Annotated in this window: 53 protein-coding genes (2 of these 53 running past the window's edge); 20 read left to right on the top strand and 33 right to left on the bottom strand. The window is 70.3% G+C overall.

Going from position 1 to position 56583, the window contains the following annotated elements; translation table 11 throughout:
- On the top strand, positions 1-1103 hold the 3' portion of the coding sequence (locus EXU32_RS00545; protein ID WP_130628147.1) for a heavy metal translocating P-type ATPase. It extends 1099 nt beyond the left edge of the window; 1103 of the gene's 2202 nt are visible here — the last part of the coding sequence; the start codon falls outside the window, past its left edge; the stop codon is at positions 1101-1103.
- Positions 1104-1172: 69 nt separating this feature from the next.
- On the opposite strand, the gene EXU32_RS00540 is transcribed toward EXU32_RS00545, so the two are convergent.
- From EXU32_RS00540 to EXU32_RS00515, 6 genes are all read right to left on the bottom strand, one after another.
- Positions 1173-2342, bottom strand: a complete 1170-nt coding sequence (locus tag EXU32_RS00540) for an ABC transporter permease (protein ID WP_130628146.1) — start codon at positions 2340-2342, stop codon at positions 1173-1175.
- Positions 2339-3256 carry an ABC transporter ATP-binding protein gene (locus EXU32_RS00535; RefSeq protein ID WP_130628145.1) on the bottom strand — a complete coding sequence of 306 codons (918 nt, stop codon included), beginning with the start codon at positions 3254-3256 and terminating at the stop codon, positions 2339-2341. Before EXU32_RS00535 ends, EXU32_RS00540 begins: the two co-directional genes overlap by 4 nt.
- 89 nt (positions 3257-3345) lie before the next feature.
- Positions 3346-4014 carry a response regulator gene (locus EXU32_RS00530; RefSeq protein ID WP_130628144.1) on the bottom strand — a complete coding sequence of 223 codons (669 nt, stop codon included), beginning with the start codon at positions 4012-4014 and terminating at the stop codon, positions 3346-3348.
- Complete coding sequence (locus tag EXU32_RS00525; RefSeq protein ID WP_130628143.1) at positions 4011-5318, bottom strand: sensor histidine kinase; 1308 nt, start codon at positions 5316-5318, stop codon at positions 4011-4013. The genes EXU32_RS00530 and EXU32_RS00525 overlap by 4 nt, the downstream gene beginning before the upstream one ends.
- 9 nt (positions 5319-5327) lie before the next feature.
- Positions 5328-5969 (bottom strand): VOC family protein, encoded by a 642-nt coding sequence (locus EXU32_RS00520; protein WP_130628142.1) that lies wholly within the window; start codon positions 5967-5969, stop codon positions 5328-5330.
- Positions 5970-6053: 84 nt separating this feature from the next.
- The gene (locus EXU32_RS00515; RefSeq protein WP_130628141.1) at positions 6054-6863 is read right to left on the bottom strand and encodes a TrmH family RNA methyltransferase; all 810 of its coding nucleotides are present in this window, start codon (positions 6861-6863) and stop codon (positions 6054-6056) included.
- A 30-nt stretch (positions 6864-6893) separates the two neighbouring features.
- Here EXU32_RS00515 and EXU32_RS00510 point away from each other — a divergent pair, with 30 nt between their 5' ends.
- The gene (locus tag EXU32_RS00510) at positions 6894-7592 is read left to right on the top strand and encodes a phosphatase PAP2 family protein (protein ID WP_165399524.1); all 699 of its coding nucleotides are present in this window, start codon (positions 6894-6896) and stop codon (positions 7590-7592) included.
- Between the two features lie 89 nt (positions 7593-7681).
- Here EXU32_RS00510 and EXU32_RS00505 read toward each other — a convergent pair whose 3' ends face one another.
- The 5 genes from EXU32_RS00505 to pyrE form a co-directional block, all read right to left on the bottom strand.
- Positions 7682-9316: an ABC-F family ATP-binding cassette domain-containing protein gene (locus tag EXU32_RS00505; RefSeq protein WP_130628139.1), complete on the bottom strand. Its 1635-nt coding sequence runs from the start codon at positions 9314-9316 to the stop codon at positions 7682-7684.
- A 213-nt stretch (positions 9317-9529) separates the two neighbouring features.
- Positions 9530-10351 (bottom strand): DUF1206 domain-containing protein, encoded by an 822-nt coding sequence (locus EXU32_RS00500; protein WP_242612841.1) that lies wholly within the window; start codon positions 10349-10351, stop codon positions 9530-9532.
- Between the two features lie 15 nt (positions 10352-10366).
- Positions 10367-11158, bottom strand: a complete 792-nt coding sequence (locus tag EXU32_RS00495) for an HAD family hydrolase (protein WP_130628138.1) — start codon at positions 11156-11158, stop codon at positions 10367-10369.
- Positions 11159-11183: 25 nt separating this feature from the next.
- Positions 11184-12047, bottom strand: a complete 864-nt coding sequence (locus tag EXU32_RS00490) for a siderophore-interacting protein (protein WP_130628137.1) — start codon at positions 12045-12047, stop codon at positions 11184-11186.
- Positions 12048-12152: 105 nt separating this feature from the next.
- Positions 12153-12707, bottom strand: coding sequence for an orotate phosphoribosyltransferase (pyrE, locus tag EXU32_RS00485; protein ID WP_055990784.1), 555 nt, complete (start codon positions 12705-12707; stop codon positions 12153-12155).
- A 299-nt stretch (positions 12708-13006) separates the two neighbouring features.
- Between pyrE and EXU32_RS00480 the strand changes: the two genes are divergently transcribed.
- A complete protein-coding gene (locus EXU32_RS00480) occupies positions 13007-13465 on the top strand; it encodes a hemerythrin domain-containing protein (protein ID WP_130628136.1) in 459 nt (152 codons plus the stop codon).
- A 130-nt stretch (positions 13466-13595) separates the two neighbouring features.
- Here EXU32_RS00480 and EXU32_RS00475 read toward each other — a convergent pair whose 3' ends face one another.
- Both EXU32_RS00475 and EXU32_RS00470 read right to left on the bottom strand, forming a co-directional pair.
- Complete coding sequence (locus EXU32_RS00475; RefSeq protein WP_130628135.1) at positions 13596-14360, bottom strand: SDR family NAD(P)-dependent oxidoreductase; 765 nt, start codon at positions 14358-14360, stop codon at positions 13596-13598.
- The gene (locus EXU32_RS00470) at positions 14357-15112 is read right to left on the bottom strand and encodes a dienelactone hydrolase family protein (protein ID WP_130628134.1); all 756 of its coding nucleotides are present in this window, start codon (positions 15110-15112) and stop codon (positions 14357-14359) included. Before EXU32_RS00470 ends, EXU32_RS00475 begins: the two co-directional genes overlap by 4 nt.
- A gap of 212 nt (positions 15113-15324) precedes the next feature.
- Here EXU32_RS00470 and EXU32_RS00460 point away from each other — a divergent pair, with 212 nt between their 5' ends.
- Both EXU32_RS00460 and EXU32_RS00455 read left to right on the top strand, forming a co-directional pair.
- Positions 15325-16128 (top strand): exodeoxyribonuclease III, encoded by an 804-nt coding sequence (locus tag EXU32_RS00460; protein ID WP_130628133.1) that lies wholly within the window; start codon positions 15325-15327, stop codon positions 16126-16128.
- Positions 16125-17009, top strand: a complete 885-nt coding sequence (locus EXU32_RS00455) for an alpha/beta fold hydrolase (RefSeq protein ID WP_130628132.1) — start codon at positions 16125-16127, stop codon at positions 17007-17009. The genes EXU32_RS00460 and EXU32_RS00455 overlap by 4 nt, the downstream gene beginning before the upstream one ends.
- Here EXU32_RS00455 and EXU32_RS00450 read toward each other — a convergent pair.
- Genes EXU32_RS00450 through EXU32_RS00440 form a run of 3 tightly spaced genes read right to left on the bottom strand, consistent with a single transcriptional unit; the run spans position 16971 to position 20490 of the window.
- Positions 16971-18692 carry an MFS transporter gene (locus EXU32_RS00450; RefSeq protein ID WP_165399523.1) on the bottom strand — a complete coding sequence of 574 codons (1722 nt, stop codon included), beginning with the start codon at positions 18690-18692 and terminating at the stop codon, positions 16971-16973. The genes EXU32_RS00455 and EXU32_RS00450 overlap by 39 nt on opposite strands.
- 13 nt (positions 18693-18705) lie before the next feature.
- Positions 18706-19404: an LppX_LprAFG lipoprotein gene (locus EXU32_RS00445; RefSeq protein ID WP_130628130.1), complete on the bottom strand. Its 699-nt coding sequence runs from the start codon at positions 19402-19404 to the stop codon at positions 18706-18708.
- A gap of 54 nt (positions 19405-19458) precedes the next feature.
- A complete protein-coding gene (locus tag EXU32_RS00440; protein WP_130628129.1) occupies positions 19459-20490 on the bottom strand; it encodes an FAD-dependent monooxygenase in 1032 nt (343 codons plus the stop codon).
- Positions 20491-20621: 131 nt separating this feature from the next.
- On the opposite strand from EXU32_RS00440, the gene EXU32_RS00435 reads away from it, so the two are divergent.
- Together EXU32_RS00435 and EXU32_RS00430 are read left to right on the top strand one after the other, a co-directional pair.
- The gene (locus tag EXU32_RS00435; protein ID WP_130628128.1) at positions 20622-21797 is read left to right on the top strand and encodes an acyl-CoA dehydrogenase family protein; all 1176 of its coding nucleotides are present in this window, start codon (positions 20622-20624) and stop codon (positions 21795-21797) included.
- Positions 21798-21799: 2 nt separating this feature from the next.
- Positions 21800-22888 carry an acyl-CoA dehydrogenase family protein gene (locus EXU32_RS00430; protein WP_130628127.1) on the top strand — a complete coding sequence of 363 codons (1089 nt, stop codon included), beginning with the start codon at positions 21800-21802 and terminating at the stop codon, positions 22886-22888.
- A gap of 69 nt (positions 22889-22957) precedes the next feature.
- Here the strand turns inward: EXU32_RS00430 and clpB are convergent, their stop codons facing one another.
- The 3 genes from clpB to EXU32_RS00415 form a co-directional block, all read right to left on the bottom strand.
- Positions 22958-25525: an ATP-dependent chaperone ClpB gene (clpB, locus tag EXU32_RS00425; protein ID WP_130628126.1), complete on the bottom strand. Its 2568-nt coding sequence runs from the start codon at positions 25523-25525 to the stop codon at positions 22958-22960.
- Between the two features lie 102 nt (positions 25526-25627).
- Positions 25628-27124, bottom strand: coding sequence for an LCP family protein (locus EXU32_RS00420; protein WP_130628125.1), 1497 nt, complete (start codon positions 27122-27124; stop codon positions 25628-25630).
- 132 nt (positions 27125-27256) lie between these two features.
- A complete protein-coding gene (locus EXU32_RS00415) occupies positions 27257-27529 on the bottom strand; it encodes a ribonuclease E inhibitor RraB (protein ID WP_130628124.1) in 273 nt (90 codons plus the stop codon).
- Positions 27530-27591: 62 nt separating this feature from the next.
- On the opposite strand from EXU32_RS00415, the gene EXU32_RS00410 reads away from it, so the two are divergent.
- Both EXU32_RS00410 and EXU32_RS00405 read left to right on the top strand, forming a co-directional pair.
- On the top strand, positions 27592-28056 hold the full coding sequence (locus tag EXU32_RS00410) for an SRPBCC family protein (protein WP_130628123.1): 465 nt from the start codon (positions 27592-27594) through the stop codon (positions 28054-28056).
- Positions 28057-28105: 49 nt separating this feature from the next.
- The gene (locus EXU32_RS00405; RefSeq protein WP_130628122.1) at positions 28106-29311 is read left to right on the top strand and encodes a cysteine desulfurase-like protein; all 1206 of its coding nucleotides are present in this window, start codon (positions 28106-28108) and stop codon (positions 29309-29311) included.
- Positions 29312-29465: 154 nt separating this feature from the next.
- Here EXU32_RS00405 and EXU32_RS00400 read toward each other — a convergent pair whose 3' ends face one another.
- The gene (locus EXU32_RS00400; protein ID WP_130628121.1) at positions 29466-30032 is read right to left on the bottom strand and encodes a maleylpyruvate isomerase family mycothiol-dependent enzyme; all 567 of its coding nucleotides are present in this window, start codon (positions 30030-30032) and stop codon (positions 29466-29468) included.
- Positions 30033-30172: 140 nt separating this feature from the next.
- On the opposite strand from EXU32_RS00400, the gene EXU32_RS00395 reads away from it, so the two are divergent.
- A complete protein-coding gene (locus EXU32_RS00395) occupies positions 30173-31012 on the top strand; it encodes an SGNH/GDSL hydrolase family protein (RefSeq protein ID WP_130628120.1) in 840 nt (279 codons plus the stop codon).
- A 160-nt stretch (positions 31013-31172) separates the two neighbouring features.
- Here EXU32_RS00395 and EXU32_RS00390 read toward each other — a convergent pair whose 3' ends face one another.
- The 6 genes from EXU32_RS00390 to dnaK all read right to left on the bottom strand — a co-directional run bounded on the left by EXU32_RS00390 (position 31173) and on the right by dnaK (position 35940).
- Entirely contained in the window at positions 31173-31373 is a 201-nt protein-coding gene (locus EXU32_RS00390) for a helix-turn-helix transcriptional regulator (protein WP_130628119.1), read from the bottom strand.
- Positions 31373-31801, bottom strand: a complete 429-nt coding sequence (locus EXU32_RS00385; RefSeq protein ID WP_130628118.1) for a hypothetical protein — start codon at positions 31799-31801, stop codon at positions 31373-31375. Before EXU32_RS00385 ends, EXU32_RS00390 begins: the two co-directional genes overlap by 1 nt.
- A 65-nt stretch (positions 31802-31866) precedes the next feature.
- Positions 31867-32322, bottom strand: a complete 456-nt coding sequence (locus EXU32_RS00380) for a heat shock protein transcriptional repressor HspR (RefSeq protein WP_130628117.1) — start codon at positions 32320-32322, stop codon at positions 31867-31869.
- 46 nt (positions 32323-32368) lie between these two features.
- Positions 32369-33394 (bottom strand): DnaJ C-terminal domain-containing protein, encoded by a 1026-nt coding sequence (locus EXU32_RS00375; RefSeq protein WP_130628116.1) that lies wholly within the window; start codon positions 33392-33394, stop codon positions 32369-32371.
- 27 nt (positions 33395-33421) lie between these two features.
- Positions 33422-34054, bottom strand: a complete 633-nt coding sequence (locus EXU32_RS00370; RefSeq protein ID WP_130628115.1) for a nucleotide exchange factor GrpE — start codon at positions 34052-34054, stop codon at positions 33422-33424.
- Positions 34051-35940, bottom strand: coding sequence for a molecular chaperone DnaK (dnaK, locus tag EXU32_RS00365; RefSeq protein ID WP_130628114.1), 1890 nt, complete (start codon positions 35938-35940; stop codon positions 34051-34053). The genes EXU32_RS00370 and dnaK overlap by 4 nt, the downstream gene beginning before the upstream one ends.
- Positions 35941-36525: 585 nt before the next feature.
- Between dnaK and EXU32_RS00360 the strand changes: the two genes are divergently transcribed.
- Both EXU32_RS00360 and EXU32_RS00355 read left to right on the top strand, forming a co-directional pair.
- On the top strand, positions 36526-37128 hold the full coding sequence (locus EXU32_RS00360; RefSeq protein WP_130628113.1) for a DoxX family protein: 603 nt from the start codon (positions 36526-36528) through the stop codon (positions 37126-37128).
- A gap of 139 nt (positions 37129-37267) precedes the next feature.
- On the top strand, positions 37268-37720 hold the full coding sequence (locus tag EXU32_RS00355; RefSeq protein ID WP_130628112.1) for a pyridoxamine 5'-phosphate oxidase family protein: 453 nt from the start codon (positions 37268-37270) through the stop codon (positions 37718-37720).
- A gap of 30 nt (positions 37721-37750) precedes the next feature.
- Here the strand turns inward: EXU32_RS00355 and EXU32_RS00350 are convergent, their stop codons facing one another.
- The 4 genes from EXU32_RS00350 to EXU32_RS00335 form a co-directional block, all read right to left on the bottom strand.
- A complete protein-coding gene (locus EXU32_RS00350; protein ID WP_130628111.1) occupies positions 37751-38632 on the bottom strand; it encodes a universal stress protein in 882 nt (293 codons plus the stop codon).
- Between the two features lie 317 nt (positions 38633-38949).
- A complete protein-coding gene (locus EXU32_RS00345; protein WP_130628110.1) occupies positions 38950-39597 on the bottom strand; it encodes a response regulator in 648 nt (215 codons plus the stop codon).
- A 41-nt stretch (positions 39598-39638) separates the two neighbouring features.
- Positions 39639-40583 (bottom strand): universal stress protein, encoded by a 945-nt coding sequence (locus EXU32_RS00340; protein WP_130628109.1) that lies wholly within the window; start codon positions 40581-40583, stop codon positions 39639-39641.
- A gap of 49 nt (positions 40584-40632) precedes the next feature.
- Positions 40633-42324, bottom strand: coding sequence for a sensor histidine kinase (locus tag EXU32_RS00335; RefSeq protein ID WP_130628108.1), 1692 nt, complete (start codon positions 42322-42324; stop codon positions 40633-40635).
- A 214-nt stretch (positions 42325-42538) separates the two neighbouring features.
- Here EXU32_RS00335 and EXU32_RS00330 point away from each other — a divergent pair, with 214 nt between their 5' ends.
- The 6 genes from EXU32_RS00330 to EXU32_RS00305 are packed head-to-tail and all read left to right on the top strand — an operon-like array spanning position 42539 to position 50973.
- Entirely contained in the window at positions 42539-43771 is a 1233-nt protein-coding gene (locus EXU32_RS00330) for an MFS transporter (protein ID WP_242612840.1), read from the top strand.
- Between the two features lie 8 nt (positions 43772-43779).
- Positions 43780-47523, top strand: coding sequence for a nitrate reductase subunit alpha (locus EXU32_RS00325; protein ID WP_130628107.1), 3744 nt, complete (start codon positions 43780-43782; stop codon positions 47521-47523).
- Positions 47523-49172, top strand: coding sequence for a nitrate reductase subunit beta (gene narH / locus EXU32_RS00320; RefSeq protein WP_130628106.1), 1650 nt, complete (start codon positions 47523-47525; stop codon positions 49170-49172). The genes EXU32_RS00325 and narH overlap by 1 nt, the downstream gene beginning before the upstream one ends.
- Complete coding sequence (gene narJ, locus EXU32_RS00315; protein WP_130628105.1) at positions 49169-49873, top strand: nitrate reductase molybdenum cofactor assembly chaperone; 705 nt, start codon at positions 49169-49171, stop codon at positions 49871-49873. The genes narH and narJ overlap by 4 nt, the downstream gene beginning before the upstream one ends.
- Positions 49870-50598, top strand: a complete 729-nt coding sequence (narI, locus tag EXU32_RS00310) for a respiratory nitrate reductase subunit gamma (protein ID WP_130628104.1) — start codon at positions 49870-49872, stop codon at positions 50596-50598. The genes narJ and narI overlap by 4 nt, the downstream gene beginning before the upstream one ends.
- 42 nt (positions 50599-50640) lie before the next feature.
- Complete coding sequence (locus EXU32_RS00305; protein ID WP_130628103.1) at positions 50641-50973, top strand: LuxR family transcriptional regulator; 333 nt, start codon at positions 50641-50643, stop codon at positions 50971-50973.
- 34 nt (positions 50974-51007) lie between these two features.
- On the opposite strand, the gene EXU32_RS17365 is transcribed toward EXU32_RS00305, so the two are convergent.
- The 3 genes from EXU32_RS17365 to EXU32_RS00290 form a co-directional block, all read right to left on the bottom strand.
- Positions 51008-52132, bottom strand: coding sequence for a GNAT family N-acetyltransferase (locus EXU32_RS17365; protein ID WP_242612839.1), 1125 nt, complete (start codon positions 52130-52132; stop codon positions 51008-51010).
- Complete coding sequence (locus EXU32_RS00295) at positions 52132-52839, bottom strand: spermidine synthase (protein ID WP_130628102.1); 708 nt, start codon at positions 52837-52839, stop codon at positions 52132-52134. The genes EXU32_RS17365 and EXU32_RS00295 overlap by 1 nt, the downstream gene beginning before the upstream one ends.
- A gap of 106 nt (positions 52840-52945) precedes the next feature.
- Positions 52946-54883: a hypothetical protein gene (locus tag EXU32_RS00290; RefSeq protein WP_130628101.1), complete on the bottom strand. Its 1938-nt coding sequence runs from the start codon at positions 54881-54883 to the stop codon at positions 52946-52948.
- Positions 54884-55126: 243 nt separating this feature from the next.
- Here EXU32_RS00290 and EXU32_RS00285 point away from each other — a divergent pair, with 243 nt between their 5' ends.
- A complete protein-coding gene (locus tag EXU32_RS00285; protein WP_165399522.1) occupies positions 55127-56011 on the top strand; it encodes a CHAD domain-containing protein in 885 nt (294 codons plus the stop codon).
- A gap of 39 nt (positions 56012-56050) precedes the next feature.
- Positions 56051-56583 carry the 5' portion of a mismatch-specific DNA-glycosylase gene (locus tag EXU32_RS00280; protein WP_130628099.1) on the top strand. Its footprint extends 61 nt past the window's final position, so only the first 533 of its 594 coding nucleotides appear in the window; it begins with the start codon at positions 56051-56053; its stop codon lies off the right edge, out of view.

Below are 56583 nucleotides of genomic sequence, written 5' to 3'. Positions count from 1 at the left end.
GCTGGTGGATCGGGTCCGGCTCGGCCACGACCGCGATCGGTGTCGCCGTCACCGTCCTGATCATCGCCTGCCCCTGCGCGCTGGGCCTGGCCACGCCGATGGCCCTGCTCGTCGGCACCAGCCGGGGCGCCCAGCGCGGCGTGCTCATCAAGGGCCCGCAGGTCCTCGAGGACACCCGCCGCATCGACACCCTCGTCCTCGACAAGACCGGCACGATCACGACCGGTATCGCCCAGGTCACCGACCTGGCCGCCTCGCCCGGGCTGCACCCCGCCGCGGTGCTCACCGCCGCCGCGGCCGTCGAGTCCGGCAGCGAGCACCCCATCGCCCGGGCCATCGTGCGCCGCGCGCTGGACAAGGGCATCAAGATCCCGGCGATCCGCGACTTCGACAACCTTCCCGGCGCTGGTGCCGTCGCGACGATCAAGGACACCCGCGTCACCGTGGGCCGCGCGGACCTCTTCGACGAGGTGCCGGCCGAGCTGTCGACCCTCGAGCGGTCCGGCACGACGGTCTTCGTCGGGTGGGACGGCATCGCCCGTGGCGCCCTCACCGTGGCCGACGAGGTGCGCGAGACCTCCGGCGATGCCATCCGCGCGCTGCGCGCCGAGGGCCTGCAGGTCTGGCTGCTGAGCGGCGACAACGAGCACAACGCGACGACGATCGCCGCCCAGGTCGGCATCGACCCGGAGCACGTGGTCGCCGACGTCCGCCCGCAGGACAAGCACGACGTCATCGAGCGCCTCCAGCAGGAGGGCCGGGTCGTCGCCATGGTCGGCGACGGCGTCAACGACGCGGCCGCCATCGTCAAGGCCGACCTCGGCATGGCGATGGGCACCGGCACCGACGTCGCCATGGAGTCCGCCGACATCGTCCTCGTGCACGCCGACCTCGAGTCGGTCCCGCGCGCCATCGCCCTCTCGCGCGAGACGCTCAAGGTCATCAAGCAAAACCTGGGTTGGGCCTTCGGCTACAACATCGCCGCCATCCCGCTCGCGATGGCCGGCCTGCTCAACCCGATGATCGCCGGCGCCGCGATGGCCCTGAGCTCGGTGCTCGTGGTGCTCAACTCCCTTCGCCTGCGTGGTGCCATCGACGACTGAGCGCGGACGACGATCGGCCCGGGCACACCCCCTGCGGGTGCCCGGGCCGATCTGTCTCTGTGGCCGGCTCTACAGCTCGGCGTTCCACGCGTCCTTGTAGGACAGCTTGCCGCCGGTCTGCATCAGCGCCCGGCGGTAGATCCGCTCCGCGACGAGGATGACGCCCACCGTCACCGCGGCGAGGATGCCGAGGCTGATCAGCGCCTCCCACCACTGCGCCTCGCCGGACACCAGCCGCATCGGCTGGAGGATCGCGGAGAAGGGCGGGATCCAGGCGAGCACGTCGACGATCGGCCCGCTGGCAAACATCGCGCCGAAGAACATCACCATGAGCAGCATCGTCACCGGGAAGGACGTCGACTGGATGTCCTCCTGCCGCGAGGCCAGCGCCCCGGAGACCGCGTAGAGCGCCGCGATCATCGTGAAGCCGGCGATGAAGAAGACGATGAACCACGCCAGCCCCGCGGTGAGGCTCGGCAGCATGTCGCCCCACTCGGTGAAGCTCGCCCCGATCACGGCGACCGCCGCGTAGAGCAGCAGCTGCCCGACCGCGAGCGCCACGGCCGCGATGAGCTTGCCGAAGAGCAGATGACGAAGGGGGATGGACGTCGCGATGATCTCGACGATCCGCGACTGCTTCTCCTCGGTGACGCTCATCGCGAGGTACATGCCGAAGATCGCTGCGGACATGTAGAAGAGGATCGCCATGCCGAAGCCGACGGCCTTGGCGATGCCCGCCTGCTCCGCGTCACCGTCGAGGATGTCGGTGGTGACGGCGGTGCCCTTCTGCAGGCTGGTGACGTCGGTACCGGCCTTGTCGGCGTTGGCCGTGAGGACCGCGGTGCCGATCGACTGCGTGGCGACGTCCTGCAGGCTCGAGTCGACGTCCGACTTGCCGACGAGCTGCCAGCCGTCAGTGGTCTGGTGCAGCCACGCGTCGGCGGACTCATCGGTGACGGCCGCCTTGGCCGCCTCCTCGTCGGCGACGTCCACGAGGGTGACGCTCACCTTGTCGTCGATGCCGGGCGCCGCGTCGGCGACGACCTGGCCCATCTGCTGCGACTGCGAGGTGACCGCGAGGTCGAAGGTCGACGCCTTGTTGGCCGTCCACGCCTGGAATCCGAAGACGCCGACGAGGATGACGAGCGAGAGCAGCGTCGAGCCGATGAAGGTCTTGTCGCGCAGGCGGACGGACAGCTCACGGCGCGCGACGAGCGTCCAGGCGTTGGTGGTCTTCATGCCGTCACCTCTCGGTAGACCTCGGACAGGGGCGGGATGATCGGGGAGAGCTCGGTGATCCCTCCGCGGCGCAGCCCCTCGGCGAGGACCTCGCCGAGCAGGCGTTGGCGCTCGGTCTCGGAGTCGCTCACCAGGTCGAGGACCGCGACCGGGCCGTCGACGTCGACGGTCACGACACCGGGCACCTCACGCACCCACCCGGCGTCGCGGACGGCGACGAGGCGGTGCCGCCGAGGGGAGCCGCCCCGCAGCTCGGTGGGCGTACCGGTGGCCCGGACCTGCCCCTTGGCGAGGATGACGAGCTGGTCGCACAGCCGGTCGACGAGGTCGAGCTGGTGGCTGGAGAAGAGCACCGGCACCCCTCGTGCGGTGTGCTCGCGCAGCAGGTCGGCCATCGAGTCGACCGCGTCGGGGTCGAGGCCGCTGAAGGGCTCGTCGAGGATCAGCGCGGCCGGCTCGATCATCAGCGCGGCGGCGATCTGCACCCGCTGCTGGTTGCCGAGCGAGAGCGCCTCGACGGTGTCGTCGGTGCGCTCGCCCAGGCCGAGCCGCTCGAGCAGGGTCATGACGGACTCGCGAGAAGCCTTGGGAGACAGGCCCTTGAGCTGGCCGAGGTAGATGAGCTGGTCGGCGACCTTTTGCTTGGGGTAGAGCCCGCGCTCCTCGGGCATGTAGCCGATGGAGCGCTGGTGCGCGGCGGTCATGGGCTGGTCGCCCCACATGACCCGGCCCTCGGTGATCGACAGCACGCCCATGATCATCCGCATGGTGGTTGTCTTGCCCGCGCCGTTGCCGCCGACGAAGCCGGTCATCGTGCCCTGCGGCACGCAGAAGTCGACGTGGTCGACGGCGGTGAAGTCCCCGAAGCGTCGCGTCAGTCCCTCGACGGTGATGGTCTGCGGTGCTCTGTCCATACCGCCAACGCTATGGACTGGAGGGTGGCAGCGGATCAGCCCCGGGGGTGGTCTTGAGGCGAAGGGGGTCTCCCCCCGTGGGTGGAGAGTCAGCCCCCGACGATGCCGGCCTCGTGCGCGATGATCACCGCGCCCACCCGATCACGCACCTGCAGCTTGGCGAAGATGCTCGACACGTGCGTCTTGACGGTCGCCGCACCGATGACCAGCTCGGCGGCGATCTCGGAGTTGGAGCGGCCTGCGCCCATGAGGCGCAGCACGTCGAGCTCGCGGTCGGTGAGGTGGGCGAGGAGGGCGGCGTGCCTCCCTTCGCCTCCGGTGGTGGGGGCGCTGGGCGCGGCCATCTGGGCGATGACCCGCTGGGTGACCTCGGGCGCGAGCAGCGCGTGCCCGTGACCGACCGCGCGCAGCGCGTCGACGAGCTGGTCGGCCTCGGCGTTCTTGAGCAGGAATCCGCTCGCTCCCGCCTGCAGCGCGTCGAAAAGGTAGTTGTCCGCGTCGAAGGTCGTCAGGATGATGACCCGACCGAGGTCGCGCTCGACGATCTCTCGGGTCGCGGTGATCCCGTCCATGACCGGCATCTGCACGTCCATGACGATGACATCGGGGCGCTCCCGCTCGGCGATCTCGATCGCCTCGCGCCCGTTGGCCGCCTCGCCGACGACGACGAGGTCCTCCTCGACGGAGAGCATCATCGCGAAGCCGGACCGGATGATCGGCTGGTCGTCGACGAGCAGCACCCGCAGCGTGTCCGTCATGACTCCTCCGACCGAAGGGGGATGCGCGCCCGCACGCGGTAGCCACCCAGTGGGCGCGGCCCGATCTCGACGGTGCCGTGGTGCGAGGACACCCGCTCGCGGATCCCGAGCTGGCCCATGCCGCTGCCGGAGCTCCCGGGCAGCGGGCGACCGTCGTCGGTGACCTCGACCTCCGCGTGGCGGTCGCCGACCCGGACGGTCACGCGCGCCCGCTGCGCGCTCGAGTGCCGCACGACATTGGTCAGGGCCTCCTGCGCGGTGCGGTAGAGGGAGTGCCCGATCGCCGTGGGGACGGCGTCGAGGTCCCCGGGAGAGTCCTCGACGACCTCGTGGGTGACGGTCAGGGCCGTGCCGTCACGCTCGGCGACGAGGCCGACGACGTCCGCCAGGGTGGGCTCGGGCGCGTGGTCGGTGTCCGGGGCGGGGGCCTCCCCCATCCGCAGCGTCCCGAGGAGCCCGCGCATCTGCGTCACGGCGTCCCTGCTGCCACCCTCGATCCGCAGCAGTGCTCCCTTCGCCGCCTCTGGGTCCTTGTCGAGGACACGACGGGCCGCGGCCGCCTGCACACCGATACCGGAGACGTGGTGGGCGACGACGTCGTGCAGCTCGCGCGCGATGCGCAGCCGCTCCTCGACGACCGCCGCCTCACGCAGCTGGCCGGTCTGCTCGCGGATGGTCTCGGTCTGGGTCCGCAGCCCCGCCCGCTGACGGGCCGAGCGCCAGGCCGCCTGGCCACCGATCACCGCCCCGCCGAAGTAGAGGATGTTGATGATGCTGAGCATGACGGGCGCCGCGATCGTCGGCGCGATCCACGCCTCCGGGTCGGGCGAGCCCACCATGCCCGTGGTCGCCTGTCCCACGGCGAAACCCCAGACGAGCCAGAGGAACATCGCGAAGAGGATGACGCCGTAGACCCCGGCCATGGTGCGGCGGTTGCGCGCCCAGGCCACGCCACCGAGGACGACGAGGAAGTAGCTGACCTGGGTCGACAGCAGGCTGGCCATGAGTGGCTCGTAGGACGAGATCGCCCAGTACGCGAGGCTCGCCGCGGCGGCGGTGAGCAGCGGGTACCGGCGTCGGGTGAGCAGGAAGAGCGCGGGGATCGCGGTGAGCAGCCACTGCTGCCAGATCGGCCGGTCGACCTCGACCAGGCTGCCGAGCGCGCGCATCAGCTCCAGGACGAAGAGGGAGAGCGCGACGACCGTCAGGGTGAAGAGCGCGTCGCCGCGGCTGATCGTGCCGCCGGGGCGCTCCCAGTCGTCGTCGAGCGCGAAGAAGCCGCCGACGCGGTCGGACCAGGCCATGGGCTCCGGTCAGAGGGTGACCGGACCACCGGGGGTGTTGAAGGTGACCGAGAGCAGTCCGGGCGTGCCGTGCGGCGCGACGAACTCGAAGTCGATGACCGAAGAGGTCTCCTCGGGGGGCAGGCCACCGAGCCAGTCGGTGACGCGCGCCTGGTCGCCGGCGATCATCAGGGCGGAGATGGTGACGTCGGTGGACGCCTCCTCGCTCGGGTGCGGCGAGCCCTCGCCCCACTTGACGAAGAAGGGCAGCTGCGGGTCGGCGAGGGTGCCCTTGATGCCGATCTGCTTCCACAGGAACTCACGGCCGTCGGAGAGGCGACGGTTGCCCGCGACGGCCTTGCGGTCCAGGCGCTGCTCGACCTCTTCGATCTCGGCGTCGACGCGGATGACCCAGCCCATCCAGCCGCCGCCGGCCTCGGAGCGGGCCCGCACGACCTGGCCGAAGGGGGCCTTGTCGGAGCTCGGGTGGTCGAGGACCTCGACGACCTCGACATAGCGCTCGTGGGCGAGCGGCAGGATCATGTTGCGCGTGCCGAATCGGGGATGAATCCCCCCGTCCACGGGGGGCACGCCAAGGGCCTCGCCCAGACGCTGGGCCGTGGCCTTGACACCGGACTGGTCTGCAGCATAGGAGACGTGGTCGACGCGCATGCAAGCATCGTGACACAGGCCGCACTCCGGCCAGTAATCGGGTCCGGTCCGGTGGTCGCGGCCCCCTCGGGCGAAGGGAGCCCGTCAGCCTTGTCGCCGCTGCCGCACGGCCTCGTAGACGACGATCGCCGCCGAGGTCGCGACGTTGAGCGAGTTGGCCCGGCCGACCATGGGGATGCGCACCTTGTGGTGCGCGCGGGCAAGTGCGGCGTCGGTCAGGCCGTACTTCTCGGAGCCGACGGCGACCGCGACCGGCCCGGTGAGGATCGCGTCGGTGTGCTCGATGTCGGTGTCCGGGGTCGTGGCGACGATCTCGACGCCGCGCTCGGCCAGCCAGGTCCACACCTCGTCGGTGCTCGCGGAGGCGACGGGCACGGAGAAGACGGTGCCCTTGCTCGATCGGATGACATTGGGGTTGCCCCAGTCGGTGACCGGGTCGGCCGCGATGACGAGCGCGACGCCCGCGGCGTCGGCGGTCCGCAGCATGGCCCCGAGGTTGCCGGGCTTCTCCACGCCCTCGCACAGGAGGACGAGCGCGTTGTCCGGCAGGTCGACCTCGTCGAGGGCCAGGCCGGGCGTGGGGACCTTGGCCAGGATGCCGTCGGGCCCCTCGCGGTAGGCGACCTTCTCGAAGGCGACCCGGCCCAGCTCGACGACCTCGGCACCGACATCGCGAGCGCGCTCGACGAGGTCGGCTCCGGCCTGCTCGTCGAGCATCAGCTCGGGGCAGTGGAAGAGGGCGATGGGGCGCACGCCGGAGTCCAGCGCGAGCGAGGTCTCCTCGAGACCCTCGAGGAGGGTGAGACCTGCTCCCTCGCGGTTGCGACGGCGACGCAGTGCGACGAGGTCCTTGAGGCGCTGGTTGGCCGGGGATGTGATGACGAGATCGGACATGGCGGGTCCAGCATGCCGCACAATCGGTGGATGCCTGCAGACCGCCCCGTCACTCTCCTGCGCGTCGTGTCGGCAGTGCTGCTCATGGTGGCGACCACGCTGGCCGTCGCGGCACTCGGTGAGTGGGTGCTGATCCCCTCCTCCGCGGTCCGCGAGGTCGACGCCTGGGGCGTCACCCACGGCGTCGCCGCGATCGCCGGCCACCCGCGCTGGCACGACGCTGCCGTGCTCTGGGCACTGCTCAGCGGGCCGTGGTTCGTCTACCCCGTCGTCGCGATCCTCGGCGGGGTGCTCGCCGTGCGACGCCGCATCACCGCGCGGGCCGCCGTCGTCACCGTCGCCATCGGCCTCGCCGGCTGGGGCCTCGGCGTCGGGTGCAAGCTGCTCGTCGAGCGGCCCCGCCCCATCGACGCGGTCGTCGAGGTCGGGGGCTGGTCCTACCCGAGCGGCCACGCGACCAACATCGCGGTCGGCACGGTGCTCGTCATCGCGCTGGTGCGGGCCGCCCGGTTGGCGTGGATCCGCTGGGGCGCAACGCTGCTGGCGCTCGCCGGCGCGGCCCTCACCGCCGCCGACCGCATCCTGCTCGGGGTGCACAACATCAGTGACGTCGTGATGGGGCTGGTCCTCGGCGCCGCCATCGCCCTCCTCGGCCTGGCGGTCCTCCCTTCGTCGCTCGCTCCGTCACCAGGCTCCCCGACCGCACCCACCGACACCGCATCTCCTTAAGGTCGTGCGCACCAGGCTGGCATCTCCTTAAGGTCGTGCGCACCGAACCCGCATCTCCTTAAGGTCGTGCGCACCAAGCTGGCATCTCCTTAAGGTTGTGCGGTTGTCGGGGAGTCATGGAGGGCGCCGGCGCGGATCTCCCACCGGCGGGTGATCCCGATCCGCTCGAGGAAGCCCTCGTCGTGGCTGACGACCAGCAGCGCACCCTCGTAGGCGGTCAGCGCGTCGACGAGCTGGTCGACGCTGTCGACGTCGAGGCTGTTGGTCGGCTCGTCCAGGACGATCAGGTGCGGGGCCGGGTCGGCGAGCAGCACGCTGGCCAACGCGACGCGGAACCGCTCGCCACCCGACAGCCCAGCGACCGGCCGCTCGGCGAGCGCCCCGCGGAAGAGGAAGCGCGCCAACGACGCCCGCACCTGCTGGGGCGGCACGGTCGGCGCCGCGGCACGCACGGTCTCGAGGACGCTCAGGTCGTCGTCCAGCTCGATCCGCTGCGGCAGGTGACCCACCTCGTCGATCCGCCGGACGAGCCGCGCCACGGGCGGGACCGCCATCGGCAGCCCGAGGACCTCCCGCAGGAGCGTGGTCTTGCCCGCCCCGTTGGCGCCCGACAGCGCGATCCGCTCCGGCCCCTTCACGACGAAGGGAGTGCCCCTCCCCTTCTGCAGCTCCAGCACCGTGCGACCGGCCGGCACGCGGGTACCGGGCAGCTCGATGCGCATCGAGCGGTCCTCGCGGACCCGGCCCTCGGCCTGTGTGAGCGAGGTCCGCGCCCGGTCGAGCCGATCGTCGTGGAGGTGGCGGTGCTTGGCGGCTGACTTCTCTGCCTTCATGGCCCAGGTGTTCATGACGATCTTGGGCGCCCGCTTGCTCGGCTGATCGCGATCGGCGATCCGCTTGCGCCCGGCCAGCTTGAGCTCCGCCTCGACGCGGTCGCGCTTCTGCCGACGCACCTCCTGCTCTGCGGCCCGGACGGCATCGGCGGCCGCCTGCTGCTCTGCCTCGATCGCCGCGCGGTACACCGACCACGGCCCGTCGAAGCCGCGCAGCTCGTGACCGTGCACCTCGACGATGCGGTCGACGTGCTCGAGCAGGTCGGTGTCGTGACTGACCACGACGAGCGAGCGGCCGGTCGGCCACGTGTCGATCGCCTCGACGAGTCGCTGCCGGGCCGCCCGGTCGAGGTTGTTGGTCGGCTCGTCGAGCAGCGCGATGTCGGCCCGCTGCAGCTGGAGGGCGGCGAGCCCCACGGTGACGACCTCACCGCCGGAGAGCGTCCCGAGGGCCCGGCCGAGGAGGTCCGCGTCGCCGACCAGGCCCAGGGTGGCCAGTGCGGAGAGCGCCTCGGCCTCGATGCTCCAGTGGCCGTCGGCGGCGTCGAAGTCCGCCTGGTCGATCGAGCCGGCCTCGATCGCCGCGATGGCGGCGAGCGCTGGCGCGATGCCCAGCGCCTGCGCCACCGTCCGCTGCGTGTCGAGACCCAGCTGCTGCGGCAGGGTCCCGACGGACCCGGCGACCTGCACCGTGCCGGAGGTCGGGTTGAGCTCCCCGGTGATCAGGCGCAGCAGCGTGGTCTTGCCCGAGCCGTTGCGCCCGACGAGACCGGTGCGGCCGTGACCGAAGGCCCCGCTGACGTCGTCGAGGGCGCGGGTGCCGTCGGGCCAGTCGAGGGTGACGTGACTGAGGGTGACGAGGGCGTCCGCCCCCGGGGTGGGTGATGACATGGAGATCTCCGTACCGTCGCTGCGCACGCCGACGGGACTCGCGGTGCGTGGGCCGCGGTCGGTCGCACTCTTCAGTCGCGGGAGATCTGGTGCCGCATCGAGCGGGTCATCACCTTCGAGGTCGTGGGGACCGGACGCTGCCACCGCCGGTCGGACCCGACAAGGCTAGGCCCTCCCCCTTCGTCGGGGCAACGGGTTTGCGGGCGAAGGGGGTCAGATCCGCTGGTGACGGGCCCGCGCGAAGCAGTACAGGCCGAAGGCCACCAGACCCACCGCGACGACGGTGAGCAGGTACGGGCCGAAGGGCTGGTCCCGCAGGCTCTTGAGCGCGCCGTCGAGGCCGGACGCCTGCGAGGACTGGTGCTGCACGGCAGCGATGACGAAGAAGGCACCGACGAGGGCGAGGACCGCTCCCTTCGCCGGGTAGCCGACCGTGCCCGAGCGGGTCGCCCAGGTGCCGGGGTCCTCCTCGAGGTCGTCGAGGAACTTGCGGGTCACGCCCTTGTACACGTGGTACCCGCCGACGGCGATGACCGCGACGCCGACCGCGCCGACGAGGAGCTGGCCGGCCGGTGCCTCCATGAGGGTGGCGGTGACGTCCTGCGAGGACTGCTCCGACGAGGAGGACGAGCCGGAGCCCATGGCGAACTTCGCCGCGGTCCAGGCGATCGCGCCGTAGACGACGGCCTTGCCGACCGCCTTGACCCGGTCGAGGACGCCGCTGTCGCCGAGCCTCGGCCCGATCGCCACGGTCAGCTGCCACAGGACGAGCGCGGCGAGGCCGATGACGATGACCCACATGAGGATCGTGCCGGCGGGGTTGCTCGCGAGCGTCGACAGGGCGCCGGACTGGTCGGCCTGGCCACCGCTGCCCCAGCCCACGCGGCCCGCGGTCCAGCCGAGCACGATGTGCAGCACCCCCGAGACGACGAAACCGGCGCGAGCCAGCGCCTCGAGGGCTGGATGGTCGCCGACCTTGCGGGCGGTGTCGCGCGCTGCGTCGCGGGCGTCGTCGATGTCAGGTGTGTGCTCCACGAGCACATCCTGCCCTCAGATCAGCGGTCGGAGTGCATCTGCGAGGCCGTCCTCGTAGACCGTCCCGGTCTGCTCGTCCGCGGCGGCGACGACCTCGGGTGGCGCATCACCCATCGCGACCCCCCGGGCGGCCCAGCGGAGCATCTCCAGGTCGTTGCGCTGGTCGCCGGCCGCGAAGGTCAGGTGCGGCTCGATGCCCAGCCGGCGGCGCACCAGCTCCAACGCCGAGCCCTTGGACACGCCCTCGGGGGCGAGGTCCAGCCACGCGGTGTAGCCGACGGAGTAGCTCACCCCGTGCAGCCCGATCCGCTCGACGAGCTCGAGGAAGTCCTCGCTCGCGGCCTCGGGGTCGTGGAAGGACACGCGGGTGGTCGGTGTGTCGACGAGCTGCTCGAAGGGGACGACGACCTGCTCGCCCATGAGCACGCCCTCGGGGTAGGGCTTGGCGACCTTGAAGCCGACCCCGACCTCCTCGACCGCGACGAGGATGTCCGGCGCGTGCTCCATGACGAGGGTGAGCGCCTCGCGGGGGTCGAAGGTGACCGTCTCGTCGATCCGATAGCCGTGCGGCTCAGCGGGATCCAGCTCGAGGGTGACGGCGCCGTTGGAGCAGACGGCCCACCCGTGGGACAGGTCGAGCATCTCCAGGACGGGTGTCGTGGCGACGACCGAGCGCCCGGTCGAGATGACGATGTGGTGGCCCGCGGCGGCGACCGCGCGGATCGCGTCGCGGGTGGCGGCTCGCAGCTCGCCGTCGTGGGTCAGGATCGTGCCGTCGACATCGAGGGCGACGAGGTGCGGCTCCATGGGCAGCACGCTATCCGGCCGGTGGTCAGCCGCGCGCGGCGCCCAGCTTCCAGTAGCCGGAGAAGGTGATCTGCCGCTTGTCCATGCCCTGCTGCACGAGATGGCGGCGAAGGGAGGTGGCCAGGCCCGACTCGCCGCAGAGCCACGCGTAGTCCAGGCCGGCGCTCGAGGCGGGCGACTCGGCGAGCGCAGCGAGGACCGCGGTGCCGGGGGCGGCGGAGCCGCGCAGGTGCACGACCACGTCGGTCGGGACGTCCATGCCGTCGAGCACGCTCGACGAGGGGACCTCGACGTGCGCCTCGACGCCCTCTCCGAGACCGGGCAGCCCACGGCGGGAGCGCTCCTCGAGGATCGCCAGGAGCGCCGGCAGTGCGGTCTCGTCGGCGACGAGGAGCTGACCCGGTTGGTCGAAGCTGGAGTACAGCGCTCCCCCGGAGCGGAACCCGGCGATGTCGCCGACCTGCACCGACGTCGCCCAGGCCGACCCGGGACCGGAGTCGCCGTGCGTCACGATGTCGACGTCGACCTCCCCTTCGCTCCGGCGGATGCTGCGGATCGTGTACCACCGCAGGCCGGGTTGCTCGTCCTCGGGCATCTCGCTGACGGCCGCGCGGACATTGCTGCGCTCCGGGTCGGGCAGGTGCAGGCGGCCGTCGGCGCCGGGCATGAGCAGGCCGAAGTACTCGTCGGGGCCGAGCAGCGAGTAGTCGCGGATCTCGGGTGCGCTCAGGGTGATCCGGCGCATCACGGGGTTGAGCTCGACGACCCGGGTGACCGTGACCTCGAACTGCGACTCCTCGGCGCGCTCCGCGTAGTCGGCCATCGTGCGGCGGGCGTACACGCGGGCGGCACCCAGGACCACGCGGTCCTTGAGCTCGGCGATCTTCATGGCTCTCCTGACAGCGGGGATGGCTGAAACTTAGGAGAGCCTAACTTAACCCGTGGCCGCTGGTCTGCATTGCCCTAGGGCAATGCAGACGGATCGGGCTGGGCCTCAGGCGAGCCCGAGCTCCTCGAGCCCGAAGACGTGGCGGTACTCCAGGCCGGCCTCGGCGAACTTGTCGGCGGCACCGGTCGCCCGGTCGGCGATCGTCGCGACGGCGACGACCTCGGCGCCCGCCTCACGGGCGGCGGTGGCGGCCTCGAGCGGCGAGTTGCCCGTGGTGGAGGTGTCCTCGACGATCAGGACGCGACGGCCCTTGATCGACGGGCCCTCGATGCGCTGCTGCAGGCCGTGCGCCTTGCCCGACTTGCGCACCACGAAGGCGTCCAGGCGCTCCCCCTTCGCCGCGGTGGCGTGGAGCATGGAGGTGGCGACCGGGTCGGCGCCCAGCGTCAGCCCGCCCACGGCGTCGAAGTCGAGGTCCGCGACGAGGTCGAGCATGACCCGCCCGACGAGTGGGGAGGCCTCGCCATCGAGCGTGATGCGGCGCAGGTCGACGTAGTAGTCGGCCTCGGCGCCGGAGGAGAGGGTCACGCGTCCGTGGACGATGGCCTTGTCCTTGACGATCTCGAGCAGGCGGGCGCGGTCGGCGGCGATGTCAGTCACGGGTCGATCCTCCCACGCTCGCTGCGCCCGCCTCCGACGACCGAACACGGCCCCGGTTACTTGCGGGTACGACGTGCACCTGTCGATCCGACCGCTTCGGGAACCCCGGAAAGCCAGCCTTCCGTCCGGGGACGCGTCGACAAGTGCACGTCGTACCCGCAAGTAGCTTTGCCGAGGCAGGGCTCGAGTCAGAGCTAAGGTGGCGCCAGCGTCGCGTGCCGGTGGCAGACCGTGTCAGGCATGGAGGCGCCGTACCGAAGGAGGACGTGCGATGCGCGTTTCCCACCCTTCGCCCTCCCGTGACTGAGGGCGACCAGACCAGGCTCGTGGCCTGGGCACATGAGCTGAGGGCGGTCCACGCCCGTCTGCGCGAGGCGCTCGACCTCGTGCGAGGGACCGGCGACGATCCCGAGGTGGCGCGGGACCTGCTGGTGTTCTGCCGCGGGTTCTGCACGGCCCTCACCCGTCATCACGAAGGGGAGGACCGGCACCTCTTCCCCGCGATCGCCGCCGAGCACCCCGACCTCGGCGACACCCTGCTCAAGCTGACGCAGGACCACTCGATGATGAGCCATCTCATCTCCGGGCTGGAGGCAGCGCTCGACCGGGACGAGCCACCCGAGAGGGTCCACACGCACCTCGAGGGCCTCGGCGCGATCATGGAGTCGCACTTCCGCTTCGAGGAGCGCGCGCTGCTCCACGTCCTCGAGACGCTGGACCTCGACGCCGACCTCACCGCCGCCCTCGGCCCCCTCTGAACCGCATCTCCTTAAGGTCGTGCGCATTTTTTTGCGCACGACCTTAAGGAGACGCGCACCTTTTGCGCACGACCTTAAGGAGACGCGCACCTTTTGCGCACGAACTCAAGGAGATGGGGGGAGGGGCAGCTCAGTTCTTGCGGTGCAGCGCGGTGACCCGCGGGTTGCGCAGCAGGCCCCGGGGCAGGTGGCGCACGAGGCCGACGACCGCCTTGTACTGCGGGCTCGGGACGGACACGACGCGGCCGCGCTCGGAGTCGGCGAGGGCCTGGCGGACGAGGTCGGGCGCGTCCAGCCAGAAGGGACCGGTGCGCTTCTTGTCGATCCCGGCCCGCTCGTGGAACTCGGTGCGCACGTAGCCGGGCAGCAGCGCGGTGACCCCGACCCCGCGCGGCGCCAGCTGTGCCGCGATCGACTCGCTGAAGGTGGTGACCCAGGCCTTCGACGCCGCATAGGTGCCGCTCGTGAGCAGCCCGGCGACGGACGAGACATTGAGGATCCGCCCGCTGCCCCGCTGGGTCATCGCTCCGGCGGCCGCGTGGCTGAGGACGAGGACCGCGCGCACGAGCACGTCGAGCAGCCGCTCCTCGTCCTCGACTGTCGTGTCGACGAAGGGAGATCCCAGCCCGTAGCCCGCGTTGTTGACCAGCAGGTCCACGGGTCGGGCCGGGTCGCGCAGCCGCTCGGCCACCCGCTCCAGCGCGGCCCGGTCGGACAGGTCGGCGGAGATCACCTCGACGGCCACGCCGTGGGCGGCAGCGAGCTCGGCGGCGAGCGCGTCCAGACGCGCGGTGTCGCGGGCGACGAGGACGAGGTCCTCCCCCTTCGTCGCGAGCTGGACGGCGAACTCGCGGCCGATGCCGGCGGTCGCGCCGGTGACGAGGGCGGTGCTCACGCTCGCAGCGTCCGCTCGAGGAGCTCGCGCAGCTCGCTGAAGTGCCGCTCCGCGCCCGCCTCCTGGTAGCTCGAGGTGTCGCTCATCGTGTAGCCGTGCGGGGCGTCCGGGTAGATCGCCGTGCGCGCCTCCAGCCCGTGCTCGGCCAGCGCCGCGTCGAGCCGCGCGACCATCTCCGGTGGCATCGAGCGGTCGTGGTCGGCGTGGCCGTAGACGAAGTCCGCCCGTGCGCTGCCCAGCGACAGGTGGGGGCTGTCCGGCTCGTCCGAGGCCACCTGCGCGCCGTGGAAACCACCGCAGGCAGCAGCGATGCTCGGGTCGACGCAGGCGGCCCGGGTCGCGTGCTTGGCGCCCATGCAGTACCCCGTGGTCCCGATGGGCCCGTCGGCGACGCCGGGCAGGGCGCGCAGCGCGGCGACGAAGGGAGCGACGTCCGCCTCGGTGCGTTCCTTGGTCAGCTCGGCCACCCGCGGGAAGCTCTTCTGCCCGTAGGCCGCCCGCTGGTCGGGGTCGGTGAGGTCGATGCCGGGCGGCGGCGACATCTCGGTCGCGGTCCCGAGCCGGTAGAAGGTGTTGGGCGCGAGCACGACATAGCCCCAGGAGGCGATGCGGTCGGCCATCTCCTCGATGCGGGGACGCAGCCCGATGGCATCCATCCACAGCAGGACTCCGGGGTGGGTGCCGTCGTCGGGCCGGGCGACGATCGCCTCGGCGGTGCCGTCGGCAGCAGGGATCTCGATGAGGGGTCGCATGCTGTCGACGCTAACGACCCGTCGCGGCCATGGCCAGACCCGAGGACTGGACCCGAGGGCTCAGCCCTGCTCCGCCGCCTGCTTCATGGCGGCGAGCCCCTTGCCGAAGTCCTTGCCGATCACCTTGTCGAAGAAGAGCGTGCCCATCAGGCCCATCACGGGGTTGTGGGTATGGGCTCAATGGTGTCAGTCCCGATGGCTAGGGTGGCGCCGTGCGCATCGCTACCTGGAACGTCAACTCCATCCGCTCCCGCGTCGACCGCGTCGAGGCCTGGCTGCAGCGCAGCGACGTCGACGTCCTGGCCATCCAGGAGACCAAGGCCAAGGAGGAGCAGTTCCCCCACGACCGCTTCACCGCCCTCGGCTACGAGGTGGCCCACCACGGCCTCAACCAGTGGAACGGCGTGGCGATCCTCTCCCGCGTCGGCCTCGAGGACGTGTCGATCGGCTTCGACGGCGACCCCGGCTTCGGCGACCCGGTCGCTCCCGAGGCGCGCTCGATCGGCGCGACCTGCGGCGGCGTGCGCGTCTGGTCGCTCTACGTGCCCAACGGCCGCACCCTCGACGACCCGCACATGGTCTACAAGCTCGCCTGGCTCGAGCAGCTGAGGCAGCGCGCGCTCGAGTGGTCCGCCGACGGCACCCCGACCGCGCTGTGCGGTGACTGGAATGTCGCGCCCCAGGACGAGGACGTCTGGTCGATGGAGTACTTCGCCGACAAGACCCACGTCTCGCCGCCGGAGCGCGCGGCCTTCAACGCCTTCCTCGAGTCCGGCTTCGTCGACGTCGCGCGCCCCCACACTCCCGGCCCCGGCACCTACACCTACTGGGACTACCAGCAGCTCGCCTTCCCCAAGAAGCGCGGCATGCGCATCGACTTCGTCCTCGGCTCGCCCTCCTTCGCCGCCCGGGTGAGCGGTGCGTCGATCGACCGCGAGGAGCGCAAGGGCAAGGGAGCGAGCGACCACGCCCCGGTCATCGTCGGCCTCGACGGTGACGAAGGGAGCGCCGCGTGACCTCGTCGTCCGGCCCCCGCCGCCTCACCGTGGACTCGCCCGACGGCGCGCGCATCGCGGTCCTCGACCACCCCGCCACGAGCGGGCAGGCACAGGGGCCCACCCTCGTCCTCGCTCACGGCTGGTGCTCGACCACCGAGGTCTGGGACCCGGTCGTCACCGAGCTCCAGCGCCGGCGCCCGGACCTGCGGGTGATCACCTACGACCAGCCCGGCCACGGCCGCTCGACCCCCGGCAGGGACCGGCAGGTCAGCCTGCTCGACCTCGGGGCCACCCTGCGCGAGGTCATCGCCGAGACTGCTCCCGAGGGCGATGTGGTCCTCGGCGGGCACTCGATGGGCGGCATGACGCTGATGGCGCTGGCCCAGGTCGACCCGGGCCTGGTGCACCGCCGCGTGCGCGGCGTCGCGCTCATCGGCACCGCCGCCCACCTCACCCGCCGGGCGATCCGCGGGGAGGCGCTCGCCATGAAGCTCCTCGGCGCCCTGCCGGCCAACGCCCGAGGCCTGCCCTCCACGGCCAGGCTCACGGCGGCCAACCTCTTCGGCCCGGACCCCGACCCGGAGGCGGTGCGCACGACCATGCGGATGACCACCCGCACCCGCGCCAATGTCGTCTCCGACTGGCACCGGGCGATCGCCGGGCTCGACTTCAGGGAGCACCTCGCCCCCTTCGCCGAGGTCCGCACCGTGGTCGTCACGGGACGGGTCGACCGGCTCACCCCGGTCTCCGCGGGGCGCCGGCTGGCCGCGCTCGTCCCCGGCGCGGACTTCTGGATGGTGCCGCACACCGGTCACATGGTCCTGCTCGAGGCGCCGGCGGTCATCGCCGACAAGATCGAGCTACTCCTCGACGCCGAACCCGCGAGCCAGCGAGCCTGAGCCCTCCCGGCGACGCACACCGAGGAAGACGAAGGCCACGAGGGCGCCCACCAGGGCCGCGCCGGCGGCACCGACGAAGACCGTGTGCACCTGCAGCAGCGCGGCGTCGAGCAGGGCCTGACCGCTCGTCTGCTGCTCGCGCGGCAGCGCCTCCACGGCCTGGTAGTAGCGGTGCAGCCCGACGCCGGTGAGCAGCGCGAGGCCGACGACCATGCCGACCATCCGCGCGACGACGACGAGGCTCGACGCCGTCCCGTGGGCGTGCTGCGGGGAGTCGGCGAGCGCCGCGTCGTTGACCGGCGCGAGCGCCATGCCCAGGCCGAAGCCGACGAGCGCGAGGGTGATCGTCGAGGTCACCTCGGTGAGCGAGCCGCGGTCCCAGCCCGACATGACGACCAGGCCGCCGGTCGCGAGCAGCAGCCCGACGCCAGCGGAGAGTCCGTCGCCGACCCAGCGCAGGATCCAGCCGCCGAAGAGCGCGCCGACGGGCACGGCGACGAGGAACTTGACCAGCTCCATCGCCGCGTCGGTCTGCGTGCCGGACGTGGTCAGCCGGGAGAAGAGCGGGGCGTCGGCGACCACCGAGACGAGCGCGACGCCGACGAGGAGCGAGACGAGCAGCGCCCACCCGGTGCGCCCACGGACCGTGCCGCGCGGGACGAGCGGCGAGGCCGCGGTCCGGTGGCGCCACACGTAGCCCAGAGCGGCGATGCCCGCGACGGGCAGCAGGGCGTAGCCGAGCGGCCCGACGACCTCGGACTCGGGGTCGGCCGAGGCGAAGGTCAGCACGATGCACCCGAGGACCGTGCCGAGCAGCAGCGCGCCGGGCAGGTCGCTCTCCCGCAGGGGCGGCCACCAGCGGCGGATCGTCAGGACGACGAGCAGCACGGCCAGGGCTGCGGTCACCGCCCCGATCGGGGTGAGCAGCCGGCTGTCCCCGGCGAAGGGCACGAAGGGCAGCCCGAGATAGACGTCCGACGCGAGCGAAGGGGGTGCCGCCAGCGTCAGCCAGAGCAGGCCCACCGTGAGCACCCCGAGCGCGGTGGTCACCACGCGAGGACGGGGACGGTCCTCCCCCTGGTTCCTGAGGAGGCCGCCCGCGGCCGTCTCGAAGGGCGCTCCACGGGTCACGAGGGCGATCGCGAGGAAGAGCAGGAGGCCGAGGACGACGTTGAGCCAGAAGATGGCCCGCCAGTCGGCGACCGCGAGGACGGCCGCGCCGAGGAGGGGGCCGAGGACGGAGCCGAGCTCCTGGACGGCGCCGACCATGCCGAGCGGCAGCCCCCGGCGCCCCGGGGGCCACAGGTCGGCGACGAGGGCCAGGGTCGCCGGGACCAGTCCCCCACCACCGATGCCCTGCACGACGCGGCCGGCGACGAGGATGTCGAGGTCGACGGCCAGCGCCGTGATGCCCGAGCCGACGACGAAGACGACGAGGCAGCCGAGCAGGATCCGCGAGCGCGAGATGACGTCAGCCAGGCGCCCGATGAGCGGCAGGACCGCGATGTAGCCGAGGAGGAACCCGGAGATGATCGGGGCCGCACGCTGCAGGTTGTCCAGGCCGAGCCCGACGCCGCTCATCATGTCGGTGAGCGCGAGGACGACGACATAGGTGTCCGCTGCGGCCAGCGCGACGGCCGTGGAGGCGAGCGCGAGCAGGGTCCGGGGGTTGGTCCCGGTCATGGGGCCGCCCACCTCAGGTGGCGGGCTTGTCGATCGTCACGCTCTTGCCGTAGTCCTTGAGCTTGAGCGTGAAGGTCGTCGGCGCCTCCTTGTAGAAGTCGCCGGAGATCTTCACCGTGCGCAGCTCGCCGCTCTCGGGCTCGATGGCATAGGTCACGTCGAAGGTGTCGCCACCCTCACCGAGGCCGAAGAGGCGCGTGATGTCCGCCTTGGGGAGCTTGCCGGTGTACTCCTGCAGGACGGTGTCGCCACTGCGGGTGCGCTCACCCACCACGGGGTCGGTCGTGTGGGCGATGACCTGGTCGACACCGCTGCCGGTGCGGAAGAACTCGGCCGGGTTGGGCGCGCCGAGGTCCTTCATGTCGACAGGGTTGAAGTCCTTGGTGAAGAAGGACATCCACGTCTTGGTGTCGATGGCGATGATCTCGACGCCGGCCGAGTTGCCGTCAATGACACCGGTGACCTGGCCCTGGAACTTGGGGGTCGTCTTGTCGATGACACCGGAGCCCTGCGCCGCGCTGACGCCGTTGCGGCCCTTGGGCAGCGCCGACTGCTTGAGGTCGAAGCCCACCGTGCCGGCGTCGACGAAGGTCGTGCGGGCCGTCTCGAGGGCCTGCTTCGGTGGGGTCGCGTCCCCGGAGCCCGAGCACCCGGCGGCCAGGCCGAGGGTGAGGACGAGGGGCACGGCGGCAAGGAGTGGACGTCGTCGCATGTCGGCCAACCTAACCGCTGACGGGTCGCTCGTGCCCGACCTGTGTCCTCCCCCTCAGGAGAGGCTCCCCGCAGCGCGCAGCAGCGCGTCCCGCGCGGGAGCGGCACGGCGTGTCGTCGCGGCGCGCAGCCCGACGGAGGCCGCGGTCCGCAGGACCTGTCCGCGCAGGTGGCGGCGCCTGCTGAAGGCGCGGGGCGCTCCCTTCGTCCCGTGGCGGTGGACCATCGCGGCGAGGGCGAGCGCGTCCTCGAGCGCCTCGTTGGCGCCGCGACCGAGGTTGGGGCTCATCGCGTGGGCCGCGTCGCCGATGAGGACGAGACGGTCGTCGGCGCTGGTGCGCAGGCGCGGTGCGAGCAGGATGCGCTGGGCGTCGGCCTGCCCACCGACGGCTGCGAGGACCTCGCGGGTGCGCGGGTCCCAGTCGGCGAAGTGGCCGCGGGCCAGGGCGAGTGCCTCGGCCGGGTCCACGGTGGCGCCACGGCCACCGCGCACCGCGCAGAACCACGCGGCACCCTGCGGTCCCGGCGTCGTGCCGAAGAGACCGCCCGGCCCCCACCACTCGGTGGCGGTGCGCTCGGGCGGTCCGGGCAGGTGCCCGCGCAGCGCGATCCAGTCGGTGACGACCGGCGCCGTCCCCGCCCAGGCGTGCTGACGGACGGCCGAGCGCACGCCGTCCGCGCCGACGACGAGGTCGGCGCCGACCTGGGTGGCGAGGGCCCGCGGGTCCGTGACCTGCTGCGTCAGGCGTGAGAGCGAAGGGGGCAGGGCCGCCTCGAGCGCCGCCATCAGCTCCGCGCGTGGGGTGAACCACAGGGAAGCAGCGATGTCGTGCAGGTCCCGGCCGGCGGCATCCCGCAGGACGGCCCGCTCTGCTGGGAGGGAGGCCGAGCGGGTCCGCTCCCCCACGCCGAGGTCGTCGAGGGCGACCCGGCCGCTGCGCCACATGGCGAGCACCGTGCCGGCGCCGGCCCGTTCGGGCCGCTCCTCCACGAGGGTGACGTGGACGCGGCGCGGGTCGAGGGCGGCGGCGAGCGCCAGCCCGGCGACGCCGCCACCGACGACCAGGACGTGTTCGCGAGTCCGCACGCCCCCAGCCTGCCAGCCCGGGCGCCGAGTCGGCCGGGCGAGCCCTCCCACGGGCCGGGAGAGATGCGTGCCTGGGCAAAGAATCTCCTGAACCCATGTTCAACTCGTCGCCCGGTCGCTAGTTTGGCGTCATGCAACGACGCCTCTCTGCGGACGAGTCCGCCTTCCAGCAGCGCATGCGGGACTACTTCAGCCGGGAGTTCCCCGCCCATCTCCGTGAGAAGGGCACCACTGGCGAGAAGCTCACACCAGAGGACATCCGCCTCAGCCAGTCGACGCTCGCCGCAGCGGGCCTGGCCACGCCCGGGTGGCCCACCGAGTGGGGAGGCCAGGACTGGACCCCGCTGCAGATGTTCATCTGGAACAGCGAGCTGCAGGCGGCCGGCGTGCCGCCGCCGCTGCCCTTCAACACCTCGATGGTCGGCCCGGTCATCGCCACCTTCGGGTCCGAGGAGCTCAAGGAGCGCTTCCTCCCCGGGACGGCGACCGCCGAGATCTGGTGGTGCCAGGGCTTCTCCGAGCCGGGTGCCGGCTCCGACCTCGCGGCGCTGCGCACGACCGCCGTCCGTGAGGGCGACGAGTACGTCGTCAACGGTCAGAAGACCTGGACCACCCTCGGCCAGCACGCGGACTGGATGTTTGCCCTCGTCCGCACCGACCCCGATGCCCCCAAGAAGCAGGCCGGCATCTCCTTCATCCTGCTCGACATGAAGAGCGAAGGGATCACGGTCCGCCCGATCCGCACGATCGACGGCGATGTGGAGGTCAACGAGGTCTTCTTCGACAATGTCCGCGTCCCTGCCGCCCAGCTCGTCGGCGAGGAGAACCGCGGGTGGGACTACGCCAAGTTCCTCCTCGGCAACGAGCGTGTCGGCGTGGCCAACACCGGCCAGATCAAGCGCTGGCTCGCCGAGCTCAAGGAGCACGCACAGCAGGTGCGGCTCGGTGACGGGAGCCTCCTGGACGACTCGGCCGTCGCTGCCCGCTTCGTCGACCTCGAGTCGCAGCTCATGAGCCTGGAGCTGACCGCCGTCCGGGTCTCCGGCGGCTCCGAGGACGGTCGTCCCAACCCGGCCTCGTCGATCCTCAAGCTCTGCGGCTCGCAGCTGCAGCAGGACGTCCTCGAGCTGGCTGTCGACATCAGCGGCCCCATGGCCATGGTCTGGGACGCGCTCGAGTCCGTGCCCGACTGGGCCGCGCGCAGTGTCCCGACCTACCTGAACTACCGCAAGGCGACCATCTACGGCGGATCCAGCGAGGTCCAGCGCGGCATCGTCGCGGCCACCATTCTTGGACTGAAGGGCTGACCATGGACTTCTCCCCCACCGACGAGCAGCAGGCTCTCGCCGAGGCCGTCCGCGGCACACTCCGACGGTACGGCTCCCCCGCCGCCGAGCGAGGCGAGTCCGGAGCACCCTCCGGCCATGATGACGCGCTCTGGCAGAGCCTTGTCCAGGCCGGTGTCCCGGCCCTCGTGTGGGCCGAGGAGGACGGTGGCATGGGCGCCGGCTTCACCGACGTCTCGGCTGCCGCCACCGAGCTGGGCCGGGCCCGCCTGCAGGTGCCGCTCGCCGAGACGATCGTCGCCGGCTCGCTCATCGCCTCCCTCGCGTCCGACGCCGTGCGCCGTGAGGTCCTCGGCGGCCTGTCGGAGGGCACCGCGCTGCCCATCCCGGCACTCGCCGAGCCGCTACGCGCCTGGTCACCGCAGCCGACGGACGTCGTCGCGAGCGGGTCGGGCGATGCCTGGACCCTCACCGGGACCAAGGCCCCTGTGCTCTACGCCCCGGACGCGACCCATCTGGTCGTGACCGCTGCGACGGACGCCGGTACCGGCGTCTTCCTCGTGACGGCTCTGGAGGCGGCGAAGGCCGAGGTCGTCCTCGACGGCACGTCAGCGACCCTGCTCGCGCAGGGTGAGGCTGCTGACAGCGCCATCAGCGAGGCTCTCGCCCTCGGTGGCGTCGTGCTGTGCGCCGAGGCGGTCGGCGCGATGGAGGAGGCCCTGCGCCTCACGACCGACTACCTCGACACGCGGACCCAGTTCGGTCGCAAGCTGGCCAGCTTCCAGACTCTCACGCATCGCGCAGCCGACATGTACGCGCAGCTCGAGCTCGCGCGCAGCGCAACCCTCTATGCCGCGATGGTCGCGGACGAGAGTCCCGTCGACATCGACCACGTCCTGCGGGCCCGGCTCGTCGTGGACCGCGCGGCCCGACTCGTCGGCCAGGAGGCCATCCAGATGCACGGGGGCATCGGTGTCACGGCAGAGCACCCCGTGAGCCACCTGACCGCGCGGCTCACCGCCATCACTCGCACGTGGGGCGACCGCCGCACCCAGCAGGCCGAGCTCGCCACCCGGATCGCGGACCACCGCAGTGTCGAGGTCCTCGGGTGACCTGAGGGCGGTCGACGCGGCGCGGCGCCCTCCCCGGCCTGCGGTGGAGGGCGCCGCAGCGTCCGGTCCTCAGCGAAGGGCGAGTCCGCCCCCTTCGTCATCACGGTCGACGACGACGGTCGACCCGTCGCGCACCTGCCCGGACAGCAGGCCGGTGGCCAGCCGGTCACCGATCTCCTTCTGCACCAGCCGGCGCAACGGCCGCGCACCGTAGGCCGGGTCGTAGCCGGTGTCGGCCAGCCACTGTCGAGCGGCCGGCGTGACCTCCAGGTCGATGCGGCGGTCGGCCAGACGGCCGCCCAGCTCGCGCACCTGCAGATCGACGATGTGGCCGAGCTCGTCACGGCTGAGCGCGTCGAAGATGACGATCTCGTCGAGCCGGTTGAGGAACTCCGGCTTGAAGGCCTGCCGCACGACCCCCATGACCGACTCGCGGCGAGCCTCCGCCTCGATCAGCGGGTCCGTGAGGAACTGGCTGCCGAGGTTGGAGGTCATCACGAGGATGACATTGCGGAAGTCGACCGTGCGGCCCTGACCGTCGGTCAGGCGACCGTCGTCGAGGACCTGCAGCAGGATGTCGAAGGTCTCCGGGTGTGCCTTCTCCACCTCGTCGAGCAGGACGACCGAGTACGGCCGACGGCGCACGGCCTCGGTGAGCTGACCGCCCTCCTCGTAACCGACATAGCCCGGAGGCGCACCGATGAGGCGCGCGACCGCGTGCCGCTCGGCGTACTCCGACATGTCGATGCGCACCATCGCCTTCTCGTCGTCGAAGAGGAAGTCGGCCAGGGACTTGGCCAGCTCCGTCTTGCCAACACCTGTGGGCCCGAGGAAGAGGAAGGAGCCCGTCGGACGATTGGGGTCGGCGATGCCGGCCCGCGAGCGGCGCACCGCGTCGGAGACCGCACGCACGGCACCGGTCTGGCCGATGAGGCGCGAGCCGATGATCGACTCCATGCTCAGCAGCTTCTCCGACTCGCCCTGCAGCAGACGTCCTGCGGGGATGCCGGTCCACGCCGAGATGACCTCGGCGATGTCGTCGGCGCCCACGCGCTCCTTGACCATCAGGTCGGTGTCGTCACGGACCGCCTCGGCCTCGCTGGCCTGAGCGAGCTGGCCCTCGAGCGTGGGGATCTCGCCGTAGAGCAGGCGCGAGGCGCCCTCGTAGTCGCCGTCGCGCTGCAGCCGGTCGGCCTGCGTGCGCAGGTCGTCCAGCCGGGCCTTGAGCTCACCGACCGCGTTGAGGCCGGTCTTCTCCGACTCCCAGCGGGCGGTGAGGCCGGCCAGCTCCTCGGACTTGTCCGCGAGGTCCTTGCGCAGCCGCTCCAGCCGCTCCTTGGACGCCTCGTCGGTCTCCTTGGCCAGGTGCAGCTCCTCCATCTTCAGCCGGTCGACGGCACGCTGCAGCTCGTCGATCTCGACCGGGCTGGAGTCGATCTCCATGCGCAGTCGCGAGGCCGCCTCGTCGACGAGGTCGATGGCCTTGTCGGGCAGCTGGCGACCGGTGATGTACCGGTCGGACAGCGCGGCAGCCGCGACGAGTGCGGAGTCCTCGATGGCCACCTTGTGGTGGGCCTCGTAGCGCTCCTTGAGCCCGCGCAGGATCGCGATCGTGTCCTCGACGCTCGGCTCACCGACGAAGACCTGCTGGAAGCGACGCTCCAGTGCGGGGTCCTTCTCGATGTGCTCGCGGAACTCGTCGAGCGTCGTCGCGCCGACCAGCCGCAGCTCGCCGCGGGCGAGCATCGGCTTGAGCATGTTGCCCGCGTCCATCGCGCCCTCGCCGGACGCACCGGCGCCGACGACCGTGTGGAGCTCGTCGATGAAGGTGACGACCTCCCCTTCGCTCGCCTTGATCTCCTCGAGCACGGCCTTGAGCCGCTCCTCGAACTCGCCGCGGTACTTGGCCCCCGCGACCATCGCACCGAGGTCCAGGCTCACGAGGCGCTTGCCGCGCAACGACTCCGGCACGTCGCCGGAGACGATCCGCTGGGCCAGCCCCTCGACGACGGCGGTCTTGCCGACGCCGGGCTCGCCGATGAGGACGGGGTTGTTCTTGGTCCGGCGCGAGAGCACCTGGACGACTCGACGGATCTCGGCATCGCGGCCGATGACCGGGTCGAGCTTGCCGTCACGGGCCATCGCGGTGAGGTCGGTGCCGTACTGCTCCAGAGCCTCGCCCCCTTCGGCCGGGGTCTCCGAGGTGACCTTGCGGCCGGCGCGCAGCTCCTCGACCTTGGTCTCCATGTCCGTGGCGCCCCGCTTCTCCACCGCGGCCAGGTGGCCGGTCTCGGCGAGGGCGAGCAGCAGCAGGTCGAGGGCGAGGAAGTCGTCGCCCTTGGCCCGCATCAGCGTGTCGGCCTGCTGGAGGACGGTCAGGAGCTCACGCCCGAGCGAAGGGGGCTGAGCCGCACCACTCGTGGTGGGCAGGGACGCGACCTGGGCGTCCGCCTGGGCGAGCACGTGCGGCGCGCCGGTCCCGGCCGCCTGCAGGAGGGTGTCGCACTGCGGGGTGTCGAGCTGCACGAGCGCGCTCACGAGGTGCGCAGGGGTCACCTCGGGGTGCCCCTGCGTCTGGGCGGATCGCTGGGCCAGGGCAAGCGCCTCGGCCACCTTGGTGGTGGGCTTGAAGTCCATGACTCTCCTCTACGGCTGGCGGGTGATCGCTGTCTGGATCAACCTCGCCAGAGTTGAGTCTATTCCGCTCAACTCTGGTCGTCGTGGTGCCCGCTGCCCGCGTCAGCAGCTGGAGGTGATGTCGCTCAGCTCGTCGCCCTTCGTCGTGGTCGAGGTCGAGGGCGGTGTCGTCGTGCTGGAGGTGCTCTTCTTCGACGTCGGCGAGCTCTTGCTCGGCTTCGGCTCGGGCGGGTTGATCGCGTCGAAGACCATGGCGTGGATCTTGGCGTAGTCCGGCCGGTTGACGTTGATGTTCTTGTTGGTCAGCGGCAGCGACTTGATGCTGCCGCCCTTCTGGATCCGCTGGACCAGCTCCGCCCAGGCCTTGAGGTCCTGCTGCGGGATGTCGACGGTGACATTGTCCTGGAGGGTCCGGGCCAGCGCCGGGTAGCGCACGAGCATCGAGGTCGGGTTGACCTGGTTGAGCAGCGCCCCGACCATGCAGCGCTGACGACGCATCCGGGAGAAGTCACCGTCCCTGGAGTCGGCGCGGGAGCGGGAGTACCAGAGGGCGTGGTACCCGTCGAGCTCCTGGACACCGGGCTCGATGTAACCGGTGGTGCCGACGACGACCCCGCCCTCGATCTTGCAGCCGATGCAGACCCGCTCCTTGACGTCGACGGTGACCCCGCCCATCGCGTCGACGAGCTGGGTGAAGCCCTCGAGGTTGATGACGGTCGTGTAGTCGATGGGCAGGCCGAGGATCTGCGAGGCCGCGTCCTTGGTGGCGGCGAGCCCCGGGTTGACGTCGGACGGGAAGAGGTCGGCGTTGTCCTGGCCCAGGGTCCAGACGTACTCCATGAGGCACTGGTCCCCGCAGTTGTACCCGTCGGGGTACTTCTGCGACAGCGGGTTGTCCTTGGAGAAGGGGATGTTCTGCAGGTTGCGCGGGATCCCGAAGAGGACCGTCTCGCCGGTCTGGGTGTTGATGCTGGCGACCATGAGGGAGTCCGGTCGGATGCCCACGCGGTCCGCGCCGGCGTCGGAGCCGACGAGCATGATGTTGACCCGGTCGGTGCCGGCCCATGGGTCGTTGCCCTCACCCGGGCCGGTGGCCCCGTCGGGGCGGAGCTGGTCGAAGACGCTGCCGATCAGCGAGCGTTGGATGACGGCGTACCGGACCGACTGGGCTGCCGGCGCGAAGATCAGCAACGCGGCCAAGGCGGCGAAGACGACCATCGCGACCTTGGGGCGTCCGACCGCCGACTCGGGCAGGTTGTCCCGCGCAGTCGCGATGATGCCCCAGATCCAGATGATCGCCCCGATGATCACGACGGGGATGAGGATCATCAGCGCTCGCCGGCTCACACCGACGCTGATGACCGAGGAGGTCACCCCCTTCGCCAGGGCGTAACCCAGCACCACGAGGACCGTGAGGGCGAAGCCGGAGAGGATCGCCACGCCGGTCCGGCGACGGCTCGGGATGAGACCCAGACCCGGCAGGATCGTGCTGGCGGCCGTCAGGGAGTAGAAGCGTCTGGCCTGGCGCGACTTGCGCCGGGCGAGGATTCCTCGCTCACCGAGGCCACGGGGACTCTCGGGGGTCTCGCTCTGGGCCACGGGTGCCAACCTCCGATATCGGGTACCCGTGGACACGACGCAGACATCCGTGGGTGGTGTTCACGACATCGTGACACAAAAGAGACCCCTGACTGCAAACTGCCGAAGGGAGGCAGCGTCGCCTCGGACTGCTCAGCCGCGGGCAGTCGGGTCCGGGTCGTACCAGCCGTCGTGCTCCTCGGCGAGGGCCTGGAAGCGCTCGCGCAGGCCTGACTCGACGGCTCCCGACTCGTCGGCGACCATGTCCTCGCGCACGTGGACGGCCCACTCGTGGTCCTCGCCGTCGTCCTCGCCCGCCAGTGCCTCGCGCACGACCCTCACCTCGGTGAAGCCCTCGTCGCGCAGGTCGTCGGCGATGCGGTCGGCATCGTCATGGTCGGGGAAGACCATCAGGTGCTCGGTCATGTCACCAGCCTGCCACGACGCCCGGGTTGACGCCGGTCGTGCGGCGTGGTGTCGTCGAAGACATGGCACAGGAACGAAAGATCACTGTCCAGCGCACCATCGACGCGCCCGCCAAGGACGTCTTCGAGATGCTCACCAACCCCGAGCGGCACGCAGAGCTCGACGGGTCCGGCTTCGTCCGGTCGGACGAGAAGAGCGACCGCATCCAGGCGGTCGGCGACGTCTTCATGATGAACATGACCGGAGAGCACATGGGTGGCGAGTACCAGACGGACAACCACGTCACGGCCTTCGACCCCAACAAGATGGTCGGGTGGAAGACCGCGCCTGCCGGCACGGAGCCGCCCGGGTGGGAGTGGCTGTGGGAGCTGGAGCCACAGGGACCCGACAGCACCCTCGTCACCCACACCTACGACTGGAGCGGTGTCACCGACCAGGCCCTGCTCGACAAGGTCGGCTTCCCCCTCGTCACGCAGGACCAGCTCGAGGACACCCTCGGTCGGCTCGCGGCCGCCGTGAGCGGCTGACGCGGAGCGCCGCCTCCCGCGCGGTGGTGGCGACCGGCATGATCGACCCATGTCCCTCGACGTCGCCGCGCTCCGCGCCCGCTTCCCCTCGTTGACCTCCGGCATCGCCCACTTCGACGGGCCGGGCGGCACCCAGACCCCGACCGAGGTCGGGTCGGCGATCGCGGCCACCCTCACCGGGCCGCTGTCCAACCGCGGCACGTCCGTGGCCAGCGACCGCAACGCCGAGAGCACGGTGGCCAGCTTTCGCTCGGCGATCGCCGACCTGCTCGGCGCCCATCCGGGCGGGATCGTCTACGGCCGCAGCGCCACCCAGCTCACGTACGACATCTCCCGAGCCTTGGCGAAGGGGTGGGGACCCGGTGACGAGGTCGTCGTCACCGAGCTCGACCACGACTGCAACGTCCGGCCCTGGGTGCAGGCGGCGGAGTCCGTCGGCGCCACCGTGCGGTGGTTGCGCCTCGACCCGACCACCGCCGAGCTGGACCTGCGCGACCTCGACGACGTCGTGGGCGAGCGCACCCGCCTGGTCGCGGTGACCGGAGCGTCCAACCTGCTCGGGACGATGCCACCCGTCGCCCGGATCGCCGCGCGGGCGCACGCCGTCGGCGCGCTGGTCCACGTCGACGGGGTCCACCTCACCGCGCACTCGCACATCGACGTGACCGCGATGGGCGCCGACCTCTTCGTGTGCTCGCCCTACAAGTTCTTCGGCCCGCACTGCGCTGCCCTGGCCGCCGACCCCGCCCTGCTGGAGACCCTGCGCCCGGACAAGCTCCTGCCCTCGACCGATGTGGTCCCGGAGCGCTTCGAGCTCGGGACGCTGCCCTACGAGATCATGGCCGGCGCGACTGCGGCGGTCGACGTCATCGCGTCGCTGGCCCCGGGCGACGGCACGCGCCGTGAGCGGCTGGCCGTGGCGCACGCGCTCGTCCACGAGCACGAGCACGCCCTGCGTCAGCGGATCGAAGCCGGCCTGGCCGAGCTCGGCGACCAGGTCACCGTGCACTCACGCGCGCAGCAGCGCACGCCCACGCTCTTCTTCACCTTCGCCGATCGGGATGCTCGCGAGGCCGCGGCCTTCCTCGCCGAGCGCGACGTGCTCGCGCCGGCCGGGACCTTCTACGCGCACGAGACCTTCCGCGCGCTCGCGCCCGGCGTCGACCTCGGGATGCGGGTCGGCGCCGCGCCCTACACCGACGACAGCGACGTGGACCGGTTGCTCGGGGGGCTCACGGACTTCCTGGGGCGCTGACCTGACCGCACGACCTTAAGGAGATGCGCGTCCTTGCCGCACGACCTTAAGGAGATGCGCATATTGCCGCACGCCGGTCGGGGCGCTGACCCCTCGAGACGGCCGCGAACGGCCTCCTCAGGGATCAGGACGACCCGAGCGGCCTCCTCAGGGATCAGCGGGGGTCGCGGCCGGTGAGCGCGAGCGCCTGGTCCTGGCGGGAGGCGTCGGTGCCCACCTCGACGGCCGGCCCGCACACTCCCTCCCCACGGATGTGCTCGCCGAAGCCGGCGATCGCCGTCTCGACCTGCTCGAGCTCGCGCTCGGAGAAGTCCACCGGGACGCCCGCGGCCTGGCCGATGTCCCACCGGTGCACGATCAGGTCGAAGCCGAAGAACTGGTCGAAGGCCGCCCCCACCGTCGACGTCCCGAAGGGCGTCCCGTAGGCGCGCTCCGCCAGGGTGTCGTCGGCGAGCTGCCGGGCGACCGCCTCGGCGTGGGTCCGCCACGCGGTGGCCGGGCCGAGGGCCGCGACGGTCGGCGCCGGATCGGGCAGGTCGGCGCCGGCCTTGAGCAGGAAGTCGCGCTGGGTGTCGATGAGGTGCTGGACGACGTCGAGGCCCGACCAGCCCTCGCACGGGCTGGAGCCCTCGAGCGAGCGAGGGTCGGTCACGTCGATCAGACGCATGAGCGGGGTGTTCTTGCGGTCGAAGACGGACGCGGCATCACGAGGGAGGGGCATGGCCACAGCCTGCCAGCGCCGTCCGACAACCGCCACGGGCTCCTCCCTTCGTCCGGCGGGTGAACACTCGACGGCGAGATGGCGAAGGGAGCGCCGCGCCCCTTGATCCGCCCCCGGCACCGGGCGAGCATGACGACGACATGAGCAGGCTCTTCGTCGCGGTCGGCGACTCCTTCACCGAGGGTGTGGGCGACCCACACCTCCACTACCCCAACCAGGTCCGCGGGTGGGCCGACCGGCTGGCCCGGCAGCTCGGACGCGCGGACCCGACGTGGCGCTATGCCAACCTCGCCATCCGCAGCAAGTTCCTCGACCAGGTCGTCGCCGACCAGCTGGAGCCTGCCCTCGCGCTGGACCCGACGCACATCTCCTTCTGCGCCGGTGGCAACGACCTGCTCGCCCTGCGCGCCGATGTCGACGGCATCGCCGACCGCTACGAGCAGGCTCTGCTGCGGCTCGTCGGGTCCGGCGCCGAGGTCATCGCCTTCACGACCTTCGTGCCGCGGGCGAGCGGGCTGCTCAAGCCGCTGGTCCGCCGGGTCGACGCCTTCAACGCAGCCATCCGCGATCTCGCCGCGACGCACGACGTGACCCTCGTCGACCACGACGCGATGCGCGAGTTCGACGACAGGGGCCTGTGGGCACTCGACCGGATCCACCTGTCCCGACCCGGCCACAAGCGGATGGCTGCCCAGGTGGCCCAGACGCTCGGGGTGCCGCACACCCTCAAGCTGAGCGACCTCGTGCCCCCCGACCGGCTCGGATGGCGGCACGCGATGCGGGGCGAGGCGGAGTTCGTCCGCGACGAGGTGATCCCGCTGGTGCGCAGGCGGCTGCGCGGCGCCTACGAGGGTGACACCACGCGACCCAAGTGGCCCGAGCCGATCCACCCGGCCGACGGCATGAAGCGCCTGGCGGCCGAGCAGGCTGCGATCGAGCGGCGCCTACGCGAGTGGGGCGAGGTGCTCGAGCGGCTGTGAGTCCCGCCTGCCCGGGCGGCACAGTGCCCTCGGCCGGCGCTCCGGCCGTGACTCGCACGGTGAATCACCGCGGGGACCGGGTCTCTCGCCACGAGGTGTCGATTCACCACATGAGTCACGGCCGGAGGCGTCGGAGCAGCACCTGATCTCTCGTCCGGCCTCAGTCGGCGAGATCCGGCCGGAAGATCTCCTCGATCGTGCAGCCGAAGGTCGTCGCGATACGGAAGGCGAGCGGCAGGCTCGGGTCGAAGCGGCCGCGCTCGATGGAGATCACCGTCTGCCGCGAGACGCCCAGCGCCTCGGCCAGTCGCGCCTGCGACCACCCGAGCTGCGCGCGGCGGTCCGCGAGGTCGTTGTCCATCAGGACTCGCGGCGGGAGATGACGGCGTAGCGCAGTACCGAGTCGAGGCCCGCGCCGGCGACGACCGCCAGCAGGACCAGCCCACCCGGCACGTCGAGGTCCAGGACGGAGGTCAGCGTCAGCGCCACCCCGGCGGCGATGACGAGGTCGACGAAGGCTCCCGCGCAGGCCCGCTCCACCCAACGGGCCTCGACGCTGTCCTCCACGTGCGGGTCCGGCTGCACGGTGTGCCCCGCGACGAAGACCAGCCACCCCAGGGCAACGGCCGGGCCCAGCGTGCAGACGGCGAAGACGACTGCCACGAGCCAGAACTCGTCGCTGCGCACCCAGCCGGCCACAGCCCCGGCCGCGAGAGAGACAGAGAGCGCGGCCAGCCCTGCCTTGGCGTACGCCGCCGACGGTGCCGTGGGTCGAGTTGTCGTGGTCATGAGCCCCCCTGTGGTCAAGTCTGCTTTACAAGGATGAGTAAAGCACGCTTGACGGTGCGAAGGGGTCAGCCCCGGCTGCGTGGCTCCCACACGACGAGCGCCTGCCCGCCGGTGCGAGGGCGCGGTCGCTGGCCGTGGCGCAGCGCGACGATGTCGCCCTGCGACCCGACGGCGAAGAACCGCCGCCCCTGCCCGAGGGCCTCGCGCGCGGTGTCGAGCTCGTCGTCCAGCTCGGCCACGCGGGCGCGCAGCGCCTCGACCTGCGTCTCGAGCGCGAAGATCCGCGAGATCGCCCCGAGCGAGACGCCCTCCTCCTGGGAGAGCCGCTGCACCTCGCGCAGCCGGGTGACGTCAGCGGCGCTGTAGCGCCGGCCTCCGCCCCGGGTGCGCGAGGGCGTCACGAGACCGATGCGGTCGTACTGACGCAGGGTCTGCGCGTGCATCCCCGCGAGGTCGGCGGCGACGGAGATGACGAAGACGGGCGTGTGGTCGTCACCGCTCAGTCCGGAGATCCGTGCCATCGTGCCCACCTTCCTTCGTCATCGGTGTCGTCGAGTCTGCCGCGGGTCAGGCGGTCGCGTCGGAGGTCAACGTCGCCCGCGGGTCGTCGGTGCGCGCGTCACGCAGCACCTCGACGGCCTCGCGCTCGGCGTCGCTGAGCTCGGTCGGCACGACGATCTGCACCTTGGCGAGCAGGTCGCCCGTGGCGCTCTTGGTCGCGATGCCGCGCCCCTTGAGCCGCAGGACGCGACCACTCGGGGTGCCCGGCGCGATGCGCACCTTGACCTGCGACCCGTCGAGGGTCGGCACGGCCACGGTGGCACCCAAAGCGGCCTCGGCGAAGGTCACCGGCAGGTCGATCGTCAGGTTGACCCCGTCCCGCCCGTAGACCGAGTGCTTGCCGACGGACACGGTGAGGATCAGGTCGCCGCGATCAGCACCGTTGTCACCGTGGGCGCCCTTGCCGCGCAGGCGGATCTTCTGCCCGTCCTTGACGCCGGCGGGGACCTTGGCGTTGACCTTCTCGCCGTTGACGCTCAGCGAGATGGTGCGTCCCTCGACCGCGTCGCGGAAGGACAGCTCGGTCTTCGCCGTGAGGTCCTGGCCCTTGACCGGGCCGCGCGGCGCGCGGAAGCCGGCGCCCTGCCCGCCGAAGCCGGCAGCGCCGCCACCCCCACCAAACATCGACAGGATGTCCTCGAGGTCGGGCTCACCGCCCCCACCCCCAGCGAAGGGGGAACCGCCACCGGCGCCGTAGCGCACCCGGGAGCCGCCCCCTCCCCCGCCGAAGGCGGAGAAGATGTCCTCGAAGCCCGCGCCCCCGCCCTGGCCGCCGGCGGTGAATCGGGCACCGCCGCCGGCCATCGAGCGGATCGCGTCGTACTCACGACGCTGCTCCGGGTCGGAGAGCACGGCCTGCGCCTCACCGACGTCCTTGAACTTCCGCTCGGCCGCGGCGTCCCCTTCGTTGCGGTCGGGGTGGTACTGCTTGGCGAGCTTGCGGTAGGCCTTCTTGATCTCGCCCTCGTCGGCGTCCTTGCTGACGCCGAGCACGGCGTAGAAGTCCTTGTCCAACCAGTCCTGACTGGCCATGTCTCTCCTCCTCTCGGATCTGCTGCGTTACTGCGGGTCGGCGACGGCCACGCGGGCGGCCCGCAGGACGCGCTCGCCGGCCCGGTAGCCGGGCTGGAGCACCGTGACGACCGTGGTGGCCGTCGCGTCGCTCGGGAGCTCGGCGTCGGAGGCGTCCCACTCGATGTGCATGAGCGCCTCGTGGACGTTGGGGTCGAAGACCTCGCCCTTGACGCCGACGCGCTCCAGACCGTGCTTGCCCAGGGTCAGCTCGAGCTTGTCGGCGATCGCGCGGAAGGGGCTGCCCTCAGGCAGGTCCCCGTGCTGCTCGGCGAGGTGGATCTCGTCGAGCACCGGCAGGAGCGCCTCGAGCACGTCGTGGGCGGCCCGCGTCTTGTGCACCGGGAGGTCCCGGTCGACGCGGCGCTTGTAGTTGACGTACTCGGCCTGCAGGCGCAGGTAGTCGTCCTGGAGCTGGTCGGCGCGGGCCGTGTCGGGGTGGGCCTCCGCCTCTGCGGTGACCTCCTCGGCGACGGGAGCATCGCTCCCTTCGCCCCCGGCCGGGGTGGCCTCGGGCTGCTCGCCCGAGACCACCTCGGCGTCGACGACCTGCTCCTCGCCCTCGGGCTGCGCGGCGTCCGCGCTCACCTCGGGGTCGATCGGCTGGTTGGGGTCGGTCACTTCTTCTCCTCGTCGTCGGCGTCGTCGACGACCTCGGCGTCGACGATGTCGTCGTCACCCTCGGGGGCGGGCTGCTCGGCGCCGTCTGCACCGGGAGCGCCACCCTCGCCCTGCTCCGCGGTGGCCGCGTAGAGGGCAGCGCCCATCTTCTGCGACTCCTCGTTGAGGGTGTCGACCTTCTTGGTGATGTCCTCGACGCTCGCGCCGGACTCCGGCTTGAGGGCCTCCTTGAGGTCGGTCAGGGCGTCGTCGACGGGCTTGCGCTGCTCGTCGGTCAGCTTGTCGCCGGACTCGCCGAGGAACTTCTCGGTGGAGTAGACGAGGTTCTCGCCGTTGTTGCGGGCCTCGGTCTCCTCGCGGCGGGCCTTGTCCTCGTCGGCGTGCGCCTCGGCCTCCTTGACCATGCGCTCGATCTCCTCCTTGGACAGCGCGGAGCCGCCCGAGATGGTGATCTTCTGCTCGACGCCGGTGCCGCGGTCCTTGGCGGTGACGTGGACGATGCCGTTGGCGTCGATGTCGAAGGTGACCTCGACCTGCGGCACGCCACGCGGCGCCGGCGCGATGCCGGACAGCTCGAAGGTGCCGAGGTTCTTGTTCTGCTGGGCGATCTCGCGCTCACCCTGGAAGACCTGGATCAGCACGGACGGCTGGTTGTCCTCGGCGGTGGAGAAGACCTCGGAGCGCTTGGTCGGGATGGCGGTGTTGCGCTCGATGAGCTTGGTGAAGAGCCCACCCTTGGTCTCGATGCCGAGGGACAGCGGCGTGACGTCGATGAGCAGGACGTCCTTGCGCTCGCCCTTGAGGACACCGGCCTGCAGTGCCGCGCCGAGCGCGACGACCTCGTCCGGGTTGACGCCCTTGTTGGGGGCCTTGCCACCGGTGAGCTTGGTGACGAGCTCGCTGACGGCCGGCATGCGGGTGGAGCCACCGACGAGGACCACGTGGTCGATGTCGGAGAGCTGGACGCCCGCGTCCTTGATGACGTTCTCGAAGGGAGCCTTGGTCCGGTCCAGCAGGTCCTTGGTCATCTGCTCGAAGTTGGCGCGGGAGAGCGACTCGTCGAGGTGGATGGGGCCGTTCTCGCCCATGGACAGGTACTGCAGGTTGATCGAGGTGTTGGAGCTGGAGGAGAGCTCCTTCTTGGCCTGCTCCGCGGCGTCGCGCAGACGCTGCATCGCGATCTTGTCGTTGGACAGGTCCACGCCGGTGTTGTTCTTGACCTGGGTCAGCAGGTGCCCCACGACGCGCTCGTCCCAGTCGTCACCACCGAGCTGGTTGTCACCGGAGGTGGCACGCACCTGGATGGTGGAGAAGCCGTCCTCGGGGTCCTTGCCGACCTCGAGCAGGGAGACGTCGAAGGTACCGCCACCGAGGTCGAAGACGAGGATGAGCTCGTCCTCCTTGCCCTTGTCGAGGCCGTAGGCCAGGGCGGCGGCGGTGGGCTCGTTGACGATGCGCAGGACGTTGAGGCCCGCGATCTCACCGGCCTCCTTGGTGGCCTGGCGCTCGGCATCGTCGAAGTAGGCGGGGACGGTGATGACCGCGTCGGTCACGTCCTCACCGAGGTAGGACTCGGCGTCGCGCTTGAGCTTCTGCAGCGTGCGCGCGCTGATCTCCTGCGAGGTGTACTTCTTGCCGTCGATGTCGTCGGTGGTCCAGTCGGTGCCCATGTGGCGCTTGACGGACCGGAGGGTGCGGTCGGCGTTGGTGACGGCCTGACGCTTGGCGACCTCACCGACGAGGACCTCGCCGCCCTTGGTGAAGGCGACGACGGAGGGGGTCGTGCGACCACCCTCGGCGTTCGCGATGATCGTGGGCTCGCCACCCTCGAGGACGGCGACGGCAGAGTTGGTGGTTCCGAGGTCGATGCCAACGGCACGGGCCATGGGGCGCTCCTTTGATCGGGTGTCGGGGCGGTTCACCCCGGCGGAGTTGAGTTGCTTGCACTCAACCTAGGAGGCGGGTCTGACATTGCGCAAATCCGAGTCCCAAAAGTTGAGTTCATCTGGCTCAACTATGGACGAAGGGGGTTTGTTCCCGCGCGTTGCGATGAGCGGCAGCTGCGCGTCGTGCCTCTCTGCGGTCCTCGAGCTCGCTCACGATGAGCCGTTCGCGGCGGATGAGTGGGTCCGCCGAGTGGTGCACCGCACCGTCCGGCCGAGGCGGACGAGCCGGCAGTGCCCGCACGGTGTCCTCCAGCCGCGCCAGCTCCGCGATCAGCTCCCGGACCGACAGATGCGAGACCGCCCCCGCACATCCCCCATCCATCATCGAGATCACCACGCCCTCCGTCGCCTGTGTGTGGTTCTGCCACTCTCACGACGACCGGTCCAGCGGAGACAGGGCCCAAGGTCCCGGCACCTGACCGCGCGTCCCGAAGACGGGTCCTTGGTCCCTGTCGTGACGGTAGCGACCACGTCACGGTGGAGTCACCAGCACCCAACTCGCTGGCTTCACCTAGGAGACATTCGATGAGCACCTCAATTCGCAGCCGGAGCGATGCCGGCGACCTCCACGTCGGGTCCAGCAACGTCAGCTCGGCAGGCCCCTCCACCCATCCGGTGGCCCGTTGGGCGGCAGCCGCCGCCCGGCTGGCTCTCGGATGGGTCTTTCTCTGGGCCTTCCTCGACAAGCTCCTCGCCCTCGGCTTCTCCACAGGACGGGACGCCGAGAGCGGGGTGGTTGACATCTTCGGCCCGGCGGCCTGGGTTCACGGAGGCTCCCCGACCCTGGGCTTCCTCACGTTCGGCACCAAGGGTCCGCTCGCCGACTTCTACCAGAGCTTCGCCGGGGCAGCCTGGGCAGACTGGGTGTTCATGGTGGGTCTCGCCGCCATCGGGGTCGCGCTCGTGCTCGGGGTCGGGATGCGCATCGCGGCCGGGTCCGGCGTCCTCATGCTCGTCATGATGTGGAGTGCTGCCCTCCCCCCGGAGAACAATCCCTTCATGGACGACCACCTCGTCTACGCCATCGTGCTCGTCCTGCTCGCGGGTCTGGGCGCCGGACGCACCCTGGGCCTCGGTGGCTGGTGGGAGCGCCTTCCCTTCGTGCAGCGACACCCCGTGCTCAAGTAACCCCCATCCACCCTTTGAGCGGCTCGGCTCCCCGACGGGGATGCCGGGCCACGCTCGTGCCCCGACGGGGTTTGGCGTCCACGGACCAGTGGGACCTTTGGCCCTGGGGCTTGCCTCCGGACGACGTCAGGCTGAGGGCATGGACACCAACCAGCGGCAGCCGGCGCAGCCGGAGATCCCATCTGAGATTCGTGAGCTCCCGCGCGACAAGTGTTGGCAACTCGTCCGTGACAGCCTGGTGGGGCGGCTTGCCGTCGTCCACGACGACGCACCGGACATCTTCCCGGTGAGCTTCGTCGTCGACCACGGGACCGTCGTGCTGCGCACCGCCGCCGGGACCAAGCACGACTCCGCCCGCAACCGCATCGTCGCCTTCGAGGTGGACGGCTACGACCTTGACACCGCCGAGGCCTGGAGCGTCGTCCTGCGCGGTCGAGCGACCGAGGTGTACGCCATGGATGAAGCGATCGAGATCATGAACCTGCCATTGTCCCCATGGGCGCCCGGGTCCAAGCCCCACCTGCTGCGCATCACGCCCGACGTGGTCACGGGTCGTCGGTTTGTGATCCACGGCGGAGAGCCCCGGGCCTGACCATGCTCAGGAGGCCAGGCGTGTTGGGTCTCAGTCAGCGGCGTGGACGACGACCAGCGGGCACGCACGGCCGGTGTCGTGCAACAAACCTTGGCTCACCGACCCAAGAAGCAGACCGACGAAGCCTCCGCGGCCACGACTTCCCACGACGATGACTTGCGCGTTGCCAGCTGCGTCCAACACCGCCTCGACGGGGTACTGACGCGTGAGGATCTTGCGAACCACAACGTCCGGGAACTTCTCGATCCACGGGGCCAAGGAGTCGTCCAACACCGTCTGAGCGCCGTTCTCGACCCCTTCGACCATGGGGTCAGGCAACCAGGAATCCGACAGATGGTTGGGAATGTCCAGCCACCACGCGTGCACGGCCACCAGTGGAGCGGCAACATCCGACGACCACTGGAAGGCGAACTCGAGCGCCGCACGACCCTGATCCGATCCGTCGACGGCCACGACGATGGGCGCCGTGGAATCCCCGCACACTGGACGGTCCACGACGACGACCGGACAAGACGCGTGCGCGGCCACCTGTGCTGAGGTCGACCCCCAGAAGGCCTCCCCGATGGCGCTCTGCTCGTGGCGGCCAACGACGACGAGCTCAGCATTGGCTGATGCATCGACGAGCGATGCAGCCGGCGACCTCGGCCGGGACTCGACCGAGATGGCGACCCCAGTCGCCTTGGCCGCGTAGCTCTTCGCCTCGTGGACGAGCTTGGCAGTGACCTCGTCGCGCCACGGCGGAACTGCACTCATCTCCGGAGCAGTGAAATACTCAACCCCACTGGCCACGAGCATGACGAGCGGGATCTCGCGCCGCTTGGCCTCCGCCTGTGCCCAGTCAAGCGCCGGGTCGCCGTCACCGCTGCTGACATATCCCACAACCACGCGTCGTGCAGTTCCGTTGCTGTTCATCGTCTTCTCCCGCTGCTCGCGAATCTGACACCTTCACCATCGAGTCGCCCGCCGGGCTCGCACAGGGCCATTGGTCCCGCTACGTGTGGGAGGCGGTGACCCCCCGGAGACGGAGCACACGCTCACATGTCGGATTTCGGATTGGTGCTGGAAGACGTGTGACGGGCGCAGTCCTGCCCCCGTCCACCAGTCGCTGCTCGTACCGGCTCCATGGCTCTCCCCGGGCCAGGAGCGGCATCACGTCGTGAGTGCCATCAGCACGCCGCCACCCTGACCTGCGTCCGAAGCGCACAGCTCGACGAACGGGGGTGATCGACTCAGCGAGTCGGTCGACCGTCCTGGGCCCCGTGACTCGCGATGTAGACGGCCGCCTGGGTCCTGCTCTCCATCCCCATCTTCGCGAGCACCGAAGTGACGTAGTTCTTCACCGTCTTCTCTGCCAGTGACATCGAGACACCGATCTGGCGGTTGGTGAGACCTTGTGCGATGTGTTCGAGGATGCGGCGCTCCTGGGGCGACAGCGGGGCCAACCGCGGGTCCTGCGCATCACGGCCCCAGCCGGTGCGCAGGCGAGCCACGACACCGTCATCGAGCAAGTTCTCGCCGGTGGCGACGCGGCGGATGGAGTTCACCAGGTCGGACCCGCGGACGTCTTTGAGGAGGTACCCCGCAGCACCGGCCAGCACTGCCGCTCTGAGTGCGTCGTCGTCGTCGTAGGAGGTGAGGATGAGGCCGACGATCGTCGGGTCGACGGACCGGACGTCCCGGCACACGTCGATCCCGGAGCCGTCGGGGAGGCGCGCGTCGAGGACCATCACGTCGGGTCGCATGGCGGGGATACGACGAGTGGCTTCGAGCGCGCTCGCGGACTCTCCGACGACGGCGATGTCGTTCTCGACCTCGAGGAGCTCGCGGAGACCGCGGCGCACCACTTCGTGGTCATCGAGCAGGTAGACGCGCACCATGCTGATCACACTCCTTCACACAGAGACTAGGGCCGAGTCGATCAGACGGCGCCGGTCCTGACCACGGCAAGGGGCACCTCGCTCTGCCGCAAGGCCGCCCGTGACACCGAGCCCAGCATGAGTCCGGCGAACCCTCCGGCGCCTCGCGAGCCCACCACGAGCATGCCCGCTGAGGCCGATGCCTCGAGGAGGACGCTGGCGGTCGGCCCGTGCCGGACGTCCTTGGAGGTCACTACCTCGGGATGCAGCTCATGGACCAGAGCAACGGCCGATCGCACGTGCTCGTCAGCCGCGCCGTGCCCTGACCCGGGCACCCCGCCATGCGCGCCGGGAAGGCCCCCTGCGCAGTCAGACATCCACGGCTCAGGAGCCCGAGGGGTCCAGGCGGACAGGATGAGGAGTTCAGCCCCGGCGAAGGCCGCTGCGTCAGCCGCGAAGGTCACGGCCTGATCCGATGAGGCCGAACCGTCGACACCCACGACGACTGGATGGTCGGGCCCAACCAGGTGTGGTGAGTCTCCGGGAACCACGACGACCGGGCACCGCGCATGAGCCCCCAGGGCGAAGGACACGGAACCCAGGCTGTCCGCGGGCATAGCGGCACGCCTGCCGACGACGAGGAGCGAGGCGGTCGACGACTCCATGACCAGCTCGGCCGCCGGATTGCCGACTGCGCCCTTCCCTCGCACCTTGAGGTCGGGACACAGCCCGGCGACACGCCCGGCGCCACGCCGTGCCACACGGGCAGCACGATCCTCCACGTGCTTCGCCTCGACAGCTCCCACCCCAGCCGATGTCCCCGGCTGGGTCGGCCACGCGGCATACGCGACGGTGAGAGGGAGTCCGCGCGCGTCGGCGTAGCGCGCCGCCCACATCAGGGCAGTGGTGGCCTCGCGCGACTCGTCGTACCCGGCAACCACCGTCCCACCGCCGATGGCGGTCTTCGGATGGGTGAGGACGCTTCGCCTGTCGGGGATGCCGGTCATGGCACGACACTGCGTGCGGACCCGGGCGCTGCACAGGGACCTTGGTCCCTCACGCCAGGTCGTCCTCGCCGGCTGGAACGCTCCACACGAGGCGCGTCCCCGAGGGCTCGTGGCGCTCGACACGGAGCTCACCACCGCGCTCGTCTGCCCGTCTCGCAAGGTTGGCCAGGCCCGAGGACCGAGTCCGGTCGGGGTCGAGACCCTGACCGTCGTCCACGACGGTGACCACCACACCGCCGCTGGCCTCCACCGACACCTGGACGCTGGTGGCGCTCGCGTGCCTGGCCACATTGCTGAGTGCCTCGCGAAGGACGGCGAGCACATCGGCCTCCAGCTGTTCCGGCAGGTCGTCCGTGCGCCCCACCAGGCGAAGGTCAGGTGGGAAACCGAGCGTCACCGAGGCGTCCCGGCAGACCGATGTGATCTCGCTGGCAAGGTCGCGGGCCACAGCTGGTCGATGCAGCGCGAAGATCGTGTGGCGAATGTCCTTGATGGCGGCATCGAGGTCGTCGACAGCTCTTTCGAGGCGGGGCCGCACCGCGTCATCGCTCAACCGAGAGGCTGACTGGAGCGACATCCCGGTGGCAAAGAGCCGCTGGATCACGTGGTCGTGCATGTCGCGGGCGATCCGGTCCCGGTCCGCGAAGAGCTCCGCGCGAGCCCTCTCGGTGTGGGCGGTCGCGGCCACCAGGGACACGGTCAGCTGTTCGGCGAATCCGCTCAGCTCGGCCAGGTGACTGGCCCGTTCTTCGACCGTCCAGTCGAGGACGATCACACCCATCGGGGTGTTACCCACTGCCAGGGGGACGGTGGACCTCGTGCCGGTGGAGCCCACCGTGTCCAGGTGAACCGTCTCGCCGTCGGCCAACATTGCCGCGCGAAGACCGAGATCCCCCACGGAGGTGCCCACGGGTGGACCGGTCCCTGTCGACGCGACCACCACGACATCGGTGCCTCGGGTGAGAGCGACGAAACACGATGATGCCTGCGTCAGGTCGGCCACCCGGTGTGCGACCTCGGCCAGGACCACGTCCTGGGCCTCGCCGGCCAGCAGGCCCTGAGTGGCACGACCGGCCGCCTCGGCCCAGAGCTGTTGGCCCCTGGCACGGTCGTAGAGTCGAGCGTTCTCGATGGCGACTCCCGCTGCTGCAGCCAGGGCCACGAGGATCGCCTCGTCATCCTGGCTGAAGTTCTTGGCGTGCTTCTTGTCCGTGAGGTAGAGGTTCCCGAAGACGTCGTCGCGGATGCGGACCGGCGCTCCGAGGAAGCTGGTCATGGGCGGGTGGTTCGGTGGGAAGCCGTAGGACTTGGGGTGCTCTCCGATGTCGGACACCCGCTGCGGTTGGGGGCTCGAGATGATCAGGCCGAGGAGTCCGTGCCCACGCGGCAGTGGCCCGATGGCGGCGCGCCCCTCGTCTGTCAGACCGTGCGTGACGAACTCGACGAGCTCCTCACCGCTGGGCCCTAGGACCCCCAGCGCTCCGTAGGTCGCGTCCACCAGCTCACAGGCAGAGACGACGATGCGGTGAAGGACATCGGCGAGGTCGAGGTTCGAGCTGACGGCCACGACGGCGTCGAGCAAGGACGCCATGCGCACCTGCGACTCGCGGGCCACACCCGCCCGCGCCCGCAGCTCCTCGAGGAGGTCATCCAGCTCGAGGGCGGACAGGGGCCAGAGCGAGGCCGCAGCGGGACCCGATGGGCCCTGCGTCTCCTGGCCATGCCTGCGCTGCTCTGCCATACGCCCAGCGTATGCCGCGCGCCGGCCACGAGGACCGGCCGACCGTCGCAGAAGGACGGGACCTTTGGCCCTGACGAATCTCCTCCCTTCGCGATGGTCTTGGGGGGTGAAAGCACACCTGCCCGACATGCCGCGTGACATCAGACCGTCCATTGCCAAACCCGGCTCGGTGGTCCAAGGTGGGCCGAAAGAGACCCAACGAAGGGGCGCCATCGTGACGAAGGGCGGTACCTCCGACAGCGTGATCACGTCGGCGATCAGGTCACCGTGGGTGATGCTGGCCATGGCCACCGTCGGGTTTGCGGTGACCTTCTGGGCGTGGGCACTCATCAGCCCGCTCGGTCCCCTCTTCCGGACGACAGGGACCCTCGGCACCCTCACCGAGTCCGACGTTGCCCTCCTTGTCGCGGTTCCCGTCGTCGTGGGATCCCTCGGACGCATCATCGTCGGCGGACTGACCGACCGCTACGGCGGCCGGATCATGTTCCCGATCATCTCGGGCGTGACCATCCTCCCGGTCCTCTTCATCGCCTTCTTCGCCCTCGATTCCTATGCGCTGCTCCTTGTCGGCGGTTTCGTCCTCGGCATCGCCGGCACCTCCTTCGCCGTCGGCGTGCCCTTCGTCAACGCCTGGTTCCCACCCGAGAAGCGTGGTCTGGCCATCGGCATCTTCGGCGCCGGCATGGGTGGTACCGCGATCAGCGCCCTGACCACCGTCAAGCTCACCGAGGCACTGGGTGCCAAGTCCCCCTTCCTCATCACGGCTGCCGTCCTGGCCGTGTATGCCGTCGGGTCCTGGCTGATTCTTCGTGACGCACCCGGCCGGGTCGTGCCCACCACCTCGCTGGCGTCGCGGATCTCGGCCAACTCCAAGCTCGCCATCACCTGGCAAGCCTGCCTGCTGTATGCCGTCGCCTTCGGTGGGTACGTCGCGTTCTCTGTCTACCTGCCCGCCTATCTCAAGACCGCTCATGAGCTCACTCCGGCCAGTGCGGCCAACCGCATGGCTGGCTTCGTGCTGATCGCTGTCCTCATGCGTCCCATCGGAGGCTGGCTCGCTGACAAGTTCGGCGCGATCCCGGTGCTCGCGACGGGCTTCGCCATCGTGGTCGTGGGCGCCGGCATCTCGGCAGGAGCACCACCGCTCCACGGGATCGGCACCATCGCATTCCTGGCCATGGCCGCCGCGCTCGGTAGCGGGAGCGGCGCCACCTTCGCCCTCATCGCCAAGGTCACGGAGCCGTCCCGGGTCGGGGGCGTGACCGGTCTGGTCGGTGCTGCTGGAGGCCTCGGAGGGTTCGTCCCGCCACTCGTCATGGGATACGTGTACGGCCGCACCGACTCCTACGCCATCGGGCTCTGGATGCTCAGCGTCACTGCGGCCCTGGCCCTCGTTCTCACCGTCACCGTCGTCCGACGAACCGTTCAAGGACAGGAAACGCATTGACTCCCTCCATGAAGAACTCCACGCCCACCCCTGGAATGGACGGCTCTCTCGTCGAGGCCCTCGTCCGCAGCAGGAGGTTCTTCACCCGTGGGGTCGTCTCCGACGACCTCCGGTCGATCTCTCAGGTGGGAGGACGAGAGGCAGACGACTTCTACCGCGATCGCTGGAGCCACGACAAGGTCGTGCGGTCCACGCACGGCGTGAACTGCACCGGCTCCTGCTCGTGGAAGGTCTACGTCAAGGACGGGATCATCACGTGGGAGACCCAGCAGACCGACTACCCCTCCGTCGGTCCGGACTCGCCCGAGTACGAGCCGCGAGGTTGCCCCCGTGGCGCAGCATTCTCCTGGTACACCTACTCTCCCACGCGAATTCGCTACCCCTACGTGCGTGGTGTCCTGCTCCAGATGTTCCGTGAGGCGAAGGCACAGCACGACGGCGATCCGGTCCGGGCGTGGGAGCACATCGTCGAGAACCCGGCGCGGGCCAAGGCGTACAAGTCCGCGCGGGGCAAGGGCGGTCTGGTCCGGGCGACATGGGAAGAGGCCAGCGAGATCATCGCCGCGGCGCACGTCCACACCATCAAGAAGTACGGACCGGACCGGGTCGCCGGCTTCTCGCCCATCCCCGCGATGTCGATGGTCTCCCACGCCTCCGGCGCCCGGTTCGTGAACCTCATCGGTGGCTCCATGCTGAGCTTCTACGACTGGTACGCAGACCTGCCCGTCGCATCCCCGCAGGTCTTCGGCGACCAGACCGACGTCCCCGAGTCCGGTGACTGGTGGAACGCCGGCTATCTCATCATGTGGGGGTCCAACCTCCCGGTCACCCGGACCCCTGACGCGCACTGGATGGTCGAGGCCCGCTACCGCGGCCAGAAGGTCGTCGCCGTGGCGCCGGACTACGCAGACAACGTCAAGTTCGCGGACGAATGGCTACCGGCCAAGCCCGGCACCGACGCCGCCCTGGCCATGGCGATGGGGCACGTCGTGCTCAAGGAGTTCTTCGTCGACAAGGACACGCCCTACTTCACGGAGTACGTCAAGACCTACACGGACCTCCCGCACCTGGTCCGCCTGGAGGAGGCCGGCGACGGCGAGTACGTCGCGGGCAAGTTCCTCACTGCCTCGGACCTGACCGGACACGTCGGTGACGAGAACGCCGAGTTCAAGACGGTTCTCATCGACTCGAAGACCGACGAGGCCGTGGTGCCCAACGGGTCGCTGGGTCACCGCTACGGGGAGACCGGGGTGGGCAGCTGGAACCTTGACCTCGGAGAGGTCGACCCGCTCCTCTCCCTTCTCGAGACGGCGACCGAATCAGTCATCGTGCGCATGCCGCGTTTCGACACTCCTGACGGAGCGTCCACCGACCTACCCCGAGGGGTCCCCGTCCGCCGCGTGGACGGGCACCTCGTCACCACGGTCTTCGATCTGCTCATGGCGCAGTACGGCGTCGGCCGAGCGCACCGGGGAGAGCCGTTGCCCGGGCTGTGGCCGACCGGCGACAACGAGGGTTACGACGACGCAGAGTCGCCCTACACCCCGGCGTGGCAGGAGGCCATCACCGGTGTCCCGGCTGCCACCGCCGCCCGGATCGGTCGCGAGTTCGCCCAGAACGCCGAGGAGTCCAAGGGGCGTTCGATGATCGTCATGGGCGCGGGCACCAACCACTGGTTCCACTCCGACACGATCTATCGGGCGTTCCTCACCCTCACGAACCTCACCGGCTGCCAGGGCGTCAACGGTGGTGGCTGGGCCCACTACGTCGGTCAGGAGAAGGTCCGTCCGATCACCGGCTACACCCAGATCGCCAACGCTCTCGACTGGAACCGCCCGCCGCGCAACATGATCCAGACCGCGTACTGGTACCTGCACACCAACCAGTTCCGCTACGACCAGTTCGGTGCCGACACTCTTTCCGCCACGACCGGCAAGGGGCAGCTCGCAGGCAAGTCCACCGCTGACGTCCTGGCCCAGAGCGCCCGGATGGGCTGGATGCCGTCCTACCCCACCTTCGACCGCAACCCGCTCGACCTCAGCGACGACGCTGCGGCTGCGGGCACACCGATCGGCGAGTACGTCGTCGACCAGCTCAAGTCCGGCGATCTGGACTTCGCCGGAGAGGACCCGGACGCACCGAAGAACTATCCGAGGATCCTGTCGATCTGGCGAGCCAACCTGCTCGGCTCGTCCGGCAAGGGCAACGAGTACTTCCTCAAGCACCTGCTCGGCACCGACTCCTCCGTCCGAGCGACCGAGACACCCGAGGGGCAGCGACCAGTCGACGTGACCTGGCGCGACGAGGCACCCGAGGGCAAGCTCGACCTGCTGATGACGATCGACTTCCGCCAGACGAGCACGACGATCTTCTCCGACGTCGTCCTCCCCGCAGCGACCTGGTACGAGAAGCACGACCTCAACACCACCGACATGCATCCCTTCGTGCACTCCTTCAACCCCGCCATCGCACCGCCGTGGCAGACCCGCACCGACTGGGATGCCTGGCAGACGATCGCCGAGACCTTCAGCGAGCTCGCCGCCACCCACCTCGGTGTCCGCAAGGACGTGGTGGCGGTGCCGCTCACCCACGACACCCCGGATGCGATGGCCAACCCGCACGGCGTCGTCCGCGACTGGAAGAAGGGTGAGTGCGAGCCCATCCCCGGGGTCACCATGCCCAAGCTGGTCGAGGTCGAGAGGGACTACGGCGCCGTCGCCGAGAAGATGAACGCGCTCGGTCCGCTGGTGGACTCCCTCGGCGCCACCACCAAGGGAGTCACCTTCGAGCTGGGCGAGCAGGTCGAGTACCTCCGGGCCAAGAACGGTGCCGTACGCGGCGGCGTGGCCGACGGCCGACCGTCCCTGAAGAAGGACGTCAACGTCTGCGAGGCGATCCTCGCCTTGTCCGGGACCACCAACGGGCACCTGGCGACCCAGGGGTTCAAGACCCTTGAGAAGCGCACCGGCGTACAACTCGCCGACCTGGCCGAGGAGCACGAGGGCAAGCAGATCACCTTCGCCGACACCCAGGGGCCCCCTGTCCCCGTCATCACCTCACCGGAGTGGTCGGGCTCGGAGACGGGCGGGCGGCGATACTCCCCCTTCACCATCAACGTCGAGCGCAAGAAGCCTTGGCACACCCTGACCGGGCGGATGCACTTCTACCTGGACCACGACTGGATGACCGAGCTCGGCGAAGGCCTGCCTGTCTACCGACCCCCGTTGAACATGGCGGCGCTGTTCGCCGAGCCCGCCCTGGGCACCGTGTCCGACGGTTCGGCCGGACAGGTCGAGGGGCTGACCGTGCGCTACCTGACGCCGCACAACAAGTGGTCGATCCACTCGGAGTACCAGGACAACCTCTTCATGCTCTCGCTGTCACGCGGTGGCCAGAACATCTGGATGAGCGACCGGGACGCCGCCAAGGTCGGCATCAAGGACAACGACTGGATCGAGGCGGTCAACCGCAACGGCGTCGTCGTGGCCAGGGCGATCGTCTCCCACCGCATGCCCGAAGGAACGGTGTACATGTACCACGCACAGGACCGGCTGATCGACGTACCGCTCGCCGAGACGTCAGGCAAGCGCGGCGGCATCCACAACTCCCTGACGCGGCTGCTCGTGAAGCCGTCCCACCTGATCGGGGGCTATGCCCAGCTGACCTTCGCCTTCAACTATCTCGGCCCCACCGGTAACCAACGTGACGAGGTCACGATCATCCGCAAGCGCAGTCAGGACGTGACGTACTGATGAAGGTCATGGCACAGATGGCGATGGTCATGAACCTCGACAAGTGCATCGGGTGCCACACGTGCTCGGTCACCTGCAAGCAGGCGTGGACCAACCGCTCGGGCACCGAGTACATCTGGTTCAACAACGTCGAGACCCGTCCGGGGCTCGGCTACCCGCGCACCTACGAGGACCAGGACAAGTGGAAGGGCGGGTGGGACATCGCCAAGAACGGCCGCCTGAAGCTCAAGGCCGGCGGACGTCTGAAGAACCTGATGACGATCTTCTCCAACCCCAAGCTGCCCTCCATCGACGAGTACTACGAGCCGTGGACCTACGACTACTCCACCCTGACGGACGCGCCGGCCCAGGAGCACACCCCGGTGGCGCGGCCCAAGTCGTTGATCAGCGGCAAGAACATGAAGATCGAGTGGTCCGCGAACTGGGACGACGACCTCGGTGGCTCCACCGCCACGGCGCATCGCGATCCCATGCTCAAGAAGATCGCCGACAAGGTGAAGTTCGAGTTCGAGCAGACCTTCATGTTCTACCTGCCGCGGATCTGTGAGCACTGCCTGAACCCCTCGTGCGCGGCATCGTGCCCCAGCGGCGCGATCTACAAGCGCGAGGAGGACGGCATCGTCCTGGTCGACCAGGACAAGTGCCGTGGCTGGCGCAAGTGCGTCTCGGGCTGCCCCTACAAGAAGGTCTACTTCAACCACCGCACGGGCAAGGCCGAGAAGTGCACATTCTGCTTCCCACGCATCGAGGTCGGTCTCCCCACGGTCTGCGCAGAGACCTGCGTGGGCAGACTGCGCTACATCGGCCTGATGCTCTACGACGCCGACAAGGTCCTCGCAGCGGCCTCGACGACCGACGACACGGGCCTCTACGAGGCCCAGCGCGACGTCTTCCTCGACCCCTTCGACCCGGAGGTGATCCGCGAGGCCGAGGCTGCGGGCATCGCCCGTGACTGGATCGACGCTGCCCAGCGCTCCCCCATCTACGCGCTGATCAACACCTTCAAGGTCGCGCTACCACTGCACCCGGAGTACCGCACCATGCCCATGGTCTGGTACATCCCGCCGCTCTCACCGGTCGTGGACGTCGTCGCCGAGACCGGGGAGGACGCCGAGGACAAGGGCAACCTCTTCGCCGCGATCGACGCCCTGCGGATCCCCGTCGAGTACCTCGCCGAGCTCTTCACCGCCGGCGACGTCGCACCCGTCGACGCCGTGCTCAAGAAGCTCGCAGCGATGCGCAGCTACATGCGCGACATCAACATGGGACGCGATCCCGACGCCTCGATCCCTGCCGCCGTCGGGATGGGCGAGGAGGAGATGTACGACATGTACCGTCTCCTCGCGATCGCGAAGTACGACGAGCGTTACGTCATCCCGTCCGCGCACGCCGAGCAGGCCCACTCCCTGGAAGAGCTGTCCACGGAGTGCTCCGTCTCCGAGTACGGCGGTGGGCAGCACGACCTCTTCGGAGAAGGCTCCGGCACGCCGACACCGATCGCGGTCGAGAACTTCGAGATGCTGCAGGACCGGCAGACATCCGACTCCCTCTCCGGTCCCGAGAACAAGCGCAGCCGCGTCAACCTCCTCAACTGGGATGGCAAGGGATCACCTCCTGGGATGTTCCCCCCGAAGGGCTCCGACACATGAGCACACGACGCACGGGCCCCTCTCTGCCCCCCGACCAGCTCACCATCGTGTGGCAGTCGGTCTCGCTCCTCCTGGACTACCCGGACCAGGACCTGCTCGATCGAGCAGACGTGCTCAGGGCGGCGTCCCACGGTGTGCCCCTCACCATCGGTGACTCCATCCGCGCCTACCTCGACCATCTCGAGGCCACGCCGCTCCCCGAGCTTCAGGCCGACTACGTCGAGACCTTTGACACCAGACGACGGTGCAACCTCTTCCTGACCTACTTCGCCCACGGGGACACCCGCAAGCGAGGGATGGCGTTGCTGCGCTTCAAGCAGATCTTCCTGGGTGCCGGCTTCGAGCTCGACGACGCAGAGCTGCCCGACCACCTCTGCGTGGTGCTCGAGTTCGCCGCCACCGTCGACCAGGGCCTCGGCCGCGACCTCATGCTCGACCATCGAGCGGGACTGGAGCTCCTGCGCATCTCGCTGAGGGACCTGTCTTCGCCCTGGGCGAGTCTGCTCGACGCGGTGACTGCGACCTTGCCGCCGCTTCGCGGCGAGGAGCGGGACGCAGTCCGGCGTCTCGCGGCCGAGGGGCCACCCGAGGAAGAGGTCGGGCTCGCCCCCTTCGCCAGCCCGCAGTTCAGCCCGGGCGCGGCCACCGCCCCATCACCCATCCAGCTGCCCATGCCATCGTTCCCAGGAGCCCGCACATGAACGAGTTCCTCTTCGTCATCGTCCCGTATCTCTGCCTGGCGACCTTCGTGGTCGGCCACGTGTGGCGCTACCGATACGACAAGTTCGGGTGGACCACCAGGTCGTCCCAGCTCTACGAGAACCGCCTGCTGCGGATCGGGAGTCCGTTGTTCCACTTCGGGATGCTCGGAGTCGTTGCTGGCCACATCATCGGCCTGCTCGTGCCGCAGTCCTGGACGGACTGGCTCGGCATCAGCTACCGCGCGTACCACGTGGTGGCCGTCGGGGGCGGCCTCCTGGCCGGAGTGGCGACGGTGGTCGGCATGCTCATCCTGATCTACCGACGACGCACCGTCGGCCCGGTCTTCTCGGCGACCACGGTGATGGACAAGGTGATGTACGCCTTCCTCGCCGTCGTGATCGTGCTGGGCATGTGGAACACCATCGCCGGGTCGATCCTGACGATCGGCGGCGAGTACAACTATCGCGAAGGGGTGTCCGTCTGGTACCGATCCTTCCTGGCCTTCCAGCCCGATGCAGCACTCATGGGCGACGCACCGCTCGGGTTCCAGCTGCACGCCCTGGTCGCCTTCGGGCTGTTTGCGCTGTGGCCCTTCACCCGACTGGTCCACGTCTTCAGCGCACCGCTCGGCTACCTCACCCGTCCGTACATCGTCTACCGCAGTCGGGATGACAGCCGGCTCGGCAGCCACCGGCCACGGCGTGGCTGGGACCGGGTGGGCTGACGTGTGCGCATCGAGGACATACCCACGCAGGAAGAGGAACCCATGAACAAAGAGTCCCTGACCGCACTGGTGCAGGAGCACCTGGAGATCGCGTCGACCGCATCGAGCGGCCGCAGCGCCCACACGATCTACGGGGGGCACGAGCGCAGCCTTCGCCAGACGCTCATCGCGCTCCGCGCCGGATCGACCCTGGACGAGCACGAGAGCCCGGGCGAGGCGACACTCCAGGTCCTGCACGGTCACGTTGCGCTGGTCGCAGGCGACAGCAGGTCGACGGGCACGCTCGGCGACCTGATGCCGATCCCCGACGCTCGGCATGCTCTCGAGGCGATCGAGGACTCCGCCGTGCTGCTGACGGTGGCTGTCCGCCACTGATCCAGCACCAGGCCGACGCTGCGGGCCGGTACCCCTACCGCCGATCAGGAGTGGGGGGTGCGCCGTCAGCGCCACGCCCGCCACTCACCTCGACGTCCACGTGGGCGAAGCCTCTGACGAGAACCGCCAGCTGCGTCAGATCAAGGTCGACCGGCGAAGGGAGCCGCACGGTGACGGTGGTCCCGGTGCGGCCGGTCGGAGGGAGCTCCCGCAGCTCCGCCTGCGGGGTTCCGAATCTGTACTCCTGGGACCAAGCCCCAGAGGTTCGCCAGTTGTCGTGCAGGAGGGAGGGGCTCGCCGCCGACACGGTGCTCATCCCTCGCCGAGGCAGCCCGTCCGGCAGGAGCACGGGATCCTCCTCGTCGAAGAACCGCACGTCCCGGGTGGCCATGATCGGCTTGCGCACGACCCTGCCCTCGGCGTCGCGCCGGGTGTCCGTCCCACGACCGTCGTCGGCCACCTGGATCTCGTCACCGCGCACGACCACGCGCACGCACCCGCGACGCCCGGCGGCCTCCGCCTCGTCGTCCGCGTAGGCGAGCACCTCCAGCACGAGGTGCAGGGCCATCGCATCACCGAGCGACTCTGCCGCCTGCCGCGCCTTGGCCAGGTGCTCGACGTCGACATCCACGGACCAGTCGTGCGTGGTGATGCCCCAGATGTCGCGGTCACCGTCGTCGAGCCGCCGCGCCATGAAGACGTCGTCCACGGGGCGGCCGTCGAGCACGAACTCCCCACGCAGGACACCCTCGACGACGAAGCCGCACCTCTCGTACAGGCGCCGCGCCCGGGCATTGGGCCCGAGGACGCGCAGCGAGACCTTGAGTGCCCCTCGGCGCGCGGACTCCTCCACGGCCGCCTCGACGAGGTGGGGGGCCACCCCTTCGCGCTGGTGGGAGGGGTCGACGGCCAGGCCGTTGATCTCCATGACGTGCGACCGCGACGGAGGATGCAGGACGCTGCGCAGCTTGACGTAGCCGACGACGGTCCCGCCCACCTCTGCGACGAGTACGTCTGCGGGAGAGGTGCGCTCGTCGAAGAAGTCGTAGGTGTCGACCTGAGGCGCGGGCACCGGAGAGGTCTCGCTCGTCCACGTCACCAGGTCGATCCGGGCAAGGGCCTCGGCGTCCTCGAAGACCGCCTGACGCACCGCGACCATCAGACCGAGACGTAGACGGTGTTGCTCGACTCACCGCCGGTGAGGAAGTTGGCGAAGGTCACCACGTGCGCGTCCACCTGGCCGAAGACCTGCCGCAGCAGGGTCATGAAGTCCTCGTCCGGCGGGTCGTCGGACCACAGCGCGAAGACGCCGTCGGTGCGCAGGTGCGCCTTGAGCCGCCGCAGCCCGTCCACGGAGTAGAAGGGGGCGTGGTCGGGGTGCAGCAGGTGGTGCGGCGTGTGGTCGATGTCGAGCAGCACCGCGTCGAAGGTGCGGCCCGGAGCCTGCGGGTCGAAGCCCTCGGACGAGCCCGCGAGCTCGAAGAAGTTCGCCAGGAGCAGCCGCGTGCGCTCGTCCCGCACCACGGCCGGGGCGTCCGGCAGCAGCTCTCGCTCGTGCCAGTCGATGACCTCGGGCATGGCGTCGACGACGATCATCGAGCGCACCCGGCCGTCCTCGAGCGCGGCACGCGCGGTGCACCCGAGCCCGAGGCCGCCGACGACGACGTCGAGGGACTCCCCCTTCGCCTGCGCCAGGCCGAGGCGCGCCAGCTCGATCTCGGCCACGGTGAAGAGGCTCGACATGAGGAACTCGTCGCCGAGCTTGACCTCGTAGACGTCGACCTCGAGCGTCGGCTCGACCCTGCGGCGCAGGCTGATCTCACCTCGTGGGGTCTCGCTCCAGGCCAGCTCTTCGAATCGTCGCATCGGCACAGTCTGCCTCGTAACCACGCAGGGCCACGCGCACGCAACGGCGGCGTCGACTGGGACCAGCCCGGCCACCGTCAATGTGTACGTCATCAGCCATGACCCGCTACGCGTCCGGCTGGTCCTCCAGCAGACGGTCCCTGTGCCCCATGATCGCCGCTCGAGCGGATCCCACCAGCAGATCGGGGCTACCAAGAGAGACGCCCAGATGGTCTTGCGGGAGCACCGCAGCCCGCATCAGGGTCCCGGCCCGGGAGCTGGGTGTGCTCTTGACGCCGAAGGCGCGCAACAACTCGCCCGTGCGCACCGGCGCTGGGAGGTGGCCGACCAGCTCATTGCCGCGACCGACGATCCACGCGACGGCCACAGCAGTGGTCCGGGCGCTCGCGCGACGCCGCAGTGCACTCGCATCCCTGGTGGCGACCTGCGTCAGGAACCGGCGGCACGCGGTGCGGAACTCGACGTCCAGGACGGCATCGCCCAGATCCAGCTGTCCGCCTCCCACTCGCTCGAGACCCGCGACGAGGGCGGCATCGATCTCCTGCATCTGCTCGATCACATCGTCCGGGGCCGCATCGAGATCGAGCTGCTCGAGCGGGAGCGGCTCCGAGTCCAGGTCCTGCAGCTCCGTGTTCCCGCCGACGCGCTGGGCGAGCAGGGCCAGCTCAAACACGCCGGCGTCGCCGCTGCTCAGCGCGATATCGACCAGCGCCTCCGACCGCATCACGCGCGCCAGGGGATCGGACCGCCGGCTCGGCAGCTCGGTCAACAGGGGCGTCATCATCAACCTGACGGCCTCCGTCAGGTCCGGATCGACCTCGGTGATGTGGTGCGCCCAAGCCACCAGCGCCGGAAGCACCACGGTGACCTCGTCCACCATCTCCGGCGGGATGAGCGGGTCCGTCGGTAGGACGTCTTCGAGCACCCCTCGCACCACGTCAGGATCCCAGACCAAGGGATCGTCGGTGAGATCCGCGGAGAGGACCATGAGGTAGCGCACCAGCATGGCGGCCCGGGAGCCCTGCTCGAGGTCGGCTGCCTGCGGTGACGACAGGAAGAGCTCCGCCAGATCCGTGCCGTCCTCATCGATCCACGGCGGATCCTCGCCCCAGTCGAACTCGTCGTCGAGTGCGAACTCAGCGGCCTCATCCCATGGAATCGAATCGTCGTCGTCCCAGTCGTCCCAGTCGGCCCCGAAGCCCCCGAGGCCGCCCGCACGCAGTGCCCCCGGGCCCTGGCCGACGAGCCACCCGCGCTGGTCATACCCTTCGCCGCCCTCGGGCAGCAGCGACAGCACGAACTCGACGAAGGGCCGCAGCATCGGCCACTGGTCGCCTTCCTCCGGCTTCTTGGCCACGTCGGGACGGATGCCGGCGAGAGCGTGCTCCAGGGACGCGCGCGTCTGCGCCGGATCGAGCGTCCGTACAGCGTCGGCGAAGTCATACCCCTCGACCGCCAGGATCTGCGTGTAGCGCTCCTGCACCTGGTCCAGCCGCTCACCCATGACGAAGGCGTCCTTGAGGTACAGGTGGGGGAATCTGGCGACATAGGCAAGCAGGGTCGCCCGCACGCCGCCCGGCAGGGTCAGCTCCACCAGATGGTTGTCACCGCCCCCATCGCCGAACACCTGAGTCCCCGTGACCCTCGCCTGGCTCAGCCCGGTGACCTCCGGTGGGATGGGCTGGCGCCGGGACGTGAGGGCGCGCCGGGAGCGGCCACGCAACAGATCGTCCCGGCTCATCGCTGCAACCATGTGGAGGAGCGCGGTCGTCTCGGCGACGTCGACGTCGATGAAGCTCTGCAGCAGATCGACACCGTCGGGCAACTGGGCGCTCAGCTCGCCGGGCTCCTCCAGCACGGTCACGATGGGGGCGGCGGTGACCCAGAACGCCGTCGGATCGGCTGCCCGGAGCCCCTGACGCAAGGGACCGATGAGCGGCCCGAGCTCCGCGGGCTCCCGTCGAGGCGATGACTGCCCGCGACTGGGCCGGGTTGCGGTGCGGTGCGGACCGCGCTGCTTGCGGTTGCGATGCTGCTTGGCCATGGATCCATCTCACCAGAAGATGCATGACGTGGGCGAGGGCTCCGTCGTGAGTGTGCCGACGGCGACCGGCGGCGTCGGCCTCACGACACTCATGACCCGACGAGGTCCACGCTGTCGACCCACATCGCCGCGGCCGCCTCGGGTGTACGCGCCAGCTCCGAGGGGGAGCTCGTCGCCGGGCCCGATCACCCTCGGCCACCCCTCGCCCTGACGGGTCGCCGCGTCTACGGTGAGGTGATGGTCATGGACCTCGGCTCCGCGTTGGCGCGGACGACCGGGGCGGAGGCTGACTCCCTCCGCGCCCGGGACGCGTTGGTGCGCGAGGACGCCCCCGACTCCGTCCACCAGATGCGCGTGTCCGCCCGGCGGCTGCGCTCGGTGCTCCAGGTCTACGCCCCGCTGCTCGCGGAGGCGCCTCGCCGGGAGGTGGCCGACACCCTCCGCGAGCTCGGTCGGCACCTGTCGGTCACGCGGGATGCCGAGGTGCTGCGCGAGCTGCTGGAGCAGCGACTCGACGCCCTGCCGGCCCCCGCCGCCGAGCTCGTCAGCACCCCGGTGGTCGCGCGGCTGCGCCGCACCGCCGGGCGCAGGCACGCCAAGGCCCGCACCGAGCTCCTCCGTCACCTCGCGACACCTGACCACGCCGAGGACCTCGACCGGGTGGCCCGGTATGCCCAGCACCCTCCCCTGGCCCGGGGGCTCACCTCGGCGGATCACGCGGACGCGGCGGCGACGTTGACCCCCTTCGCCCTGGAGCGGATGCGCGACGTGCGCGACGACGTCGCTGACCTCCTCGGGCGCCGGGGGGCGGAGGGCCGGGTCCTGCGGCTGCACGAGCTGCGCAAGGAGGCCAAGCGGGTGCGCTACGCCGTGGCGGCCGTCGAGGACGCCACCGGCCTGCCGCTCGGTCACTCAGTGGGTGCCGCGCTGCGCGACGTGGAGCGGCTCCAGACCGCCCTCGGCAAGCACCGGGACTCCGTGCTCCTCACGGACCGTCTGCTGCGCAGCGCCGAGCAGGCCCGGGCGAAGGGAGAGGACACCCTCGGCTACGGGGTGCTCATCGCGCGCGAGCTCGAGCTCCAGCGGCGGCTGCTGCGGCGGATCCGCCGACGTCACCGCGACCTCTGACCTGGCGATGTGGACCCGCCGGCGTCGTAGCGTGTGGCCATGGCGGACACCCGAAGCACACCCACCCGCGCCGAGCTCGAGTCCTTCCGGGACGCCGAGGTGCCGGACCTGCTCCCTGAGCGGGGGCAGGTCCTGCGGCTGCTCTTCGTCGGCATCAACCCCGGGCTGTGGACCGCCGCGACCCAGACCCACTTCGCCCACCCCGGCAACCGCTTCTACCCCGCCCTGCTCCGGGCGGGGATCATCGAGCGGCGGATCGACCCGTCGGCGGGCATGACCGACGAGGACCGGTCCGACCTGCGGGCCCGGGGCATCGGCGTCACCAACATCGTGCGGCGGGCGACGGCCCGCGCCGACGAGCTGACGCCCGCGGAGCTGCGCGAGGGCGGCGAGCGTCTGCGGGCCACCGTGCGCGGGGCCCGACCGACGGTGGTGGCCGTGGCAGGGATCACCGCCTACCGGAGCGCCTTCGGTGCGCGCTCGGCGCGGGTCGGCGAGCAGGCCGAAGGCTTCGAGGGGGCCCGGCTGTGGGTCGTCCCCAACCCCAGCGGACTCAACGCTCACGAGACGGT

Source organism: Janibacter limosus (assembly GCF_004295485.1).
Taxonomy (GTDB): domain Bacteria; phylum Actinomycetota; class Actinomycetes; order Actinomycetales; family Dermatophilaceae; genus Janibacter; species Janibacter limosus_A.
This window is presented reverse-complemented; position numbering and strand designations above follow the sequence as displayed.

Coding starts and splice junctions, on each gene's coding strand:
- EXU32_RS00540 (WP_130628146.1), bottom strand. CDS start 2,342: ATGAAGACCACCAACGCCTGGACGCTCGTCGCGCGCCGTGAGCTGTCC.
- EXU32_RS00535 (WP_130628145.1), bottom strand. CDS start 3,256: ATGGACAGAGCACCGCAGACCATCACCGTCGAGGGACTGACGCGACGC.
- EXU32_RS00530 (WP_130628144.1), bottom strand. CDS start 4,014: ATGACGGACACGCTGCGGGTGCTGCTCGTCGACGACCAGCCGATCATC.
- EXU32_RS00525 (WP_130628143.1), bottom strand. CDS start 5,318: ATGGCCTGGTCCGACCGCGTCGGCGGCTTCTTCGCGCTCGACGACGAC.
- EXU32_RS00520 (WP_130628142.1), bottom strand. CDS start 5,969: ATGCGCGTCGACCACGTCTCCTATGCTGCAGACCAGTCCGGTGTCAAG.
- EXU32_RS00515 (WP_130628141.1), bottom strand. CDS start 6,863: ATGTCCGATCTCGTCATCACATCCCCGGCCAACCAGCGCCTCAAGGAC.
- EXU32_RS00510 (WP_165399524.1), top strand. CDS start 6,894: ATGCCTGCAGACCGCCCCGTCACTCTCCTGCGCGTCGTGTCGGCAGTG.
- EXU32_RS00505 (WP_130628139.1), bottom strand. CDS start 9,316: ATGTCATCACCCACCCCGGGGGCGGACGCCCTCGTCACCCTCAGTCAC.
- EXU32_RS00495 (WP_130628138.1), bottom strand. CDS start 11,158: ATGGAGCCGCACCTCGTCGCCCTCGATGTCGACGGCACGATCCTGACC.
- EXU32_RS00490 (WP_130628137.1), bottom strand. CDS start 12,047: ATGAAGATCGCCGAGCTCAAGGACCGCGTGGTCCTGGGTGCCGCCCGC.
- EXU32_RS00470 (WP_130628134.1), bottom strand. CDS start 15,112: ATGCGACCCCTCATCGAGATCCCTGCTGCCGACGGCACCGCCGAGGCG.
- EXU32_RS00450 (WP_165399523.1), bottom strand. CDS start 18,692: ATGACCGGGACCAACCCCCGGACCCTGCTCGCGCTCGCCTCCACGGCC.
- EXU32_RS00445 (WP_130628130.1), bottom strand. CDS start 19,404: ATGCGACGACGTCCACTCCTTGCCGCCGTGCCCCTCGTCCTCACCCTC.
- EXU32_RS00435 (WP_130628128.1), top strand. CDS start 20,622: ATGCAACGACGCCTCTCTGCGGACGAGTCCGCCTTCCAGCAGCGCATG.
- EXU32_RS00430 (WP_130628127.1), top strand. CDS start 21,800: ATGGACTTCTCCCCCACCGACGAGCAGCAGGCTCTCGCCGAGGCCGTC.
- clpB (WP_130628126.1), bottom strand. CDS start 25,525: ATGGACTTCAAGCCCACCACCAAGGTGGCCGAGGCGCTTGCCCTGGCC.
- EXU32_RS00415 (WP_130628124.1), bottom strand. CDS start 27,529: ATGACCGAGCACCTGATGGTCTTCCCCGACCATGACGATGCCGACCGC.
- EXU32_RS00410 (WP_130628123.1), top strand. CDS start 27,592: ATGGCACAGGAACGAAAGATCACTGTCCAGCGCACCATCGACGCGCCC.
- EXU32_RS00405 (WP_130628122.1), top strand. CDS start 28,106: ATGTCCCTCGACGTCGCCGCGCTCCGCGCCCGCTTCCCCTCGTTGACC.
- EXU32_RS00400 (WP_130628121.1), bottom strand. CDS start 30,032: ATGCCCCTCCCTCGTGATGCCGCGTCCGTCTTCGACCGCAAGAACACC.
- EXU32_RS00395 (WP_130628120.1), top strand. CDS start 30,173: ATGAGCAGGCTCTTCGTCGCGGTCGGCGACTCCTTCACCGAGGGTGTG.
- EXU32_RS00390 (WP_130628119.1), bottom strand. CDS start 31,373: ATGGACAACGACCTCGCGGACCGCCGCGCGCAGCTCGGGTGGTCGCAG.
- EXU32_RS00385 (WP_130628118.1), bottom strand. CDS start 31,801: ATGACCACGACAACTCGACCCACGGCACCGTCGGCGGCGTACGCCAAG.
- EXU32_RS00380 (WP_130628117.1), bottom strand. CDS start 32,322: ATGGCACGGATCTCCGGACTGAGCGGTGACGACCACACGCCCGTCTTC.
- EXU32_RS00375 (WP_130628116.1), bottom strand. CDS start 33,394: ATGGCCAGTCAGGACTGGTTGGACAAGGACTTCTACGCCGTGCTCGGC.
- dnaK (WP_130628114.1), bottom strand. CDS start 35,940: ATGGCCCGTGCCGTTGGCATCGACCTCGGAACCACCAACTCTGCCGTC.
- EXU32_RS00360 (WP_130628113.1), top strand. CDS start 36,526: ATGAGCACCTCAATTCGCAGCCGGAGCGATGCCGGCGACCTCCACGTC.
- EXU32_RS00355 (WP_130628112.1), top strand. CDS start 37,268: ATGGACACCAACCAGCGGCAGCCGGCGCAGCCGGAGATCCCATCTGAG.
- EXU32_RS00350 (WP_130628111.1), bottom strand. CDS start 38,632: ATGAACAGCAACGGAACTGCACGACGCGTGGTTGTGGGATATGTCAGC.
- EXU32_RS00345 (WP_130628110.1), bottom strand. CDS start 39,597: ATGGTGCGCGTCTACCTGCTCGATGACCACGAAGTGGTGCGCCGCGGT.
- EXU32_RS00340 (WP_130628109.1), bottom strand. CDS start 40,583: ATGACCGGCATCCCCGACAGGCGAAGCGTCCTCACCCATCCGAAGACC.
- EXU32_RS00335 (WP_130628108.1), bottom strand. CDS start 42,324: ATGGCAGAGCAGCGCAGGCATGGCCAGGAGACGCAGGGCCCATCGGGT.
- EXU32_RS00325 (WP_130628107.1), top strand. CDS start 43,780: ATGAAGAACTCCACGCCCACCCCTGGAATGGACGGCTCTCTCGTCGAG.
- narH (WP_130628106.1), top strand. CDS start 47,523: ATGAAGGTCATGGCACAGATGGCGATGGTCATGAACCTCGACAAGTGC.
- narJ (WP_130628105.1), top strand. CDS start 49,169: ATGAGCACACGACGCACGGGCCCCTCTCTGCCCCCCGACCAGCTCACC.
- narI (WP_130628104.1), top strand. CDS start 49,870: ATGAACGAGTTCCTCTTCGTCATCGTCCCGTATCTCTGCCTGGCGACC.
- EXU32_RS00305 (WP_130628103.1), top strand. CDS start 50,641: ATGAACAAAGAGTCCCTGACCGCACTGGTGCAGGAGCACCTGGAGATC.
- EXU32_RS17365 (WP_242612839.1), bottom strand. CDS start 52,132: ATGGTCGCGGTGCGTCAGGCGGTCTTCGAGGACGCCGAGGCCCTTGCC.
- EXU32_RS00295 (WP_130628102.1), bottom strand. CDS start 52,839: ATGCGACGATTCGAAGAGCTGGCCTGGAGCGAGACCCCACGAGGTGAG.
- EXU32_RS00290 (WP_130628101.1), bottom strand. CDS start 54,883: ATGGCCAAGCAGCATCGCAACCGCAAGCAGCGCGGTCCGCACCGCACC.
- EXU32_RS00285 (WP_165399522.1), top strand. CDS start 55,127: ATGGACCTCGGCTCCGCGTTGGCGCGGACGACCGGGGCGGAGGCTGAC.